The 56,134-nt window shown below is 72.0% G+C and carries 54 protein-coding genes; 20 read left to right on the top strand and 34 right to left on the bottom strand.

Annotated elements, in window-relative coordinates:
- Window positions 1-31: 31 nt before the first annotated feature.
- The gene (locus E6R62_RS28475) at window positions 32-2,557 is read right to left on the bottom strand and encodes an ATP-dependent Clp protease ATP-binding subunit (protein WP_136216357.1); all 2,526 of its coding nucleotides are present in this window, start codon (window positions 2,555-2,557) and stop codon (window positions 32-34) included.
- A 461-nt stretch (window positions 2,558-3,018) separates the two neighbouring features.
- Between E6R62_RS28475 and E6R62_RS28485 the strand changes: the two genes are divergently transcribed.
- Complete coding sequence (locus E6R62_RS28485; RefSeq protein WP_136216358.1) at window positions 3,019-3,624, top strand: SCO3374 family protein; 606 nt, start codon at window positions 3,019-3,021, stop codon at window positions 3,622-3,624.
- On the opposite strand, the gene E6R62_RS28490 is transcribed toward E6R62_RS28485, so the two are convergent.
- The 11 genes from E6R62_RS28490 to E6R62_RS28535 all read right to left on the bottom strand — a co-directional run bounded on the left by E6R62_RS28490 (window position 3,606) and on the right by E6R62_RS28535 (window position 12,367).
- Window positions 3,606-3,941, bottom strand: coding sequence for an Lsr2 family protein (locus E6R62_RS28490; RefSeq protein WP_136216359.1), 336 nt, complete (start codon window positions 3,939-3,941; stop codon window positions 3,606-3,608). The genes E6R62_RS28485 and E6R62_RS28490 overlap by 19 nt on opposite strands.
- 197 nt (window positions 3,942-4,138) lie before the next feature.
- Window positions 4,139-4,669 (bottom strand): amino-acid N-acetyltransferase, encoded by a 531-nt coding sequence (locus E6R62_RS28495; RefSeq protein ID WP_136216360.1) that lies wholly within the window; start codon window positions 4,667-4,669, stop codon window positions 4,139-4,141.
- Between the two features lie 9 nt (window positions 4,670-4,678).
- On the bottom strand, window positions 4,679-5,179 hold the full coding sequence (locus E6R62_RS28500) for a BlaI/MecI/CopY family transcriptional regulator (RefSeq protein ID WP_136216361.1): 501 nt from the start codon (window positions 5,177-5,179) through the stop codon (window positions 4,679-4,681).
- Between the two features lie 109 nt (window positions 5,180-5,288).
- A complete protein-coding gene (locus tag E6R62_RS39830; RefSeq protein ID WP_168714208.1) occupies window positions 5,289-5,456 on the bottom strand; it encodes a hypothetical protein in 168 nt (55 codons plus the stop codon).
- Between the two features lie 14 nt (window positions 5,457-5,470).
- Complete coding sequence (locus E6R62_RS28505; RefSeq protein WP_240801962.1) at window positions 5,471-6,154, bottom strand: hypothetical protein; 684 nt, start codon at window positions 6,152-6,154, stop codon at window positions 5,471-5,473.
- A gap of 72 nt (window positions 6,155-6,226) precedes the next feature.
- Window positions 6,227-6,418 (bottom strand): DUF397 domain-containing protein, encoded by a 192-nt coding sequence (locus E6R62_RS28510; RefSeq protein WP_136216362.1) that lies wholly within the window; start codon window positions 6,416-6,418, stop codon window positions 6,227-6,229.
- A 330-nt stretch (window positions 6,419-6,748) separates the two neighbouring features.
- A complete protein-coding gene (locus tag E6R62_RS28515; RefSeq protein ID WP_136216363.1) occupies window positions 6,749-7,558 on the bottom strand; it encodes a type III pantothenate kinase in 810 nt (269 codons plus the stop codon).
- A gap of 3 nt (window positions 7,559-7,561) precedes the next feature.
- Window positions 7,562-8,551, bottom strand: a complete 990-nt coding sequence (gene nadC, locus E6R62_RS28520) for a carboxylating nicotinate-nucleotide diphosphorylase (RefSeq protein WP_136216364.1) — start codon at window positions 8,549-8,551, stop codon at window positions 7,562-7,564.
- Complete coding sequence (locus E6R62_RS28525; RefSeq protein ID WP_136216365.1) at window positions 8,548-10,305, bottom strand: L-aspartate oxidase; 1,758 nt, start codon at window positions 10,303-10,305, stop codon at window positions 8,548-8,550. The genes nadC and E6R62_RS28525 overlap by 4 nt, the downstream gene beginning before the upstream one ends.
- A complete protein-coding gene (panC, locus tag E6R62_RS28530; RefSeq protein ID WP_136216366.1) occupies window positions 10,302-11,312 on the bottom strand; it encodes a pantoate--beta-alanine ligase in 1,011 nt (336 codons plus the stop codon). Before panC ends, E6R62_RS28525 begins: the two co-directional genes overlap by 4 nt.
- Complete coding sequence (locus E6R62_RS28535; protein WP_136216367.1) at window positions 11,309-12,367, bottom strand: Rossmann-like and DUF2520 domain-containing protein; 1,059 nt, start codon at window positions 12,365-12,367, stop codon at window positions 11,309-11,311. Before E6R62_RS28535 ends, panC begins: the two co-directional genes overlap by 4 nt.
- 109 nt (window positions 12,368-12,476) lie before the next feature.
- Here E6R62_RS28535 and E6R62_RS28540 point away from each other — a divergent pair, with 109 nt between their 5' ends.
- The 3 genes from E6R62_RS28540 (at window position 12,477) to E6R62_RS28550 (ending at window position 17,471) form a co-directional block, all read left to right on the top strand.
- Complete coding sequence (locus E6R62_RS28540; protein WP_136216368.1) at window positions 12,477-13,601, top strand: low specificity L-threonine aldolase; 1,125 nt, start codon at window positions 12,477-12,479, stop codon at window positions 13,599-13,601.
- Window positions 13,602-14,583: 982 nt separating this feature from the next.
- The gene (locus E6R62_RS28545; RefSeq protein ID WP_136216369.1) at window positions 14,584-15,708 is read left to right on the top strand and encodes a DUF5937 family protein; all 1,125 of its coding nucleotides are present in this window, start codon (window positions 14,584-14,586) and stop codon (window positions 15,706-15,708) included.
- 206 nt (window positions 15,709-15,914) lie between these two features.
- Window positions 15,915-17,471, top strand: a complete 1,557-nt coding sequence (locus E6R62_RS28550; protein ID WP_136216370.1) for a M28 family metallopeptidase — start codon at window positions 15,915-15,917, stop codon at window positions 17,469-17,471.
- Between the two features lie 74 nt (window positions 17,472-17,545).
- On the opposite strand, the gene E6R62_RS28555 is transcribed toward E6R62_RS28550, so the two are convergent.
- Window positions 17,546-18,583: an SAM-dependent methyltransferase gene (locus E6R62_RS28555; protein ID WP_136216371.1), complete on the bottom strand. Its 1,038-nt coding sequence runs from the start codon at window positions 18,581-18,583 to the stop codon at window positions 17,546-17,548.
- Window positions 18,584-18,690: 107 nt separating this feature from the next.
- On the opposite strand from E6R62_RS28555, the gene E6R62_RS28560 reads away from it, so the two are divergent.
- Entirely contained in the window at window positions 18,691-19,893 is a 1,203-nt protein-coding gene (locus E6R62_RS28560; RefSeq protein WP_136216372.1) for a sensor histidine kinase, read from the top strand.
- A 9-nt stretch (window positions 19,894-19,902) separates the two neighbouring features.
- Window positions 19,903-20,580: a response regulator transcription factor gene (locus tag E6R62_RS28565; RefSeq protein WP_136216373.1), complete on the top strand. Its 678-nt coding sequence runs from the start codon at window positions 19,903-19,905 to the stop codon at window positions 20,578-20,580.
- A 106-nt stretch (window positions 20,581-20,686) separates the two neighbouring features.
- On the opposite strand, the gene E6R62_RS28570 is transcribed toward E6R62_RS28565, so the two are convergent.
- Together E6R62_RS28570 and E6R62_RS28575 are read right to left on the bottom strand one after the other, a co-directional pair.
- Complete coding sequence (locus E6R62_RS28570) at window positions 20,687-22,021, bottom strand: PH domain-containing protein (protein WP_206308872.1); 1,335 nt, start codon at window positions 22,019-22,021, stop codon at window positions 20,687-20,689.
- 86 nt (window positions 22,022-22,107) lie between these two features.
- Window positions 22,108-22,599 carry a PH domain-containing protein gene (locus E6R62_RS28575; protein WP_136216374.1) on the bottom strand — a complete coding sequence of 164 codons (492 nt, stop codon included), beginning with the start codon at window positions 22,597-22,599 and terminating at the stop codon, window positions 22,108-22,110.
- Window positions 22,600-22,630: 31 nt separating this feature from the next.
- Here E6R62_RS28575 and E6R62_RS28580 point away from each other — a divergent pair, with 31 nt between their 5' ends.
- Genes E6R62_RS28580 through E6R62_RS28595 form a run of 4 tightly spaced genes read left to right on the top strand, consistent with a single transcriptional unit; the run spans window position 22,631 to window position 24,552 of the window.
- The gene (locus tag E6R62_RS28580) at window positions 22,631-23,773 is read left to right on the top strand and encodes an NADH-quinone oxidoreductase subunit D (protein ID WP_136216375.1); all 1,143 of its coding nucleotides are present in this window, start codon (window positions 22,631-22,633) and stop codon (window positions 23,771-23,773) included.
- A gap of 57 nt (window positions 23,774-23,830) precedes the next feature.
- The gene (locus E6R62_RS28585) at window positions 23,831-23,947 is read left to right on the top strand and encodes a hypothetical protein (protein WP_240801965.1); all 117 of its coding nucleotides are present in this window, start codon (window positions 23,831-23,833) and stop codon (window positions 23,945-23,947) included.
- Window positions 23,944-24,285, top strand: coding sequence for an arylamine N-acetyltransferase (locus E6R62_RS28590; RefSeq protein ID WP_136216376.1), 342 nt, complete (start codon window positions 23,944-23,946; stop codon window positions 24,283-24,285). The genes E6R62_RS28585 and E6R62_RS28590 overlap by 4 nt, the downstream gene beginning before the upstream one ends.
- Window positions 24,286-24,336: 51 nt before the next feature.
- On the top strand, window positions 24,337-24,552 hold the full coding sequence (locus E6R62_RS28595) for a hypothetical protein (RefSeq protein WP_136216377.1): 216 nt from the start codon (window positions 24,337-24,339) through the stop codon (window positions 24,550-24,552).
- A gap of 45 nt (window positions 24,553-24,597) precedes the next feature.
- On the opposite strand, the gene E6R62_RS28600 is transcribed toward E6R62_RS28595, so the two are convergent.
- From E6R62_RS28600 to E6R62_RS28615, 4 genes are all read right to left on the bottom strand, one after another.
- Window positions 24,598-25,668 (bottom strand): hypothetical protein, encoded by a 1,071-nt coding sequence (locus E6R62_RS28600; protein ID WP_136216378.1) that lies wholly within the window; start codon window positions 25,666-25,668, stop codon window positions 24,598-24,600.
- A 112-nt stretch (window positions 25,669-25,780) separates the two neighbouring features.
- On the bottom strand, window positions 25,781-26,770 hold the full coding sequence (locus E6R62_RS28605) for an ABC transporter substrate-binding protein (protein WP_136216379.1): 990 nt from the start codon (window positions 26,768-26,770) through the stop codon (window positions 25,781-25,783).
- A 91-nt stretch (window positions 26,771-26,861) separates the two neighbouring features.
- Window positions 26,862-27,533 carry an ABC transporter permease gene (locus tag E6R62_RS28610; RefSeq protein WP_136216380.1) on the bottom strand — a complete coding sequence of 224 codons (672 nt, stop codon included), beginning with the start codon at window positions 27,531-27,533 and terminating at the stop codon, window positions 26,862-26,864.
- Between the two features lie 3 nt (window positions 27,534-27,536).
- Window positions 27,537-28,265: an ABC transporter permease gene (locus E6R62_RS28615; protein WP_240801963.1), complete on the bottom strand. Its 729-nt coding sequence runs from the start codon at window positions 28,263-28,265 to the stop codon at window positions 27,537-27,539.
- Between the two features lie 171 nt (window positions 28,266-28,436).
- Between E6R62_RS28615 and E6R62_RS28620 the strand changes: the two genes are divergently transcribed.
- Complete coding sequence (locus E6R62_RS28620; RefSeq protein ID WP_136216382.1) at window positions 28,437-29,399, top strand: ABC transporter ATP-binding protein; 963 nt, start codon at window positions 28,437-28,439, stop codon at window positions 29,397-29,399.
- Window positions 29,400-29,516: 117 nt separating this feature from the next.
- On the opposite strand, the gene E6R62_RS28625 is transcribed toward E6R62_RS28620, so the two are convergent.
- Window positions 29,517-30,626, bottom strand: a complete 1,110-nt coding sequence (locus tag E6R62_RS28625; protein ID WP_136216383.1) for an esterase family protein — start codon at window positions 30,624-30,626, stop codon at window positions 29,517-29,519.
- 152 nt (window positions 30,627-30,778) lie between these two features.
- Here E6R62_RS28625 and E6R62_RS28630 point away from each other — a divergent pair, with 152 nt between their 5' ends.
- From E6R62_RS28630 to E6R62_RS28655, 6 genes are all read left to right on the top strand, one after another.
- Window positions 30,779-32,632 (top strand): phosphatidylglycerol lysyltransferase domain-containing protein, encoded by a 1,854-nt coding sequence (locus E6R62_RS28630; RefSeq protein WP_136216384.1) that lies wholly within the window; start codon window positions 30,779-30,781, stop codon window positions 32,630-32,632.
- A 127-nt stretch (window positions 32,633-32,759) separates the two neighbouring features.
- Window positions 32,760-33,629 carry a dihydropteroate synthase gene (folP, locus tag E6R62_RS28635; protein ID WP_136216385.1) on the top strand — a complete coding sequence of 290 codons (870 nt, stop codon included), beginning with the start codon at window positions 32,760-32,762 and terminating at the stop codon, window positions 33,627-33,629.
- A gap of 28 nt (window positions 33,630-33,657) precedes the next feature.
- On the top strand, window positions 33,658-34,101 hold the full coding sequence (locus E6R62_RS28640; protein WP_136216386.1) for a nuclear transport factor 2 family protein: 444 nt from the start codon (window positions 33,658-33,660) through the stop codon (window positions 34,099-34,101).
- Window positions 34,102-34,231: 130 nt separating this feature from the next.
- On the top strand, window positions 34,232-34,591 hold the full coding sequence (folB, locus tag E6R62_RS28645; protein WP_136216387.1) for a dihydroneopterin aldolase: 360 nt from the start codon (window positions 34,232-34,234) through the stop codon (window positions 34,589-34,591).
- The gene (gene folK, locus E6R62_RS28650; RefSeq protein WP_136216388.1) at window positions 34,588-35,196 is read left to right on the top strand and encodes a 2-amino-4-hydroxy-6-hydroxymethyldihydropteridine diphosphokinase; all 609 of its coding nucleotides are present in this window, start codon (window positions 34,588-34,590) and stop codon (window positions 35,194-35,196) included. The genes folB and folK overlap by 4 nt, the downstream gene beginning before the upstream one ends.
- A 53-nt stretch (window positions 35,197-35,249) precedes the next feature.
- A complete protein-coding gene (locus E6R62_RS28655) occupies window positions 35,250-35,738 on the top strand; it encodes a DUF3180 domain-containing protein (RefSeq protein WP_136216389.1) in 489 nt (162 codons plus the stop codon).
- A 121-nt stretch (window positions 35,739-35,859) separates the two neighbouring features.
- Here E6R62_RS28655 and folE read toward each other — a convergent pair whose 3' ends face one another.
- The 6 genes from folE to dacB all read right to left on the bottom strand — a co-directional run bounded on the left by folE (window position 35,860) and on the right by dacB (window position 43,565).
- Window positions 35,860-36,468, bottom strand: a complete 609-nt coding sequence (gene folE, locus E6R62_RS28660) for a GTP cyclohydrolase I FolE (protein WP_136216390.1) — start codon at window positions 36,466-36,468, stop codon at window positions 35,860-35,862.
- Window positions 36,469-36,580: 112 nt separating this feature from the next.
- Window positions 36,581-38,611 carry an ATP-dependent zinc metalloprotease FtsH gene (gene ftsH, locus E6R62_RS28665; protein WP_136216391.1) on the bottom strand — a complete coding sequence of 677 codons (2,031 nt, stop codon included), beginning with the start codon at window positions 38,609-38,611 and terminating at the stop codon, window positions 36,581-36,583.
- Between the two features lie 238 nt (window positions 38,612-38,849).
- A complete protein-coding gene (gene hpt, locus E6R62_RS28670; protein WP_136216392.1) occupies window positions 38,850-39,410 on the bottom strand; it encodes a hypoxanthine phosphoribosyltransferase in 561 nt (186 codons plus the stop codon).
- Window positions 39,411-39,479: 69 nt separating this feature from the next.
- Window positions 39,480-40,607 (bottom strand): tRNA lysidine(34) synthetase TilS, encoded by a 1,128-nt coding sequence (tilS, locus tag E6R62_RS28675; protein ID WP_136216393.1) that lies wholly within the window; start codon window positions 40,605-40,607, stop codon window positions 39,480-39,482.
- Between the two features lie 289 nt (window positions 40,608-40,896).
- Complete coding sequence (locus tag E6R62_RS28680; protein WP_136216394.1) at window positions 40,897-42,060, bottom strand: zinc-dependent metalloprotease; 1,164 nt, start codon at window positions 42,058-42,060, stop codon at window positions 40,897-40,899.
- Between the two features lie 50 nt (window positions 42,061-42,110).
- Complete coding sequence (dacB, locus tag E6R62_RS28685) at window positions 42,111-43,565, bottom strand: D-alanyl-D-alanine carboxypeptidase/D-alanyl-D-alanine-endopeptidase (protein WP_136216395.1); 1,455 nt, start codon at window positions 43,563-43,565, stop codon at window positions 42,111-42,113.
- A 147-nt stretch (window positions 43,566-43,712) separates the two neighbouring features.
- On the opposite strand from dacB, the gene E6R62_RS28690 reads away from it, so the two are divergent.
- On the top strand, window positions 43,713-44,207 hold the full coding sequence (locus E6R62_RS28690; RefSeq protein WP_030031597.1) for an inorganic diphosphatase: 495 nt from the start codon (window positions 43,713-43,715) through the stop codon (window positions 44,205-44,207).
- 196 nt (window positions 44,208-44,403) lie between these two features.
- On the top strand, window positions 44,404-46,044 hold the full coding sequence (locus E6R62_RS28695; protein ID WP_206308870.1) for a threonine/serine exporter ThrE family protein: 1,641 nt from the start codon (window positions 44,404-44,406) through the stop codon (window positions 46,042-46,044).
- A gap of 108 nt (window positions 46,045-46,152) precedes the next feature.
- On the opposite strand, the gene E6R62_RS28700 is transcribed toward E6R62_RS28695, so the two are convergent.
- The 5 genes from E6R62_RS28700 to E6R62_RS28720 all read right to left on the bottom strand — a co-directional run bounded on the left by E6R62_RS28700 (window position 46,153) and on the right by E6R62_RS28720 (window position 51,080).
- Window positions 46,153-46,860: a VTT domain-containing protein gene (locus E6R62_RS28700; protein ID WP_136216396.1), complete on the bottom strand. Its 708-nt coding sequence runs from the start codon at window positions 46,858-46,860 to the stop codon at window positions 46,153-46,155.
- A gap of 189 nt (window positions 46,861-47,049) precedes the next feature.
- Window positions 47,050-47,808 (bottom strand): MerR family transcriptional regulator, encoded by a 759-nt coding sequence (locus tag E6R62_RS28705; RefSeq protein ID WP_136216397.1) that lies wholly within the window; start codon window positions 47,806-47,808, stop codon window positions 47,050-47,052.
- 149 nt (window positions 47,809-47,957) lie between these two features.
- Window positions 47,958-48,500: a DinB family protein gene (locus E6R62_RS28710; RefSeq protein WP_136216398.1), complete on the bottom strand. Its 543-nt coding sequence runs from the start codon at window positions 48,498-48,500 to the stop codon at window positions 47,958-47,960.
- Window positions 48,501-48,651: 151 nt separating this feature from the next.
- Window positions 48,652-50,109 carry an aldehyde dehydrogenase family protein gene (locus tag E6R62_RS28715; protein ID WP_136216399.1) on the bottom strand — a complete coding sequence of 486 codons (1,458 nt, stop codon included), beginning with the start codon at window positions 50,107-50,109 and terminating at the stop codon, window positions 48,652-48,654.
- Between the two features lie 92 nt (window positions 50,110-50,201).
- Window positions 50,202-51,080, bottom strand: a complete 879-nt coding sequence (locus E6R62_RS28720) for a helix-turn-helix transcriptional regulator (protein ID WP_136216400.1) — start codon at window positions 51,078-51,080, stop codon at window positions 50,202-50,204.
- Between the two features lie 374 nt (window positions 51,081-51,454).
- On the opposite strand from E6R62_RS28720, the gene E6R62_RS28725 reads away from it, so the two are divergent.
- Complete coding sequence (locus E6R62_RS28725) at window positions 51,455-51,943, top strand: ATP-binding protein (protein ID WP_136216401.1); 489 nt, start codon at window positions 51,455-51,457, stop codon at window positions 51,941-51,943.
- 139 nt (window positions 51,944-52,082) lie between these two features.
- On the opposite strand, the gene E6R62_RS28730 is transcribed toward E6R62_RS28725, so the two are convergent.
- The 3 genes from E6R62_RS28730 to E6R62_RS28740 all read right to left on the bottom strand — a co-directional run bounded on the left by E6R62_RS28730 (window position 52,083) and on the right by E6R62_RS28740 (window position 55,841).
- On the bottom strand, window positions 52,083-52,328 hold the full coding sequence (locus E6R62_RS28730; RefSeq protein ID WP_136216402.1) for a DUF397 domain-containing protein: 246 nt from the start codon (window positions 52,326-52,328) through the stop codon (window positions 52,083-52,085).
- A 140-nt stretch (window positions 52,329-52,468) separates the two neighbouring features.
- The gene (locus E6R62_RS28735) at window positions 52,469-54,523 is read right to left on the bottom strand and encodes an FUSC family protein (RefSeq protein ID WP_136216403.1); all 2,055 of its coding nucleotides are present in this window, start codon (window positions 54,521-54,523) and stop codon (window positions 52,469-52,471) included.
- Between the two features lie 151 nt (window positions 54,524-54,674).
- Entirely contained in the window at window positions 54,675-55,841 is a 1,167-nt protein-coding gene (locus E6R62_RS28740; RefSeq protein ID WP_136216404.1) for a DUF2786 domain-containing protein, read from the bottom strand.
- Window positions 55,842-56,134: the final 293 nt, after the last annotated feature.

Raw genomic sequence — 56,134 nt, forward strand, 5'->3', positions numbered from 1 at the left:
CCGCCCTTCTTGCCGCTATGGGCAGTCGGTGCTACGCGCCCTTGGAGAGGTCCGGGCCGGAGCCCGTCGCCTCGATCGGAGGCATGTCCGGCAGAGCCGTCTTCTCCTCGCCGCGGAAGGTGAACTTGGCTTCCTCGCCCTCACCCTCCACACCCACGACCACGATGTGACCGGGGCGCAGCTCGCCGAAGAGGATCTTCTCCGACAGCAGGTCCTCGATCTCGCGCTGGATGGTCCGGCGCAGCGGGCGCGCACCCATGATCGGGTCGTAACCGCGCTTCGCCAGGAGCTGCTTCGCCTCACCGCTGAGCTCGATGCCCATGTCGCGGTCCTTGAGGCGCTCGTCCACCTTGGCGATCATCAGGTCGACGATCTGGATGATGTCTTCCTGCGTGAGCTGGTGGAAGACGACCGTGTCGTCGACACGGTTCAGGAACTCGGGCCGGAAGTGCTGCTTGAGCTCTTCGTTGACCTTCGCCTTCATCCGGTCGTATCCGGACTTGGTGTCGCCCTGGGCCGCGAAGCCCAGGTTGAAGCCCTTCGAGATGTCCCGCGTACCCAGGTTGGTCGTCATGATGATGACCGTGTTCTTGAAGTCCACGACCCGGCCCTGGGAGTCGGTCAGGCGACCGTCCTCCAGGATCTGGAGAAGGGAATTGAAGATATCCGGGTGCGCCTTCTCGACCTCGTCGAAGAGGACGACGGAGAACGGCTTCCGGCGGACCTTCTCGGTCAGCTGGCCGCCCTCTTCGTAGCCCACGTAGCCGGGGGGCGAACCGAAGAGGCGGGAAACCGTGTGCTTCTCGCTGAACTCCGACATGTCGAGGGAGATCAGCGCGTCCTCGTCGCCGAAGAGGAATTCGGCGAGCGTCTTGGAGAGCTCGGTCTTACCGACACCCGAGGGGCCGGCGAAGATGAACGAGCCACCCGGACGCTTCGGGTCCTTGAGACCCGCACGGGTACGACGGATCGCCTGCGAGAGGGCCTTGATGGCGTCCTTCTGGCCGATGACGCGACGGTGGAGCTCGTCCTCCATGCGCAGGAGTCGCGAGGACTCCTCCTCGGTCAGCTTGAAGACGGGAATGCCGGTCGCGGTCGCGAGGACTTCGGCGATGAGCTCACCGTCGACCTCGGCGACGACGTCCATGTCGCCGGCCTTCCATTCCTTCTCGCGCTTGGCCTTCGCCGCCAGCAGCTGCTTCTCCGAATCACGGAGGGAGGCCGCCTTCTCGAAGTCCTGGGAGTCGATGGCCGACTCCTTGTCCCGACGGACGTTCGCGATCTTCTCGTCGAACTCGCGGAGGTCCGGCGGCGCGGTCATCCGACGGATGCGCATCCGGGAGCCGGCCTCGTCGATCAGGTCGATCGCCTTGTCCGGCAGGAAGCGGTCCGAGATGTAGCGGTCCGCGAGGGTGGCCGCCTGCACGAGGGCCTCGTCCGTGATGGAGACGCGGTGGTGGGCCTCGTAGCGGTCGCGCAGGCCCTTGAGGATCTCGATCGTGTGGGGGAGGGAAGGCTCCGCCACCTGGATCGGCTGGAAACGGCGCTCAAGCGCCGCGTCCTTCTCAAGGTGCTTGCGGTACTCGTCCAGCGTCGTGGCACCGATGGTCTGGAGCTCACCACGGGCCAGCATGGGCTTGAGGATGCTGGCGGCATCGATCGCGCCCTCGGCGGCGCCCGCACCCACGAGGGTGTGGAGCTCGTCGATGAACAGGATGATGTCGCCGCGGGTGCGGATCTCCTTCAGCACCTTCTTGAGGCGCTCCTCGAAGTCACCGCGGTAGCGGGAACCGGCGACCAGGGCGCCCAGGTCGAGGGTGTAGAGGTGCTTGTCCTTGAGGGTCTCGGGCACCTCGCCCTTGACGATGGCCTGGGCCAGGCCCTCGACGACGGCGGTCTTGCCGACGCCGGGCTCGCCGATGAGGACCGGGTTGTTCTTGGTCCGGCGGGACAGCACCTGCATGACCCGCTCGATCTCCTTCTCGCGCCCGATGACCGGGTCGAGCTTGGATTCGCGGGCAGCCTGGGTGAGGTTGCGGCCGAACTGGTCGAGGACGAGCGAGGTCGAGGGGGTCCCCTCGGCCGGGCCGCCTGCCGTGGCCGACTCCTTGCCGCCTCCGGAGTACCCGGAGAGCAGCTGGATGACCTGCTGCCGGACCCTGTTCAGATCGGCGCCCAGCTTCACGAGGACCTGGGCGGCGACGCCCTCGCCCTCGCGGATCAGGCCGAGCAGGATGTGCTCGGTGCCGATGTAGTTGTGGCCGAGCTGGAGGGCCTCTCGGAGCGAGAGCTCCAAGACCTTCTTCGCCCGCGGGGTGAAGGGGATGTGGCCGGACGGGGCCTGCTGCCCCTGACCGATGATCTCCTCAACCTGCTGGCGAACAGCCTCGAGCGAAATCCCGAGGCTCTCCAGGGCCTTAGCGGCGACACCCTCACCCTCGTGGATCAAGCCCAGGAGGATGTGCTCGGTGCCGATGTAGTTGTGGTTGAGCATCCGGGCTTCTTCCTGAGCCAGGACGACAACCCGCCGCGCGCGGTCGGTGAACCTCTCGAACATCGTTTATCGCTCCTCAGAGCGGTCGGGCAGTTCGGGGTCGGTCCCCGCCCTGTCCTTCCGCATGCTAGTCCCGCGGGGCGGGACAGCTCATTCCAACTGCCGACATCCGTCCGCGGCTCACCCCCACGTTCTGTGGGAAACCGGCCGTAAGAGCCGACAACTGCTCCAACCCGATGGTGCGAGACGATGTTCCCGCAGGCCAGGCAGATACCCGTCACACGTGTACGCCGATGGCGAACGGAAGCCCCCTGAAGGCCGTTCACCTCAGCGTGTCGCCCCTATCCACTAGGAATGTCTTACCCCCGCGGGCGAACGTTCCATGCCGATCGGCACGACTCCCTCCGCTACGGGCGAACAGGCTTCCGTCGTCGAATGTGGCACGGAACGCGCCGGATGTTTACGTTCCGCATTCTTCCGTACGCACCGCGTAACCCCGAGTCGTATCCGGAGTTGCTCGGGACATGGCACTCATCGCCGCCGGGAAAGCCCTCGGCCTCACCGCCGTCCCACCGCCCCGGAGCGCGCCCGAGACGGACCCGTACACCGCCTGGTACGCCCGCGTGCCCGGCTGGAGCCTCGTGGGCGCGGCGCCCGCGCGGCTCGCCACCGGGGTCGCCTTCGACGTACTGGAGCTGCCGGCCGACGCGGGGACGCAGGTGCAGCGCCGCCGGGTCGCCACGGGGCCGGTGGCGGTCGAGGGCCACCGGATGCGGTTCCTCGTGGCGCCGGGAAGCGCGGAGGAGCTGGACGGGCTCCTGGACTGGCTGGAATGGGGCGGGGTGGAGCTGGACCTCACCGCGCTCGGCGCGGGTGGCCTGATCACCGCCCCGGCACCTCCCGGGCAGCCCGCCGCGCACGACCCTCGGGGGGCCGCGGTGTGGCTGCGGCCCCCCGAGCAGGGGTGCGAGGCGTCGCTGCCCGCCCTGCCCGGTCCGGGGCGGGGCGGCGGGCCCGATCTCGTACGCCTGGTCGCCGCGGCGGCGACGGAATGCCACCGGGCGCGCCTGCGGCGGCGTAGGACCCCGTCGGGGCGGGCCGGCGCCGTCGGTCAGCCGCGGTTCTCGTAGGCCTCGCGGATCTCGGCGGGGACGCGACCGCGGTCGTTGACCGTGAGCCCCTTCGCCTTCGCCCAGGCACGGATCTCCGCGGTGTCCGGGTTGCCGGACGACGTGGCGGTGCGGCCCTTGGCGCGGCCCGTGGCGGCACGACCGCCGGTGCGGCGGCCGCTCTTGGTGTAAGGGTCGAGCAGGCCGCGGAGCTTTTCAGCGTTGGCGGCGGTGAGGTCGATCTCGTAGGTCTTGCCGTCCAGAGCGAACGTCACGGTCTCGTCCGCCTCGCCACCGTCGAGGTCGTCGACAAGAAGGACCTGAACCTTCTGTGCCACCGGATTTCCTTTCATCGAAAATGCAGTACGCGGAAAGGAAACCGCTTTTGCCGGGAAAACACAAACCCCCGTCGTGAGGTTCAGGACCGTCGCGGAGCGGGAAACGTGCGCGATTCGGACATAGGCCACAGGCGGGCGGAGCCCGTAAAAGCGGCTGCGATCGAGCACCCGCCGATCACGCTCCGATCAGTCACCGATCAGAGGTGCAGAAGCATCCGACTGTTGCCCAAGGTGTTCGGCTTCACTCGTTCGAGACCGAGGAACTCGGCGACGCCCTCGTCATAGGAACGCAGGAGCTCCATGTAGACATCGGTCTCGACCGGAGTCTCCCCGATCTCGACGAAGCCGTGCTTCGCGAAGAAGTCCACTTCGAAGGTGAGGCAGAAAACCCGGCTCACGCCGAGCCGGCGCGCGGTCTCCAACAACTTCGCCAGCACCCGATGCCCGACGCCGGACCCCTTCAGCGCGCGGTCGACCGCGAGAGTGCGCACCTCGGCGAGGTCCTCCCACATCACGTGGAGAGCGCCGCAGCCGACGACCTGGCCGTCGGAGCCGCGTTCCGCGACCCAGAACTCCTGGATGTCCTCGTAAAGGACCACCGGGGCTTTGTCGAGCAGGATGCGCTGCTGCACGTACTGGTCGAGCAGGCGGCGCAGCGCGGGAACATCGCCCGTGCGCGCACGGCGGATCGTGACTGTTTTGGCGTCTTCGGCGGAAAACTCTCCCATGCGGCGACGCTATCGCCCCGGCTCGGGCCGCCGCTCGCCGGTCCGCCCTTCGGCTTCGGGCACTTCCCGGGGGGCCGCCCCGGTGGCTTCGGGCGCTTCGGCGGCGCCGGTTACTTCGGCGGCTCGGACGACTTCCGCGGGTGCCTCGTCGTCGTGGCCGACGATCCGTACGGCGTCCCGGAGGGCTTCCCGCTGTTCCTGGGACATCATGCCGAAGAAGGCCACCAGGGCCGCCGCGGGATTGTCACTGGTCGACCACGCCTCGTTCATCAGTGCGGCCGAGTAGGCGGCGCGGGTGGAGACCGCCGTATAGCGATAGGCGCGGCCTTCGGCTTCCCGCCGCACCCAGCCCTTCTGATGGAGATTGTCCATAACGGTCATGACCGTGGTGTACGCGATGGACCGTTCCTGCTGAAGGTCTTCCAGGACTTCACGAACGGTGACCGGGCGGTTCCACTGCCACACCCGTGTCATCACCGCGTCTTCGAGTTCTCCCAGGGGGCGAGGCACAACAGCACGATAGTGCGGGTTGTGGGGAATTGCCCGACTATTCAGAGGGCAACGCGCGACAAATGTGGGGGCCCCGACGAAGTCGGGGCCCCCACAGGCGTTCTCCGGGTCAGTTCCCGGTCTGCCGGGCCGCCTCGGCGCGGGCGAGAACGGCGTCCACCGCCGCGTCTTCCTTTGCCTTGTTGGCGCCGCCCTGGCTCTTCACGATCGTCCTCACGAGGAAGACGAAGAACACGGCCATCACGAAGGGGGGCACGAGCGCGGAAACGTAGTCCATGCCCACCAGCGTAGCTAGCCGACCGCGCGGCCGTCCGCCGGGGGCGGGGTGGGCTTGCGGCGCGGCGGGAACACCTCACCCGGGGTGGGGACGGGCCGCTCCGGATGCGGCGCCGGCTTCCCGCCCGGCTCCGCGGGACGCTCCGCGGGCTTGGGGGCGGGCTTCTCGGCTGGGCGCCGCGCGGGCCTCTCCGAGGGCTCGGGGGCGGGCCGGGACTCGGGCCGGGACTCGGGGCGCCGCTCCTCCTCGCGGCCCCCGGCCAGGGCCAGCAGGCGGGTCCGGGGCGCGGGCGTGGTGGACAGCCGGCGGCGCACGGAGCGCTCCGCGACCGTCTGGGCCCGCTCCAGCACGGCGGCGGCGACCGGGTTGGCGCGCAGCGCCCGTAGCGCCGCGAGGTCGTCGGGAACGGGTTCGTAACCGGCCGCCAGGGCGTCCTGGAGCAGTTCCAGGTATCCGGGCAGGCTCCCCGGCAGGGCGGCTCGGTAGCGGGCCAGGTCGGCGAGGAGGAACGCTCTGAGCCGTCCCGCCTCCTGCACCGCGTCGTCCACCGACGCCGCGAGGCGCAGGCAGTCCTGGACCTCGCCGGCCGTCAGGGGGGCCGTGGAGAGCTGGAGGGCGTGGGCGAGTGAACGCCTGAGCAGGTGCAGCTCGGCGGCGCTGAACGCCATGCCGCCGCGGGAACCGAAGGGCGTGGGCATGGGCCGAAGATACGCGCTAATCGGACAAAATCCCCCGATGTCGCCTCTTATCGGCGCGCCGTGGGGGCCCGCTCACCCATCGGTTTTGACCGCTTCCAGGAAAGCGGCCCACGCCGCGTGGGTGGTGGCCATCACCAGGTGGGCCGGGTCGGCGCGGTCCGCGACGCGGACCAGGACGCCGGGGGCGGAGGCGACGTACACGCATGCGTCGCCGTCGCCGCAGTAGGACGACTTCTGCCAGGTGAGCCGAGCGGTCGCGGTCATGGTGGTCTCCTCCGCCGGGGAAGGGTTCGGGTGTTTCCCGGTGGGACCGTATCCCCGTCGGACCCCCTTTCCGGCCATTTCCGGGGAAATTCCTGGTCGAGGACGCGATCGGGAGGGCTTTGACGCTTCTCGGGGCGACGGTCGGAGCGGTCTTCGGGGACGGGCGTGCGGCCCGGCCGCGGCCCCGGTGCGGCCCCGGGGGACGGGGCCCGCACCGGGCCGGTTTTCGGGCCGGGGAGGGGGCCGGGGAGGCCGCCGGGCCCGGTCGGCCGGACCTGGTCGGCCGGTCCTGGTCGGGCCGTCGCCGTCCGTCCGGGCCGGCCGGCCGGGTCAGTCGAAGTTCGGCGCGTTGCGCTCGTAGACCAGCCGCAGGCCGATCAGCGTCAGCCACGGCTCGTGCTCGTCTATCGCCGAGGCCTCGCCGAGGACCATCGGGGCCAGGCCGCCCGTCGCGATGACGCGCACGTCGTCCGGGTCGCCGTGCGGGCCGGCCAGCTCCTTGGCCATGCGCGCGACGACGCCGTCCACCTGGCCTGCGAACCCGTACACCACGCCCGACTGCATCGCCTCGACCGTGGACTTGCCGATCACGTTGCGCGGGCGGGCCAGCTCGATCTTGCGCAGCTGGGCGCCGCGGACGCCCAGGGCCTCCATCGAGATCTCGATGCCCGGGGAGATCACGCCGCCCACGTACTCGCCCTTCGCCGACACCGCGTCGAAGGTGGTCGCCGTACCGAAGTCGACCACGATCGCCGGACCGCCGTAGAGCTCGACCGCCGCGACCGCGTTGATGATGCGGTCCGCGCCGACCTCCTTCGGGTTGTCCATCAGGATCGGCACGCCGGTCTTGATGCCGGGCTCCACCAACACCGCCGGGACGTCCCCGTAGTACCGGCGGGTGACCTCGCGGAGCTCGTGCAGCACGGAGGGCACCGTCGAGCAGATGGCGATGCCGTGGATGCCGTCGCCCAGTTCGGTGCCGAGCATCGGGTGCGTGCCCATCAGGCCCTGCATCAGGACGGCCATCTCGTCGGCGGTCCGGCGCGGGTCGGTCGAGATGCGCCAGTGCTCGACGATCTCGTCACCGTCGAACAGGCCCAGGACCGTATGGGTGTTGCCCACGTCGATGGTGAGGAGCATCGGTTACACCGCCTCGCGCAGATCGAGGCCGATGTCGAGGATCGGCGAGGAGTGGGTCAGCGCGCCGACCGCGAGGTAGTCCACGCCGGTGAGGGCGTAGTCGCGGGCGGTGTCCAGGGTGAGCCGGCCCGAGGACTCCAGGGTGGCTCGGCCGGCGACGAGGGCGACCGCCTCGGCCGTCTGGGCCACCGTGAAGTTGTCGAGCAGGATCAGGTCGGCGCCGGCGTCCAGGACCTCGCCGATCTGCTCCAGCGTGTCGACCTCGACCTCGATCGGGACCTCCGGGAAGGCCTCGCGGACGGCCGTGAACGCCTGCGCGACCCCGCCCGCCGCGACGACGTGGTTGTCCTTGACCAGGGCCGCGTCCGAGAGCGACATGCGGTGGTTGACGCCGCCGCCGCAGCGGACCGCGTACTTCTCCAGCGCGCGCAGGCCCGGCGTGGTCTTGCGGGTGTCGCGGACCTTGGCCGTCGTGCCCTCCAGGACGTCGGCCCAGCGACGGGTGGCGGTCGCGATGCCCGACATCCGGCACAGGATGTTCAGCGCGCTGCGCTCGGCGGTCAGCAGGTCGCGGGTGCGGGAGCGCACGGACAGCAGCACCTGCCCGGCCTTGACGGCGTCGCCGTCCTCGGCGTGCCGCTCCACCTCGAACGCCTCGGTGCACACCATCGAGAACACGGCCTCGGCGACGCGCAGACCGGCCACGACGCCGTCCTCGCGGGCGACGAAGTCCGCGACGGCCTCGGCCTCTTCGGGCACGGTGGCGACGGTGGTGACGTCGACCCCGCCGTCGAGGTCCTCGGACAGCGCCATGTGCGCGATGTCCTCGACCTCGATCGGGTCCAGGCCCGCGTCGGTCAACAGCTGGGCCAGCGCCGGGTCGAGGCCGGACTCCTCGCCGTCACCACAGGCACAGTCGTCGCCGCAACCGCCCTCCGACCGGTCCAGGAGGGGGAGTTCTTCGTGCTGGTGGTCGTGCTCGTGCGTGCTCACGCTGACTGCTCCATGCTGTCGTTGACGGTGTCGGTGCCATGGGGGGACCGCTGTACGGACGGGAAGTCCGCGGAGTCGGTGGGGGTGACGACCAGGACCCGCTTCTCGGTCGCCGAGAGCCGTACGACGAGGTGGCGCCGCCAGTTCGCGTCGTCGCGGTCGGGGTGGTCCTCGCGCCAGTGGCAGCCCCGGGTCTCCTCGCGCCGCCGCGCGGCGGCGACCAGGACCCGGGCCACGCACAGCAGGTTGGTGGCCTCCCAGGTGTCGACGCCCGGTTCGGCGGTCTTCCCGTGCGCCTCCAGGTCGCCCAGCGCGGAGGCGTACAGGTCTTCCAGCGCGGCGGCGGCACCGGCGAGGGAGTCGGCGGAGCGCAGGACGCCCGCGCCCTCCGTCATGATGCGCTGGACCTCGTAGCGCGCCCCGGCGGGCTGGAGGGGGCCGGTGGAGGGGACGGGGACGACCGGGCCGCCCACGGCCGACGGGTGGGCGACGATGTCCTCGGCGATGCGCTCGGCGAAGACCAGGCCCTCCAGCAGGGAGTTGGAGGCCAGCCGGTTCGCGCCGTGCACACCGGTGCAGGCGACCTCGCCGCAGGCGTACAGGCCCGGGACGGTGGTGCGGCCGTGCAGGTCGGTGCGCACTCCGCCGGACGCGTAGTGGGCGGCGGGCGCGACCGGGATCGGCTCGGTGACCGGGTCGATGCCATGGGCCCGGCAGGCGGCGAGGATGGTGGGAAAGCGCTGCTCCCACATCTCGGCGCCGAAGTGCCGGGCGTCCAGGTACATGTGGGCGGTGCCCTGCTCCTGCATGCGGCGCGTGATGCCCTTGGCGACGATGTCGCGCGGTGCGAGCTCCGCCAACTCGTGCTGCCCCACCATGAAGCGCACCCCGTCGGCGTCGACGAGGTGGGCGCCCTCACCGCGGACGGCCTCCGACACCAGCGGCTGCTGGCCCTCGGCGTCCGGACCGAGGAACAGCACCGTCGGGTGGAACTGCACGAACTCCAGGTCGGAGACCTCCGCGCCGGCGCGCAGCGCGAGGGCCACACCGTCACCCGTGGAGACGGACGGGTTGGTGGTCGCGGAGAAGACCTGGCCCATGCCGCCGGTCGCGAGGATCACGGCCGGGGCGTGGACTGCGCCGACGCCGTCGTGCTGGCCCTCGCCCATGACGTGCAGGGTGACGCCGGCGGTACGGCCTTCGGCGTCCTGGAGGAGGTCCAGTACGAGCGCGTTCTCGACGGTACGGATGCCGGCCGCGTGGACGGCCTCGACCAGGGCCCGGGAGATCTCCGCGCCCGTCGCGTCGCCGCCCGCGTGCGCGATGCGGCGGCGGTGGTGGCCGCCCTCCCGGGTCAGCTCGATCTCGCCCGTCTCGGCGGAGGTGTCGAAGACGGCGCCGGTCTCGATGAGGCGGCGTACGGCGTCGGGGCCCTCGGTGACCAGCAGCCGTACGGCGGCCTCGTCGCACAGGCCCGCGCCGGCCACCAGGGTGTCGTCCAGGTGCTGCTCGGGGGTGTCGCCCTCGCCGAGGGCGGCCGCGATGCCGCCCTGCGCCCAGCGGGTGGAGCCGTCGTCGAGCCGGGCCTTGGTGACCACGACCGTACGGCGGCCGGCGGCGGCGCAGCGCAGCGCCACCGTCAGGCCCGCCACGCCCGAGCCGACGACCACGACGTCGGCGTCGACGGCCCAGCCGGGGGCGGGGGCGTGCAGCCGTATGCCGGTGCCGGCGGTGCCTGTGCCTGGGGTGCTCACGTGTGTGCTCCGAACTCCAATGGGATGTTGTCGATCAGCCGGGTCGTGCCCACCTTCGCGGCGACGGCCAGGACGGCCTGACCGGTGAAGTCGGGGCCGACCTCGGTGAAGTCCTGCGGGTCCACCAGCGCCAGGTAGTCCAGGACCAGCGGCGGCTCCTGGCGGCCCGCCTCCTCCAGGACGTGCAGGGCGGCCGCCCGGACGGCGTCGGGCAGGCCGGCTCCGGCGGCGGAGACCGCCACCGAGACGGCGTGCGCGTCCGCCGAGGCGCGGATCTCGCCGAGCCGGGCCAGGGCGGTGGCCCGCTGGTCGCTGGCCGGGGAGGCGACGGCGCGGGCGCGCAGCGCCGCCTGCGCGGCGAGCCGGTCCCGGCCGGCGAACAGGGCGCGGGACAGGGCCAGGGCGGTACGGCGCTCGGCGGCGGAGAGGTAGCGGTTGCGGGAGGACAGGGCCAGGCCGTCCTCCTCGCGGACGGTGGGCACGCCCACCACGTCGACCGCGAAGTTGAGGTCGGTGACCATCCGGCGGATCATGGCCAGCTGCTGCGCGTCCTTCTGGCCGAAGAGGGCCAGATCGGGGCGGGTGAGGTGGAGCAGCTTGGCGACGACGGTGAGCATGCCGTCGAAGTGGCCGGGGCGGGTGGCCCCTTCGAGGCGGCCGCCCATGGGGCCGGCGCTGATCCGCACCTGCGGGTCGCCGCCGGGGTAGACCTCGTCGACCGCCGGGGCGAACACGGCGTCCGCGCCCGCCGCCCGGGCGATCTCCAGGTCGGCGTCGAGGGTGCGGGGGTAGCGGTCGAGGTCCTCGTTCGCCCCGAACTGGAGGGGGTTGACGAAGACGGTGACCACGACCTGGCCGGTGGGGCCGGCCAGTTCCCGGGCCGTACGGACCAAGGTGGCGTGGCCGTCGTGCAGGGCCCCCATGGTCATGACGACGGCTCGGCGGCCGGTGCGCGGAAGGCGGTGCAGCGCGTCGGCGGTGTTCAGCAGCAGCGGGTGCTCGGTCATCGGCCGTCGCCCTCGGGGTCGGTTTCGGTGTCGTCGTCGGTTTCGGTTTCCGGGTCGAGGTCGGGATCGGGACCGGTTCGCGGGCCGGGCGCCGGGCCGGCGCCGGGGCGGGCGTCCGTCTCGGTCCCCAGGCGGGCTTCGGTCTCGGTCCCGGCGAGGGCGCCGAGCAGGTCCTCGGCGAGCTCCGCCTTCAGCAGACCGTGCGAGAGGGCGCGGTCGGCGGTGGTGCGGGCCATGGCGAGGTAGCCGGGGACTGCGGCGGGGGCGTGCCTGCGCAGCTCCGCGAGGTGCGCGGCGACCGTACCGGCGTCGCCTCGGGCGACCGGGCCGGTGAGGGCGGAGTCACCGGAGCGCAGGGCGTTGTCGAGCGCCGCGCCCAGGAGCGGGCCGAGCATCCGGTCGGGGTGCTCCACACCGGCCTTCCCCAGCAGCTCCATCGCCTGGGCGACCAGGGTGACCAGGTGGTTCGCGCCGAGGGCGAGGGCGGCGTGGTAGAGCGGACGGTTCTCCTCCGCGATCCACTCCGGTTCCCCGCCCATCTCGATGACCAGGGCCTCGGCGGCGAGCCGCAACTCCTCGGGGGCGGTCACGCCGAAGGAGCAACCCGCCAGGCGCTGTACGTCGACCTCGGTACCGGTGAAGGTCATCGCGGGGTGCAGGGCCAGGGGGAGGGCGCCGGCGCGGCGGGCGGGGTCCAGCACGGCGGTCCCGTAGCGCCCGGAGGTGTGGACGAGGAGCTGACCGGGGCGGATCGCGCCCGTCTCGGCGAGGCCTTCCACGAGGGCGGGCAGGGCGTCGTCCGGGACGGTGAGGAGCACCAGGTCGGCGTGTTCGAGGACCTGCTCGGCGGGGACGAGCGGCACGTCCGGGAGCATCCGTGCGGCCCGGCGGCGGGAGGCGTCGGAGACACCGGAGACGGCGACGGGACGGTGTCCGGCCTGCTGGAGGGCGCGGGCCAGCGCGGGGCCGACGCGGCCGGCGCCGACGACGCCCACGGCGAGCCGGGCAGGGCGGTCGGACGGATCCCGGGGCTCCGTCTGATGGGGTGCGTTCACGCGGGGAAAGCCTTCCGTTCCAGTCCGCGGGGGGTACCGGACGATACGCCGCCATGCTAGCCCCTGGGCGTGTCGGCCGGTCCGACGGCGGCCGGGCGATGATCAGGGCATGACGGATGACGAGGAGCGGACGAAGCGGCTGGTGGCGGCGTGGCGGGGGGCCGACCGGGTCCTGGCCCGGAGCCTGCTGGAGCCGACGCTGGGCGAACTGCTGGCGACCCTGCCGGGACTGGCGGAGAGCGACCCGGACGAGGGCGTCGACGTGTACGGCGACGGGGTCGTGGCCCGGTTGGAGCGGCGTATCGCGGAGCTGCTGGGCATGGAGGACGCGGCGTTCTTCCCGAGCGGGACGATGGCGCAGCAGGTCGCGCTGCGGTGCTGGGCGGGGCGGACCGGGAACCCGGTGGTGGCCCTGCACCCGATGGGCCACCCGGAGCTGTGGGAGGACGGCGCGCTGTCGGTGGTGTCGGGACTGCGGACGGTGTACCCGACGCGGGAGGCGCGGCAGCCGACGGCGCGGGAGGTCACTGAGCTGCCCGAACCCTTCGGCACTCTGATGCTGGAGCTGCCGCTGCGGGAGGCGGGCTTCCTGCTGCCGAGCTGGGAGGAGCTCGTCGCGCTGGTGGAGGCGGGGCGGGAGCGGGACGCGGTGGTGCACTTCGACGGGGCGCGGCTGTGGGAGTCCACCGTGCACTTCGGGCGTCCCCTGTCGGAGATCGCGGGGCTGGCCGACTCGGTGTACGTGTCCCTGTACAAGTCGCTCGGGGGGCTGAGCGGGGCCGCGTTGGCGGGTTCCGCCTCCCTGATCGCCGAGGCCAGGGTGTGGCGGCACCGGTACGGGGGCCAGATCTTCCGGCAGTTCCCGCAGGCCCTGTCGGGGCTGGCCGGACTGGAGCGGGTGCTGCCGGAACTGCCGTCGTACGTGGCCCGGGCGCGGGAGGTGGCGGCGGCGCTCGGGGAGGGCTTCGCGGAGGCGGGGGTGCCGTGGTTCCGGGTGCACCCGGAGGTGCCGCACACACACCAGTTCCAGGTGTGGCTGCCGTACGAGGCGGACCGGCTGACGGACGCGGGTCTGCGGCAGGCGGAGGAGACGGGCCGCGTCCTGTTCCGCCGCTGGTCCCCCGGCGGGCCGCCGGGTGTGTCCATGACAGAACTGGAGATCACCGCCCCGGGCCTGTCCTGGACCCCGGCGGACGTCCGCGAGGCGGTGAGGGAGTTCACCGCCCGCCTGTAGCCCTCCCGACGGCAGGGACCCACCTCCGGGGCCGGGGCCGGCGGGGGCGGGGCGGTTACCCCTTCCCACGCCGCACCGGGGCCCCGCCTCCACCGTGCGGGGCCCCTGACCGGAAACCAGCCGCGCCGGCGTGCCGACCCCGGGCCCCCGCCGCACCCCATGCCGGCGCCGCAGCCGGGGGCCGGCCCCGGGCCCCGCGCCTCAAACGCCGGCGAGGCTGAACCGGCCCGCCCCGGCCACGTAGCCGGCCACGTAGCCGGACCGCACGAGACCCGGGCGGAGCCCAAGCCGGCCCCACCGGCACCTGAGACGCAGGCCCGGCCGGAGCCCACCCCAGCCGCGCCGGCGCTTGAGGCGCGGGCCCGGCCGGAGTCCACCCCAGCCGCGCCGGCGTGCGAGGCGCGGACCAGGGCGGAGACCAGCACTCCAACCCCCGCCACGAAGCCGGCCCACGCCCCATCCGCAGGCGAGATCCGGACGGAGCCCTATCCAGCCCCGCCGGCGCTTGAGGCGCGCGCCCGGGCGGAGCCGGCACTCCAACCCCCGCCGACGCTTGAGGCGCAGGCCCAGCCGAAGGTCACCCCCGCCTCGCCGCGTGCGCCCGGCCGGAGCCCGGAACATCAACCCCGCCGACGCTTGGGGCGCAGCCCTGGCCGGAGGCCGGGACTCCGCCCCCGCCACGAAGCCGACCCACGGCCCAGCCGCAGGCGCGATTCGGGCAGAGCCCAATTCAGCCCCGCCGCCGCTTGAGGCGTAGGCCCGGGCAGAGCCCAATCCAGCCCCGCCGGCGTTTGAGGCGCAGGCCCGGGCGGAGACCGGCACTCCAGCCCCGCCGCCGCTTGAGGCGTAGCCCCGGCCGGAGCCCACCCCAGCCCCGCCGGCGCTTGAGGCGCGGGCCCGGTCGGACGCCGGGGCTTTGGGGGGGTCGCTCGGACGGATCGGTGCGGGGGACGGGGCGGCGGGCGGCCCCGAGAATGGGGCGATGAGCGTCACCATCGACATCGCCGGGCTCCCCGCGGAGCGCATCCGTTTCGCGCCCTCCCCCCTCGCGGAGCTTTGCATGGCCCTGCACGCGCTCTCCCAGCCCGCCCATCACCCCCACCTCGCCTCCTGGGCCTCCACCACCGCCGCCGCCCTCGACCCCTGCCTCGCCGACCGGCTCCTGGAAGCCGACTTCCTCTGGCGCAGCTCCTTCTCCGACATCTTCATGCCCTTCGCCGGAATTCCCGGCGGCTCCGGCCTGCCCGCCGCGACCCTGCCCGAGGAACTCGACGTACTCGACGGCCTCGACGACGAGCGCTTCGTGACGGCGGCCCTCGAACACTGCCGGCTCGCGCTCTACGACGAGGGCGGCGCTCCCTCCCCCCTCAAGGACCCGGCCTCCCGCGCCAGGGTCCTGGAGGCCGCCGCCGCCCGCGGACCGGCGCAGTCGCGGTTCGCGCTGCGGCTGCTGGACGACACCACCGCCGTCCGCGTCCGGCTGCGCCGCCTCCTGGAGGACTGTGACGAGGCGTTCTTCGCGGAGGCCTGGCGGCGGATCGGCCCCCAGCAGGCCGCCGACGCCCGGCACAAGACCGAGGTGCTGCGCCACAAGGGGCTGGCCGCCGCGCTCCGGGAGGTCTCGACGGCGCTCGACGTGGACGCGGCGGGGACCACCATCACCGCCGACAAGATGGTGGACGGCGCCACCACCGCCACCGACCCCCGGGTCGGCGCGGGCCTGGTCTTCGTCCCCACCAACTTCGGCCGGCCCCACCTGATGGTCCTGCACGCCCCCTGCTGGCGTCCGGTGATCCACTACCCCCTCGGTTCGCCGGAACCGGCCTCCGTCCCCGGTTCGGTGGAGCTGCTCCGACTCCGCATGGACGCCCTCGCGCACCCGATGCGGATGCAGTTGTGCCGCAGCCTGGCCAGGGCCCCGCACACCACCGGCGAGTTGGCGACCGTCTGTGGCATATCCGCCCCCGAGGTCTCCCGCCACCTCGCCGCGCTGAAGAGGGCCGGGCTTCTGCACACCCGCCGCCAAGGGCGTTACGTACAGCACCAGTTGGATCTCCCGGCGGTGGCCCGCATCGGCTCGGACCTCATCGAGGGCCTCCTGCGCTGACCCGATCGGACGGTGGCCGGAAAACGACGGCACGCACGCACCGATATCCGGATTTCACAAACCGGAAGCAGTGAAAGGTCTGGCGACGGGGCCGCTTCGCTGCTTAACGTGCGTCCACCGTCCGGCCTCCCCGCGCCCGGCCGCCTCACTCCGACCTGCCTGCCCCACCCCTGCCTGCCTGTACCCGTTGCCGTGAAAGGATCTTCATGCCCTCACGCCGTATAGCCGCAGCCACCGCCGCCCTGACCGCACTCGCCCTTGCCTCCCCCCTGCTGCTCGCCGGCCCCGCCGGTGCCAGCGGCCCGCAGAGCGACGCCGCCCAGGGCGACGCGCTGGCGAGGAAGCTGGTCAAGGAGGCGACGGGCAAGGGCGCCGAGAACCATCTGAAGGTCCTCCAGTCGATCGCCGATTACAACAACGGCACCCGCGTCGCCGGTTCGAAGGGCCACGCGCAGTCCGCCCAGTACGTGGAAGCCGTGATGAAGGCGGCCGGGTACAAGGTCACGAGGAACGCCTTCGACTTCGTGTACGTCGAGACGATCGCCGAGACGCTGAAGGTGAACGGCGCCGCCCCGCGCGACGTCCCGATCAAGCTGATGACGTACACCGCGAGCGGTCCGGCCGACGGTGTCACGGCGCGGCTCGCCGTCGTCCCCGTGGACGCCGACGGCACCAACGGCTGCGAGCCGGCCGACTTCGCCGCCGGCGCCTTCACCGGACGCGTCGCGCTGGTCAAGCGTGGCGGCTGCACCTTCGCCGTCAAGCAGGCCAACGCCGCGGCGGCCGGCGCGGTCGGCGCGATCATCTACAACAACACCGAGGGCGCCCTCAACGGCACCCTGGGCGCCGCCGACGCGGGCAAGGTGCCCACGGGCGGCGTCAGCCAGGCCGAGGGCGAGAAGCTCGCCGCCGAGGCCGCGGCGGGACCGGTCGAGGTCACCCTGGACCTCCGCGAGCTGCGCGAGAACCGCACGACGTACAACGTCATCGCCGAGACGACCGGCGGCGACGAGAACAACACCGTCTTCCTCGGCGCCCACCTCGACTCGGTCGCGGCCGGACCCGGCATCAACGACAACGGCTCCGGCTCGGCCGGCATCCTCCAGGTCGCGCAGCGCCTCGCGAGCAGCCAGAAGAAGATCAAGAACAAGGTCAAGTTCGCCTGGTGGTCTGCGGAGGAGTTCGGCCTGCTCGGCTCCGAGGCGTACGTGGGCGGCCTGACCGACGCGCAGAAGAAGCAGATCCGGCTGTACCTGAACTTCGACATGATCGCCTCGCCGAACGCCGCCTACTTCGTGTACGACGGCGACGACTCGGACAAGGTCGGCTCCGGTCCGGGGCCCGAGGGATCGGCCCAGTTGGAGAAGGGCATCACCGACTTCCTCGACGAGCGGAAGATCCCGCACGAGGGCTCGGACTTCACCGGCCGCTCGGACTACGGCCCGTTCATCGAGGCCGGGATTCCGTCCGGGGGCACGGACACGGGCGCCGAGGGCATCAAGACCGCGGCGCAGGCGGTGAAGTTCGGCGGCCAGGCGGGCGTGGCCTACGACGTGAACTACCACGGCAAGGGCGACACCATCGCCAACATCGACCGCAAGGCCCTCGACATCAACGTCGACGTCATCGCGAACGCGGTCGGCCACTACGCCTACGACCTGGCCCCGCTCGCGCGGCCGGTCGTGCCCGCGCCCGCGGGCGGCGGCGCGGGCGGCAGCGGCGGCGGCCTGCGCGAGGGCCACGACCACGGCGTGACGCGGTAGCCCGGCGCCCCGGCCGGGGTCGGCGCCGGTTGGCGCCGACCCCGGCCGCACGGCACCGCCCCCGCCACCCGGCCTCAGCCCCGCCGCGGCGCCCCGGAGCCGACCAGTCCTTCCAGACCGTCCCACCCTCTCGCACCGCCCGCGCCGACCGCGCCCTCCAGGCCCACCGGCTGGACCAACCACCCGAAATCCCCGAGGCCCCCGCGCGCGGTGAGTTCGGCCGCCTCCCCCGCCGAGGCCAGGGCCCGCACGTACGCCGCCGGGTCCGTCGACGCCAGCGCCAGCGGCGGCCGGGCTCCCGAGACGCCGAGCACGGCCAGCGCCTCTCGTTGCGTGAGCAGCGCCGCGTCCGGTCCCGCGCAGGCGTCCAGGGCGACGTGCGCGGTGATGTCGCAGCCGCCGTCCGGGACCGGCGGGACCTCGCGGCCGCCGCGGAAGCCGGTCAGCGTGCCGTACGGGGGCCTGGCCTCGCGGCTGTGCGCGTAGTCCACCGCCACCGCCAGGCCCCGGTCGAGGGTGGCCACGGCCGCCGCCCAGGCCTCGTCGCGCGGGCGGCCGATCTCCGCCCGGCCCGGGCCCGGCCACCACCGGTCCACCCAGGCGCGGTCCGGGCCCTCCAGCGGGCCGCCCGGGCTCTCCGTACCGTCGGGCGCTACCAGGACGTACCGCCCGTCCTCGGCGACCTCCAGCGGGACGTTGTCCAGCCACTCGTTGGCGAACAGGAGCCCGGTCGTCCCGGAGGGCGGGGCCGCGACCCAGCGGACGCGGGGGTCCAGCCCATCGGGCCGGCCCGCGCGTTCCACGGCGTACGGACGCACCCGCGCCGCCGTCGTCGCCGGCAGGGCGGCGAGCACCCCGGTCAGGAGTTCCCCGCGCCCCGCCCCCACGTCGACCAGGTCCAACCCCTCGGGGCGGCCGAGGGCCTCGTCCACCGCCAGGAGGAGCCGGGCCACGGCGCCCGCGTAGAGCGGGGAGGCGTGCACGGAGGTACGGAAGTGCCCGGCGGGGCCGGGGCCGCGCGGGTCCACGTAGAAGCCGCCCGGCCCGTACAGCGCGGCCTCCATGGCCGTCCGCCACCGGACCGGCCCGATCCCTGCACCCTGAGAGCTCATCCCCCACAGGCTAAGCTCACCCTCCACCTTGGGGAGTACGCCCCCTACGCGCGGATCGCCCCTGTGGTTGACTCCCGCACCTATCTCCTTTGCCTACGCTGGGTTACGTGCAGCGCCTCTACGATTTCCTCCGCAGACACCCGACAGGGGTCGACAGCTTCTGGGCCGTCCTCCTGTGCGGGATCGCGCTGCTGGACCTGGCGTCCGCCGACCACTACAGCACCGTCGAGCGGCTGCTCATCGTCCCCTCGGTGCTCGCGATGGGCCTCGTCATCGCCCTGCGCCGCACCTGGACCCCGCAGATGTTCTGGCTGGCGGTGGGCACGGGCGTCTACCAGCTGGCCGCCGGGGTCGACGTGCACAACGGCGACTTCGCGATGCTGGTCATCCTCTACACGGTGGCCGCCTCGGCCGAGGTCTCGCGCCGGCTGTCGCGCTTCGCGTTCGCCCTCGGGCTGACCGCCGCGCCCCTGTACGCCCTGCGCTTCCACATCGACAAGGGCACCGCCGGGGACAACTTCTTCTTCACCCTCTTTGCCATCGTCCCCTTCGCCCTGGCCTGGGTACTGGGCGACTCCCTGCGCACCCGGCGCGCCTACTACGCGCAGCTCGTCGAGCGGAACCAGCGGTTGGAGAAGGAGCGCGAGGCGCAGGCGAAGGTGGCCGTCGCCGCCGAGCGCGCCCGGATCGCCCGGGAACTGCACGATGTCGTCGCGCACAACGTCTCGGTGATGGTGGTCCAGGCGGACGGCGCCGCCTATGTCATGGACGTGGCACCGGAACAGGCCAAGGAGGCGCTCCAGACCATCTCGGGCACCGGCCGCCAGGCGTTGGCCGAGATGCGGCGGCTGCTGGGCGTGCTGCGCACCGGCGAGCCGCAGGAGTCCGAGGACTACGTGCCGCAACCGGACGTCGAGCAGATCGAGGTCCTGGTCGAGCAGGTGCGCACGGCCGGGCTCGACGTGGACTTCGCCGTGGAGGGCGCGCCGCGCCGGCTGCCGAGCGGGGTGGAGCTGACGGCGTACCGGATCGTGCAGGAGGCGCTGACCAATACGCGCAAGCACGGGGGCCCGGAGGCGAAGGCGAGCGTCCGGCTGGTCTACTTCGACGACGGGCTGGGCCTGTTGGTCGAGGACGACGGGCGGGGCGCGGCCCACGAACTGTACGAGGACGGCGGCGCGGACGGCGCCGGGCACGGACTGATCGGCATGCGGGAGCGCATCGGTATGGTCGGGGGCACGCTGGAGGCCGGCCCACGGCCGGGCGGCGGCTTCCGGATCAGCGCGCTCCTCCCACTCAAGAAGAGGTAGAGGTAACTGATGTCCATCCGCGTGATGCTCGTCGACGACCAGGTGCTGCTGCGCACGGGCTTCCGGATGGTGCTCGCCGCCCAGCCGGATATGGAGGTCGTCGCCGAGGCCGGTGACGGCTTGGAGGCGCTGGAGGTGCTGCGGGCCACCAAGGTGGACGTGGTGCTGATGGACGTCCGGATGCCGAGGCTCGACGGGGTCGAGGCGACGCGGCGCGTCTGCGAGCCCGAGGAACACCCGAAGGTGATCATCCTGACCACCTTCGACCTGGACGAGTACGCCTTCTCGGGCCTCAAGGCGGGCGCGAGCGGCTTCATGCTCAAGGACGTCCCGCCGGCGGAGCTGCTGGCGGCGATCCGCTCGGTGCACAGCGGCGACGCGGTGGTGGCGCCGTCGACGACGCGGCGGCTGCTGGACCGGTTCGCGCCGATGCTGCCGTCCACCTCGCAGGAACCGGGCAACAAGGAGATCGAGCGGCTGACCGAGCGGGAGCGGGAGGTGATGCTGCTGGTGGCGCAGGGCCTGTCGAACGGCGAGATCGCGGCCCGCCTGGTCCTGTCGGAGGCGACGGTGAAGACGCACGTGGGCCGCATCCTCACGAAGCTGGGCCTGCGCGACCGCGTCCAAGTGGTGGTCCTGGCCTACGAATCCGGCCTGGTCCGCGCCGGCGGCACCCCTTCCGCCTGACGCCGACGCCTGCCGTTCGGGCCGGGCCGGCGGAGGCGGTGCGGTGGGTCCGCGCACCCCGCGGGACCCGGTCCGCGCCGCGACGCGCCGCGGACCGGTCATGCCGTCAGGTCATCCAGCGGTCCGGGCGGGCCGACGCGCGAGAGGTGCGGGAACGGTCCGCCTGGGCGTAGAGGAGGGCGGTGGCCTCCGCCGTCGGCCGCAGTCGGGCCGTCACCGTGTGGTTGGCCCCGGTGTCGACGTGGACGTCGGCCACGCCGTGGGCCCGCTTCCAAGGCCCCCGGGTGAGCCGGACGCTCTGCACCTTCGCGTGCGGGACGATCTCCGTACGGCGGCACAGGAGCCCCCGCCGGGCGGCGAACACCGCCTCGGAGACGGCCACCCCGTAGCCCCTCCACCACACCGGGACCACCCACCGCCCGCCGGACCGCGGGGCGGGGGCGAAGCGCAGGGCCGCGAGGTCGACGCCCGGCAGCACCCGCGCGATGACCTCGTACGCGGCGGCCCGCGCGGCCACCGGCACCAGGACGTCGTTCTTCGAGCCCGCCACGGCCAGCTCCACCCGCACCCAGCCGCGCCACCGCCACAGCAGCGGCTCGACGATCCGTACGGTCTGCACCCGCCCGGGCGGCACCGTCTCGTGCACCCGGTCCGCCAGGCCGTGGTCGAGCCGCAACCCGTCGGGGGACTCCGCGACCGTCCAGTCGTACTCGGTGAGGAACCGGCCCGCGCTGCTGCTCCAGGCCCAGCCGAGCAACGGCAGCAAGGCGGCGGCGGCCGCCCAGGGGTTGGCGCTGAACCACCACACCACCACCGGCACCAGCAGCCCGCCGACGACCGCGGCGAGCACCCCCAGGCTCAGCAGCAAGGAGGCCAGCAGCTCGCGCGGCCCCACCCGCAGCAGCGCGCGCTCCGGCGCCTCGCCGAGCGCGACCGCCTCGGCCGGGGCGAAACCCGCCGCCCGCGCCAGGAGTTCGGCGCGCAGCGCGGCGGCGTCCTTCTCCGCCAGGTACGCCAACTCGTCCTTGTCGTCGGTACCGATGACGTCGATCCGCAGCTTCGCGACACCGGCGAGGCGGGCCAGCAGCGGCCGGGTGACGTCCACCGCCTGGACCCGGTCGAGCCGGATGTGGGCGGTGCGGCGGAAGAGCAGCCCGCTGCGGATGCGCAGCTCGGTGTCGGTGACCGCGTAATGGGTGAACCACCAGCTCAGCAGGCCGTACGTACCGAACACGAGGAGCAGGGCGACAAGGACCAGGAAGCGGAACGACACGGGCAGCTCCGTGATCCACTCCTCGGCGCGGTCGCCCTGCTGCGCGACCACGCCGATGATCGCCGCTATCGGTACCCAGGCGCGCAGCAGCGGGGTCAGCGGGTGCAGCCGCCGCTCGTAGGCGGACGCCGCCGCGGCCGCGGCCCCCAAGGCGGCGGGGACCCCCACCACCTCCGGCACGCCGCCCACGGCCTTCGCCGGCCCGGCCGCCCCCGAAGCCCCGGCGCCGCCGGCGCCTTCCCCGCCCGTCGGGCTCACAGGCCCGCCGACCTTGCCTCGCCCAGCTCGGTCAGCCGGTCGCGCAACCGCTCGGCCTCCCCCGGGGCCAGCCCGGGGATCTTCGCGTCGGTCGCCGCGGCCGCCGTGTGCAGCTGTACGGAGGCCAGTCCGAAGCGCCGCTCCAGCGGCCCCGAGGTCACCTCCACCAGCTGCATCCGCCCGTACGGCACCACCGTCTGGGCCTGCCACAGCACCCCCCGGCTGATCAGCAGGTCATCGACCCGCTCCGCGTACCGCCACGACCGCCAGTTCCGCCCGAGCAGCACCCAGCCCCACGCCAGGGCCCCGAGCCACAGCGCCCCGCAGAGCGCCCACGCCGGGCCGGCCGCCAGCGCCAGTACGACACCGGTCACCGCGGCGAGGAGCAGCGCCCAGAACACCAGCAGCAGTCGGCGGAGCCTGAGCAGGCCGCCCGGCAGTCCCACCCAGTCGGGGAAGCTCGTCTCACCCGTTGTCCCGATTTCCATGGGCACAGCGTAGGGCTGAGACAATGCGGCCATGACGGAGACCACGGTCGGCATCGGCGGAGCGGCGGAGAGCACCGACATGGTGCTCAACATCGGACCGCAGCACCCTTCCACGCACGGCGTCCTGCGCCTGCGCCTCGTCCTGGACGGCGAGCGCATCGTCAGCGCCGAGCCGGTGGTCGGCTACATGCACCGGGGTGCCGAGAAGCTCTTCGAGGCCCGGGACTACCGGCAGATCGTGATGCTGGCCAACCGCCACGACTGGCTGTCCGCGTTCTCGAACGAGCTCGGCGTGGTCATGGCCGTCGAGCGGATGCTGGGCATGGAGGTCCCCGAGCGGGCCGTGTGGATGCGGACCCTGCTCGCCGAGCTGAACCGGGTGCTGAACCACCTGATGTTCCTCGGGTCGTACCCGCTCGAACTGGGCGGGATCACCCCGATCTTCCACGCGTTCCGTGAGCGCGAGGAGCTCCAGGCCGTCATGGAGGAGATCTCCGGCGGCCGGATGCACTACATGTTCAACCGGGTCGGCGGCCTCAAGGAGGACCTGCCGGCCGGCTGGCTCGGCCGGGCCCGCGCCGCCATCGCCGACGTCCGGACCCGTATGGACGTCTACGACAAGCTGGTCCACGGCAACGAGATCTTCCGCGGTCGCACGCGCGGGGTGGGCGTGCTGTCGGCGGAGGCCGTGCACGCGTACGGGGTCTCCGGCCCGATCGCCCGCGCCTCCGGCGTCGACTTCGACCTGCGCCGCGACGAGCCGTACCTGGCCTACGGCGAGCTCCAGGACGTCCTCAAGGTGATCACCCGCACCGAGGGCGACTGCCTGGCCCGCTTCGAGGTCCTGCTCGACCAGACGCACAACGCCCTCGACCTCGCCGAGGCCTGCCTGGACCGGATGGCGGAGCTGGCGCCCGGGCCGGTCAACCAGCGGCTGCCGAAGGTCCTGAAGGCGCCCGAGGGGAGCACGTACGCCTGGACCGAGAACCCCCTCGGCATCAACGGCTACTACCTCGTCTCGAAGGGCGAGAAGACCCCGTACCGGCTCAAGCTGCGTTCGGCCTCCTTCAACAACATCCAGGCGCTGGCGGTGCTGCTCCCCGGGCAGTTGGTCGCGGACATGGTGGCGATCCTCGGATCGCTGTTCTTCGTGGTCGGCGACATCGACAAGTAGCGGGGCCGCCGCCGACGGGGCGGCTACGGCTTCCACCGCAACGGCGCGTTCGCGGCGCTGCTCGAAGCCCTGGGTTACGACGTGACCCGCCACTACGGCGGTGTCGGGAAGGACCCCGCCTCGCGGACGGCGAGGACGAGGGGTGGAGCCTGCGCAATCCCACCCGTCCGATGACCCGGATCGGCTTCCGCTCCGCGCCGGCGACGACGGCCGACTTCGCCCCCCTGCACGCCTGGCTGGCGACGGACGAGGACTCCCCCTTCAGGCGGGCGCTCGTCCTGGGCCGGCGCGACGCCGCGGGGATCGACGTGCTCCAGGGACGGGTCCTGAGCCGCGTCGACCCGGTCGGGGGCACGAGCAAGCGGGAGTTGTCGGACGACGCGGAGTTCTTCGACGCCGTCACCACCGTCTTCGGGCGGAACGTGGACGACCTGACCCCGGCGGACCGCACGGCCCTGTGGGCCCGGGTGCTGCGTGCCCACGAAGCCCGGGCGGCGACGCAGCGGGCCTGAGGCGGCCCGGGGCGACGGAGCGGTGTCGGTGGCGGGGTGCAGACTGGGGGCATGTCCCACTCCCCCCGGCGGGCCTGCCCCGCCTGCGGCCGCGACTGCGCCGTGACGGCCGGGCGGATCGCCCGCCACGACCCGCCCGACGGCCGGGGGCGCGGCGGGCTGGTGTCCTGCCCCGGCTCCCGCGCCCGGGTGATCCTGGGTGCCTCGGCGCCCACCCTGGACGGCTTCACCCTGGGCCCGCACCCGGGGCAGCTGCCGTTGTTCTGACCCGGCCGCGTCGAGCCGGGTCCGACCGGGGCGGCGGTCCGCCGCCTACGAGATCGCGGTGCGCAGGCGACCCACGTCGACCGGCTCGGTCTCGTCGTGGGCCGTCAGGTCGATGACCTGACCCACCGCGCGCTGTTCGGCGGTGGGCGCCTTGAACTCCGGTTCGGCGTCGCCCTGTCCGGCCGACTCCGCCTTGTGCACCGCGAGGGCCTCCGCGCCGACGACGTCCGCGAGGTCCTCGTTCTGTACGGACTCGATCACGGCACGGGCCTGTGCGGCGGTCTTGGTGCCGAAGAAATCGAAGCCGCCCTCGACGCGCGAAGCGGAACGGCGCGGCGCCGAGTACGGGGCCACCGTCGCAGCGAGGCGCCGGGCCGGAAGCTGCGCGGCGGGGACCCCCGCCTCGGCCGCCGTCCCGGCCTCGCCCGCCGCGCCCGAAGCCGCCGTACGGTCGTGCTCGCCGGTCTCGGCCGCCGGACCGGCGCCCCCGGGTCCGGTCGGGCCACCGGCCGCGCCCGAGGCCGCGGCCCGCTGCTCCGCCTTGCGCACCAGCGCGGCCATCGCCGCGTTGGCGCGGGCGTACCCGACGGCCGTGGGCGCGCCGCTGCCGGTGCGCTCCTGCGACACCGCCGGGAGCTCCTTCGGCCCGGCCGCTCCCGCGGCCGCCTCGATGGCGAGCAGCCTGCGCCGCTCCAGGGCGCCGGCGCGCTCCGTTTCGGCGGTCGCGTACCGGCGCAGCAGCGCGGCGTGTTCGCCGCGCAGGCCCGCCAGTTCGACCCGCTTGGCGCGCAGCTTCGTGTCGAGCTTGGCGCGGAGCACGCGGGCTTCTTCGAGGTCGGATTCGAGTTCGGCTATCCGCTCTTCCGTCTTCCACTCGTCCTTGACCCGCTCGCGAGCGAGTTCCGCCACCCGGCGGCCGGCCGAGCGGTCCCAGGAGCGCATGACGACGGCGCCGGCGACGCCCGCGGCGGCCGTGAGGGCCACGAGCAGGCGCAGCGCCACCGGTTCCGCGAGCAGCCAGGCCGCGCCGGCACCGGCCACGGAAACACCGGCGACGGCAGTCGGCGTGAGCAGACGGTGCAGAGGTTCTGGATTGCGGTGGCGTCCACGGGGCATGGCCTGAAATTTACAGGGCGTAGGCGCGGTGTGGGGTAGCCGCCCGGCAATCTCTTACCAGGCGGTTACCCGCCATTTCCGCATCAAACGCGTAACTGATCTCCGTACGGCGCTACTTCTTGAGCAGACCCTTGGATTCCAGGTAGGCCTTGGCGACATCGGCCGCCTTCGCGCGCTCCGCGTCCACCTTCCGGTTGAGCTCGACGAGGTCGGCGGTCGTCAGCGTCTTGGTGAGCCCGTCGAGCGCCGCCGCGACCTCCGGGGTACCGGCGTCCTTGGCGTTGACGACCGGCAGGACGTTGTCGGCGTTCTGGAGCTTCTTGTCGTCCTCCAGCAGGACCAGGCCGTAGGTGTCGAGCGTGGCGTCGGTGGTCGTGGTCAGCACGAGTTGGTCCTCGCCGTCCTTGACGGCCTGCTTGGCCTGCGGGGTGCCGACCCCCTTCGGGTCAATACCGGAGACCGCAATTCCGTATGTCTTCTCCAGCCCCGGACGACAGAAGGGACGGACGGCGCATTCGTCGCCGGCCGCGATCTTCACCTTGAGTCCCGACTTGCCAAGATCGGAAAGGGTCTTGAGGTTGTTCTTGGCGGCGAATTCCTTCGTCACCGCGAAAGCGTTCTGGTCGACCGCCGAACCCGCGGGCAGGACCTTGAGGCCCAGCGGCGTCGCGAGCTTCTCCAGCGCCGCCACCGTCGCCGTGGCGTCGCTCGACGCGACCGGCTTGTCCTTCGGCGCGTCCTTGCCGTTCACCTTGGCGTTCAGGAACTCGGCGAGGGTGGCCGCGTACTCCGGGACGACGTCTATCTCGCCCTTCTCCAGCGACGGCTCGTACAGCTCGCGGTTGTTGACCGTGGTGACGGAGGTCGAGTAGCCCGCGTCGCGCAAAACCTGCGCGTACAGCTCCGCCAGCACGTTGGACTCGGTGAAGCCGGCCGCGCCGATCACCAGCTTGCCCTTGGCGCCGCCCTCCGAGGAGGAAGAGGACGAGGCCGAACCGCCGTCCTTCGACTTCTCCAGGCTGTCGCCGCCGCACGCGGTGAGCGATGCGGCCAGGGCGGCCGCACCGAGCGTCGCGCCGAGGACGTGCAGGGACTTGCTCATGTGGTGCTCCTCCAAGGAAGTGGGGCGAACGGAAGACGACGAAATCGAACAGGACGGCCGGTGGGGCGACCGACGGGACGGGCAGGGACCGTCAGCGGGCCGCCGACGGGTGGCGCGGGAGCAGCCGGTCCGCCGCCACCAGCACCCCCTCCACCAGCAGGGCCAGCAGCGCCACGAGTACGGCGCCCGCCACCACCTGCGCGGTGTTGTAGGTGTTGAACCCGGCGGTGATGATCCGGCCCAGACCACCCTGGCCGACCATCGCCGCGATCGTGGCGGTGGCGATGACCTGGACGGCGCCCGAGCGCAGCCCCGTCATCACCAGCCCCCGGGCCAGGGGCAGTTCCACCCGCAGGAAGAGCTGGCCCCCGGACATCCCCATGCCCCGGGCCGCCTCGACCACCGACCGGTCCACCTCGCGCACGCCCACGTACGCGTTGGTCAGCAGCGGCGGGATGGCGAACAGCACCAGCGCGATGACGGTCGGCAGATAGCCGGCGCTGCGCAGCGGCGACACCATGAAGAGGGCCAGCACCGCGAAGACGGGGACGGCCCGCCCCACGTTGGACACGTTCACCGCGAGGGCGCCGCCCTTGCCGAGATGGCCGAGCCACAGTCCGAGCGGCAGCGCCACCGCGCAGGCGACGGCCAGCGCGATCCCGCTGACGAACACGTGCTCGCCGAGCCGGTGCCACACACCGTTCTCCCCGGCCCAGTTGGCCCCGTCCGTCAGCCAGTCCCACGCCCCGCCCAGTACGCCCACGGCTCAGGCCCCCTCGACCGTGACGGGCACGGGAACGTCCGGCGTCGCGGCCCCACGCGGCGCCCGACCCGCCCGGGTCCACGGCGTGAGCAGCCGCTGTACGCCGAGCAACAGCAGGTCCGCAACCAGCGCGAGCAGCACGCACAACACGGAGGCCGTGAGCACCTGCGCCTTGAAGGAACTGTTCACGGCGGGGGCGATGAGGTTGCCCAGCCCGCCCTTGCCCACGATGGAGCCGACGGTCGTCAGTGCCACGGTGGAGACGGTGGCGATCCGCACCCCGGCCAGCAGCGCGGGCAGCGCCAGCGGCAGCTCGACCTGCCACAGCAGCCGACCCGGCCCGTATCCCATCCCGCGCGCCGCTTCCCGTACGTCCTCGGGCACGGCGGCCAGCCCGGCCATCACGTTGCGGACCAGGATGGTCAGCGAGTACAGCACCAGGCCGGTCACCACCAACGCCGCCGACAGCCCGAAGAGGGGCAGCAGCAGCGAGAACATGGCGAGCGACGGGATCGTGTAGAGCAGGGTGGTCAGCCCGAGGACGGGGGCAGCCCAGCGGCGGCCCCGGCGGGCCAGCAGTGCGAGCGGGACCGACAGGGCGATACCGATCAACACCGAGACGACGGTGATCCACACGTGCTGGACGGTGGCGTCGGTGAGCTCCTGGGAGCGCGAGGTGACGTAGTCCCAGCAGAACCAGTCGTTCGCCACGAGACAGTTCCTTTTGTCCACCCCGCTCACCTCCTCTCACCGAACGCATACGTTTTCGACCAAGCGGCCGTTGCCCGAGGGCAAGGCCGGGACCCGACCATAACCCCCGACACCGACAATGGCCGGAATCCTTCGCAGTCAGGCAACACGCCCTTCACACACCTTGCCCGTCGGGTGAGGAAAGATGGCGAGGTGATTCGATTCGAGCATGTGACCAAGCGCTACCCCGACGGGACCACGGCCGTCCAGGACCTGTCCTTCGAGGTGGCGGAGGGTGAGCTGGTCACGCTGGTCGGCCCCTCCGGCTGCGGCAAGACGACCACGATGAAGATGGTCAACCGGCTTATCGAGCCGACCTCCGGCCGCATCCTGCTGGCCGGCGAGGACATCTCCACCGCGGACCCCGTCGAGCTGCGCCGCCGCATCGGCTACGTCATCCAGCAGGTCGGGCTGTTCCCCCACAAGACGGTGCTGGAGAACACCGCCACCGTGCCCCGGCTCGTCGGCACCCCGAAGGCCAAGGCCCGCGCCCGCGCCGCCGAGCTGCTCGAACTCGTCGGCCTGGACCCCTCGGTGTACGGCGACCGGTACCCCGAGCAGCTGTCCGGCGGCCAGCGCCAGCGCGTCGGAGTGGCCCGCGCGCTCGCCGCCGACCCGCCGGTGCTGCTGATGGACGAGCCCTTCGGCGCGGTCGACCCGGTGGTGCGCGAACGCCTCCAGAACGAGTTCCTGGAGCTCCAACGCACCGTCCGCAAGACGATCCTGCTGGTCACCCACGACCTGGAGGAGGCGATCCGGCTCGGCGACCGCATCGCCGTCTACGGCACGGGCACCATCGAGCAGTTCGCCCGCCCGTCCGTGGTGCTGGCCGCGCCCGCCACCGAGTACGTGGCCTCCTTCGTCGGCGCCGACCGGGGCCTCAAACGCCTCGCGGTCACCCCCGTCGACACGACCGACCTCGCCCCGGCGGACGGGTCCGCCCCGGCCGTCGCCGTACCGCTGGGGGCCACGCTGCGCGAGGCGCTCGCGGCGCTGCTCCAGGAGGACTCGGGCCGGGTCGGGGTCGAGGACCCGGACTCCGGCGCGCTGCTCGGCGTACTGACGCCCGAGGCCGTGCACCGGGCCCTGCGCCGGGCGCACCTCCAGGAGGCGTGAGGCGCGAACCGCCTTGACGGAAAAGGAGAGTGACCGCCCCTCAGGGCCCGTCACTCTCCTCGCTTCCACCCGCCGGACCCCGCCCGACGTCCGCCGGCTCCCCGCCGGCGGCCCGGGTCAGGCCTGCATCCGGCCGCTCAGCCACACCAGCATCGGCGCGATCTCGCGGCGCCAGGTGTTGAAGTTGTGGCCGCCGCTGTCGAGCACGATCGAGGAGACCCGGTCCGAGCCCTTGACCAGCGTGATGAACTTCTTGGTGTCGTTCAGGTTGTCCTCGCCCTTCTCGCTGGTCGTGACGAGGAAGGAGGTGCCGGTCGGCTTCTTGTGCTCGACGCTGTGCAGGACGTCGGCGCGCTTCCTCAACTTGTCGTCGCCCTTGAACAGGTCACCGGTCGTCGGGTCGTCGGCGGCCTGGTAGTACGCGGACAGGCCCACCCCGGCGCCGTAGGTCTGCGGGTAGTGCGCGGCGATCTTCAGCGCGCAGTAGCCGCCCGTGGAGTTCCCGACGAAGCCCATGTTCTGCGGCTTCTTGCCCACCCGGAAGGTGGACTGGATCGCCTGCGGCAGGTCCTGTCCGAAGAAGGTCTCGGTCTGCGGGCCGCCCGGGATGTCCACGCACTCCGTGTCACGCGGAGGGGCGATCGTGGGGCGCAGCATCACCAGGATCATCGGCTGCATCTTGCCCGCTTTGGCCTGCTTGAAGGCCGTCATGGGGTAGTTCAGCCCTTTGATCAGGTTCTCGGCCGTGCCCGGGTAGCCCGTCAACACGACGGACGCCGGGAAGTTCTTGCTCTTGTAGTGCGGCTGGAAGTACTCCGGCGGCAGCCACACGTACCCGGGACTCGTTATCTTCGACTTGGGGCCGGTTATGGCAACCTTCAGGATCTGACCGCCGACCTGGGGCTTGGCACCACCCGGCACGTCCAGGCTCTGCTTGTCGACGACCTTGATGTCCCTGCTGCTCATCGAGTGGTCGACGACCTTGCCCATGGACGTCTGTTGGCCGAACAGGTCGGCCCAGGAACCGTAGAAGAGGAAGGACTTGTTCGCCGCCAGGCCGACCGCCGAGAACACGGCGAGCTGGGTCACGAGCAGGAGGCCGATCCGGCCGAGCAACGCACGCCAGGTGCGGCCCGAGAGCCGCGGCCAGAACCACACCGTGGCCGCGAAGAGCAGCACACCGAGGATGATGGCCAGGACCAGAACCGTATTACTGGTGAGACCCATGAGCAGTCAGTCGACTTTCTGGTGGCAGGGCTGTTTTTTCTCGACGGAAGAGTGAACCCGCTCGCCCTCGATGTCGTCCTAGGGGACGCACCACACTCCGGAGGCTGTCACGGCCTTCGGCCATATGATCTCTCGCGGAGCAACGGGAAGCGATGTCTAGCAGGATAGATGGCGATAAGTCGGGACAGGTTCCGAAGGCGGTCCGCCGAATCTTCCGCGGACCCAAGCCGGAGTCGGTGCCCGGCCTGGTAGGTACGGCCGTCATGATCGTCGGCCTTCTGGACATCGCGGCGGGCGTCTTCCCGCGATTCCGGCACAGCCGGTTCCACTCGTTCACCGAGGTGCTGCCCGGCTCCCTGGGTCCGTTCGCCGCCGCGCTCTCCATCAGTGCGGGCGTACTGATCCTGCTGCTGGCCCACGGCCTCAAGCGGCGCAAGCGGCGTGCCTGGCGGGCCGCGGTCGTCCTGCTGCCCGCCGGCGCGGTGGCGCAATTCACATACCGGCACTCCTTCCTCGGAGTGGTCATCGCGGCGGTGCTCCTCGGCCTGCTGCTGCGCCACCAGAGTGAATTCAAGGCGCTGCCGGACCCGCGCAGCCGCTGGAAGGCGCTGGCCAACTTCGTACTGATGAGCGCGGGTTCCATCGGCCTCGGCCTGGTGATCGTCAACGTCCACCCGAACAAGGTCGTCGGCAACCCCGGCCTGTACGAGCAGATCACTCACGTGGTGTACGGGCTCTTCGGCTTCGAGGGCCCGGTCGCCTACGCGGGCCGCGTCTCCTGGACCGTCGGCTACTCCCTCGGCGCGCTCGGCATGCTGACCGCCGTCACCACCGTCTACCTGGCCTTCCGCCCGGAGCACCCGGCGGCCCGGCTCACCGCCGACGACGAGGCCAAGCTGCGTGAGCTGCTGGCCAAGCACGGCGGCCGCGACTCCCTCGGCCACTTCGCGCTGCGCCGGGACAAGGCCGTCGTCTTCTCCCCCAGCGGCAAGGCGGCCGTCACCTACCGCGTCGTCTCCGGCGTGATGCTCGCCTCCGGCGACCCGGTCGGCGACGTCGAGGCCTGGCCGGGCGCCATCGAGCGGTTCATGGAGGAGGCCAAGGCCCACTCGTGGACCCCGGCCGTCGTGGGCTGCAGCGAGACCGGCGGCGAGGTCTGGACCCGCGAAACGGGACTGGACGCCCTGGAACTCGGGGACGAGGCGATCGTCGACGTCAAAGACTTCTCCCTCGCCGGACGCGCCATGCGCAACGTCCGGCAGATGGTGAAGCGCATCGAGCGCAACGGGTACACCACCAAGGTCCGCCGGGTCAGCGAGCTGACCGAGGAGGAGTTGGAGCACGTCCGAGGCGCCGCCGAGGCCTGGCGCGGCACGGACACCGAGCGCGGCTTCTCGATGGCACTGGGCCGGGTCGGCGACCCGGGCGACGGGGACTGCTTCATCGCCACCGCGCACCGCGTGGAAGAGGGCGACACCAGCCCCTTCGGCGACCTCAAGGCCATCCTGCACTTCGTGCCGTGGGGCAAGGACGGCATGTCGCTGGAGCTGATGCGCCGCGACCGCGCCGCCGACCCCGGCATGAACGAGCTGCTGATCGTCGCCGCCCTCGGGGCCTGCCCGGAGCTCGGCGTCGAGAAGGTCTCGCTGAACTTCGCGATGTTCCGCGCGGCCCTCGCCCGGGGCGAGAAGATCGGTGCGGGACCGGTGCTGCGGATGTGGCGCGGCCTGCTGGTCTTCCTGTCGCGCTGGTTCCAGATCGAGTCGCTGTACAAGTTCAACGAGAAGTTCCGCCCCCGCTGGGAGCCGCGCTTCATGGTCTACCGGCACACCCGCGACCTGCCCCGCATCGGTTTCGCCGTGATGCAGGCCGAGGGCTTCGTGACCCTGGCCCTGCCCCGGCTCTTCGAGAGCCGCCGCCGGCCCAAGCCGGTCCGTCCCTGCGCCCACACGCACGGCGAGTCGGTACCGGCCCAGGCGGGCGAGCGCGAGGTCCAGGCGGCGTAAGGGCGCGACCGCCCCGTCCGGGGCGGCCCGCTCCCGGCGAGCGACCGCCCGTGCACGGGGCCGCGGCCCCGTGCACGAGGCCGCGGTCGGCCGGTCCCGGCCCGGACCCGGGCCCTACCCTTGAGCTATGAACACCAACCACGGGGCCACCGCCAGGGGCCGGGTGACAGGCCTGCCGGAGTGGGACCGCTGCGGGGTCATGGGCGTCGTGAACGTCACCCCCGACTCCTTCTCCGACGGCGGCCGCTGGTTCGACACCACCACCGCCGTCAAGCGCGGCCTCGACCTGGTCGCCCAGGGCGCCGACCTCGTCGACGTCGGCGGTGAGTCCACCCGTCCCGGCGCCACCCGAGTCGACGCCGAGGAAGAGCTGCGCCGCGTCGTACCCGTCGTGCGCGGCCTGGCCGCCGAGGGGGTCGTCGTCTCCGTCGACACCATGCGCGCCGAGGTCGCGGCGCAGGCCGTCGCCGCCGGTGCGCGGCTGGTCAACGACGTCAGCGGTGGGCTCGCCGACCCCGGCATGATCCCGGCGGTGGCCGCCGCCGAAGTGCCGTTCGTGGTCATGCACTGGCGCGGGTTCAGCGCCGGCATGAACAGCCTCGCCGTCTACGAGGACGTCGTCGCCGAGGTCACCGCCGAGCTGCGGGACCGCATCGACGCCGTTATCGCCGGGGGCATCGCGCCCGAGCGGCTCGTGGTCGACCCCGGCCTGGGCTTCGCGAAGAACGCCGAGCACGACCTGGCCCTCGTGGCCCACCTGCGCGAGCTGCGGGAGCTGGGCTTCCCGCTGCTGGTCGCCGCCTCGCGGAAGCGTTTCCTCGGACGGGTCCTGGCGGGGGACGGCGCCGCCCCGCCGCCCGCCCGGGAGCGGGACGCCGCCACGGCCGCCGTGTCCGCGATCGCCGCCCACGAGGGCGCCTGGGCGGTACGGGTCCACGAGGTACGCGCGACCGCCGACGCGGTTCGGGTGGCCCGCGCCGTGGAAGGGGCACTGTGATCCGTCAGACCTACCGGGAAGGGGCACGGTGAGCCGTACCGACATCGAGGCCGTCGAAGAGATCAACACCGCCTTCTACGAGGCCATGGAGCAGGGGGACTTCGACGCACTGTCGGCGCTCTGGCTGGAGGACGAGATCTCCTGCGTGCACCCCGGCTGGCCGGTGCTCTCCGGGCGCGGCGAGGTGCTGCGCTCGTACGCCCTGATCATGTCCCACACCGAGTACATCCAGTTCTTCCTCACCGACACCAAGGTGGCCGTCCTCGGCGACACCGCCCTGGTCACCTGTACCGAGAACATCCTCAGCGGGGGGCCGGCGGAGGACAGCGGGGAGCTTGGCCCGCTGGTCGGTCAGCTGGTCGTGGCCACGAATGTGTTCCGACGCACATCCGAGGGCTGGCGGCTGTGGTCCCACCACGGTTCACCGGTCCTTACGGACTCCGAAGATGAGGACGAAGGGGACACCGACTGACCCCATGGGCGGGGCCGGAGGTTTATCGCAGGTAAATTCGAAGGTGGACGACGCCGACCGCACTCGGCGCAGGCCAATGGCCCCGGGGAGTCCCGGGACCGGAAGCACCTACGAAACAGGAGTGATTCGCGTGGATCGTGTCGCGCTGCGCGGCCTCAAGGCTCGCGGGCACCATGGCGTCTTCCCCCGGGAACGCGAGGAAGGCCAGACCTTCATCGTCGACCTGGTGCTGCACATCGACGCCCGTCCCGCGGCGGCCGACGACGACCTGGCCAAGACCGTGCACTACGGAGTGGTGGCCGAGGAAGTCGTCGACGTGGTCCAGGGAGAGCCGGTCGACCTGATCGAGACCCTCGCCGAGCGGATCGCCCAGCAGTGCCTCAAGCACGAAGCGGTGGCGCAGGTCGAGGTCGTCGTCCACAAGCCGGACGCGCCGATCACCGTCCCCTTCGACGACGTGACCATCACGATCACCCGGAGCCGCGCATGAACAACGGACTGAACGCCCAGAGCGACCCCACCGTCCAGCCCGTGCCCGCGTCGGTGGTGGAGACGGTCGACGCGGCGGACACGACCCTGTCCAACCCGAAATGGGCCGTCATCGCGCTGGGCGCGAACCTCGGCAACCGCCTGGAGACCCTCCAGGGCGCCATCGACGCCCTCGGCGACACCCCGGGCCTGCGGGTCAAGGCCGTCTCCCCGGTGTACGAGACCGAGCCCTGGGGCGTCGCGCCCGGCTCGCAGCCCTCGTACCTCAACGCGGTCATCACCGTGAAAACCACCCTGCCCCCCTCCTCGCTGCTGGAGCGCGGGCACGCCATCGAAGAGGCCTTCGACCGGGTCCGCGAGGAGCGCTGGGGGCCGCGCACGATCGACGTCGACATCGTGGCGTACGCCGACGTGGTCTCCGACGACCCCGTCCTCACCCTCCCCCACCCCCGCGCCCACCAGCGGGCGTTCGTGCTCGCGCCCTGGCACGACATCGACCCCGAGGCACGGCTCGCGGGCCGCGGGGAGATCTCCGCGCTGCTGGCCGGAATCGGCCTGAGCGGTGTCGCGCCGCGCCCGGACCTGGAACTCCACCTCCCCGAGTAGTCGTTAGCCTGTTCAATGCTGACGAAACGGCTCAGAAAGCGGGGAACGGGCACGTGAAGCAACTGAGGCCGGCGGTCCTGGCGGGCATCTTCGTGGTCGCCGGGGTGCTGTCCTGGGCGGGCGCCCGGCTGTGGAACGCGTACGGCACCCTGCCGGGCGTCCCCCTGGCCGCGCCCGTCGTCCTCGCGGTGATCGCGGTGATCCTCTTCGCGACGGGGCTGTCGATGCGCACCCGTCTGAAGGCGCAGCGCGAGCGCCGCCCGGGCGCGAAGGGGGTCGAGCCCCTGATGGCGGCCCGCGCGGTCGTCTTCGGGCAGGCCAGCGCCCTGGTCGCGGCCCTGGTGGCCGGCATGTACGGAGGCGTCGGCGTGTTCTTGCTGACCGACTCCCTCGACGTGCCCGCCCGGCGCGACCAGGCCTGGTACGCGGGCGGCTCCGTCCTGGCGGGCGCGGCGGTCATCGCGGCGGCCCTGTTCCTGGAGCACGTCCTCAAGCTCCCCGAGGACGACGACACCACCCCCCACTCCCCGGCCCGCGCCTGACGCCCCCGCCGGGCCCGCTCCGTACGCGGGACCCGGCCACTCCGGGAGGCGCGACCGGACCGGCCCCGCGCTCGGCGGCTCCAGACGGTTGCGGAACCGGCCGACGGTCGGCGAGGCCGGGTCAGCGGGCCATGATGAGGCTCATGGCCTCGTTCCGGGTCGCGGGGTCGCGGAGCTGGCCGCGGACCGCCGAGGTGATGGTCTTGGCGCCGGGCTTGCGCACACCGCGCATGGTCATGCACATGTGCTCGCACTCGATGACCACGATGACGCCGCGCGGCTCCAGGATCTCCATGAGGGAGTCCGCGACCTGCGTCGTCAGCCGCTCCTGCACCTGCGGACGGCGGGCGTACACGTCCACCAGGCGGGCGAGCTTCGACAGTCCGGTGATCTTGCCGTCCATGGACGGGATGTAGCCGACGTGCGCGACACCGTGGAAGGGCACCAGGTGGTGCTCGCAGGAGCTCATCACCTCGATGTCCTTCACCAGGACCATCTCGTCGTGGCCCAGGTCGAACGTCGTCGTCAGGACCTCCTCCGGCTTCTGCCACAGGCCGGCGAATATCTCCTTGTAGGAACGGGCCACACGCGCCGGAGTCTCCAGCAGACCCTCGCGGTCCGGGTCCTCGCCCACCGCGATCAGGAGCTCGCGCACGGCCGCCTCGGCACGCTTCTCGTCGAACGCGCCGATCGTGCCCTCGCCACCGGTCAGGGTCACTGGGTCGGTCATGTCTTCCTCGTTCCTGTGTGCACAGCGCTCGCGGGCAGGTGAAAGTGCCGCGCCCCCCAGGCTAGAACCTGGGGGGCGCGGCATGCATTCCGGGGCCGGTCGGGCCCTGCGATTACTCCGCGCGGTCCTCCGGAGAGGCCTCGGGGGCCTTCTCCACCGACACCGCCGGCGAGCTCGACGCCGAGGCGCCGTTCGCCGAGTTCGTCAGCTGGAGCTCCTTGGGAGAGAGCACCGGCGGACGGGTGGAGGGGGTACGACGGGCGGAACCGGTCCACGCCGGACGGGCCGGACGCTTCACGATCGTGGAGAAGATCTCCGCGATCTCCTCCTTGCCCAGCGTCTCCTTCTCCAGCAGTGCGAGCACGAGGTTGTCCAGGACGTCCCGGTTCTCGACCAGGATCTCCCAGGCCTCGTTGTGCGCGGTCTCGATGAGCTTCTTGACCTCTTCGTCGACCAGCGCCGCGACCTCTTCCGAGTAGTCCCGCGGGTGCGACATCTCGCGTCCCAGGAACGGCTCGGTGTTGTCGCCGCCGAACTTGATCGCGCCCAGTCGCTCGGTCATGCCGTACTGGGTGACCATGGCCCGCGCGGTGGCGGTGGCCTTCTCGATGTCGTTCGCCGCGCCCGTGGTCGGGTCGTGGAAGACCAGCTCCTCGGCCGCGCGCCCGCCCAGCATGTACGCGAGCTGGTCGAGCATCTCGTTGCGCGTGGTCGAGTACTTGTCCTCGTCGGGCAGGACCATGGTGTAACCCAGGGCCCGGCCGCGGGACAGGATCGTGATCTTGTGCACCGGGTCGGAGTTCGGGGAAGCCGCCGCGACCAGGGCGTGGCCGCCCTCGTGGTACGCGGTGATCTTCTTCTCCCGGTCCGACATGATCCGGGTCCGCTTCTGCGGTCCCGCCACGACGCGGTCGATCGCCTCGTCCAGCATGTGGTTGTCGATCAACTTCTTGTTCGAACGGGCCGTGAGCAGCGCGGCCTCGTTCAGAACGTTGGAGAGATCGGCACCGGTGAAGCCGGGGGTGCGGCGGGCGACGGCCGAGAGGTCGACGTCCGGAGCGACCGGCTTGCCCTTCTGGTGGACCTTGAGGATCTCCAGACGGCCCTGCATGTCCGGGCGGTCGACCGCGATCTGCCGGTCGAAGCGGCCCGGGCGCAGCAGCGCCGGGTCGAGGATGTCGGGACGGTTCGTGGCGGCGATCAGGATGACGCCGCCCTTCACGTCGAAGCCGTCCATCTCGACCAGCAGCTGGTTGAGGGTCTGCTCGCGCTCGTCGTGACCGCCGCCGAGGCCCGCACCGCGGTGCCGGCCGACGGCGTCGATCTCGTCGACGAAGACGATCGCCGGCGCGTTGGCCTTGGCCTGCTCGAACAGGTCACGGACGCGCGAGGCGCCGACACCGACGAACATCTCGACGAAGTCGGAGCCGGAGATCGAGTAGAAGGGAACACCGGCCTCGCCCGCGACGGCACGCGCGAGCAGGGTCTTGCCGGTGCCGGGCGGGCCGTAGAGCAGCACGCCCTTGGGGATCTTGGCGCCGACGGCCTGGAACTTCGCCGGCTCCTGGAGGAACTCCTTGATCTCGTGGAGCTCCTCGACGGCCTCGTCCGAGCCCGCGACATCGGCGAAGGTCGTCTTCGGCGTGTCCTTGGTGATCAGCTTGGCCTTGGACTTCCCGAAGTTCATCACCCGGGAGCCGCCGCCCTGCATCTGATTCATCAGGAACAGGAAGACGACGACGATGAGGACGAACGGGAGCAGCGAGAACAGCACGCTCAGGAACGGGCTGGTCTTGTCCGGCGAGACGGTGTACCCGTCGGTGATCTGACCGGCTTCGTACTTGGTCTGGAGGTTCTGGGCGAGCTGGACGCCCTGGTCCCCGATGTAGTTGGCCTGGAACTTGGTGCCGTCGTTGTTGCCGAGCTTCTGGTCCTTCTTGAGCTCGATCTTGATCATCTGGCTGTCACCGGTGGTGAGCTTGGCGCTCTGCACCTGGCCACTGTTGATCGCCTTGATGACCTCGCTGGTCTCCACCGACTTGTAGCCGCCGCCGGAGCCGACGACGTTCATCAACACGACCACGGCGAGGACGGCCAGCACGATCCACATGACCGGCCCACGGAAGTATCGCTTCACGTCCATCCATACGGGGCGCTAGGCACCCCGTCCCTCCTGCCCGTAGGTAAATGCTGCTGTGAGTAAAGACTGTTCTTCGGAATGTACCCCTGAATTGTCACCCGCGGCCTCGTGGGACGGCTGACAGACCCGTCTTCCCCTGGTCCAACGGCGGGAAGCGCCGCCAGGTTCCCCGGGGGGCCACGGGTTTCCCCGAGGTTGCCCGGGGTGGGCGCGGGGCTCACCGCACGGTCCGTACGGCCGGTCAGCCGCCGTAGACGTGCGGGGCGAGCGTGCCGACGAACGGCAGGTTGCGGTACTTCTCCGCGTAGTCGAGGCCGTAGCCGACCACGAACTCGTTGGGGATGTCGAAGCCGACCCACCGGACGTCGATGGCGACCTTCGCGGCGTCGGGCTTGCGCAGCAGCGTGACGACCTCCAGCGAGGCCGGCTCGCGGGAGCCCAGGTTCGACAGCAGCCACGACAGCGTCAGGCCCGAGTCGATGATGTCCTCGACGATCAGGACGTGCTTGCCCTTGATGTCGGTGTCCAGGTCCTTGAGGATGCGCACCACACCCGAGGACTGGGTCCCGGCGCCGTAGGAGGACACCGCCATCCAGTCCATGGTGAGCGGGGTGGACAAGGCGCGCGCCAGGTCCGCCATCACCATCACGGCGCCCTTGAGCACACCGACGATGAGCAGGTCCTTGCCCGCGTACTCCGCGTCGATCTTCGCGGCCAGCTCCGCCAGCTTCGCGTCGATCTCTTCCTTGGTGATGAGCACCGACTGGAGGTCGTCGCCCATGTCCTTCTCGTCCACCCGCATCACTTTCGTCGTCGGCCGGGACTCCGGAGGTGGGTGCCCCCGGAGGACTCAGCCGCGTTTCAGCACCAATCAGCCCTGCCGGATGACAAGTCTGCCACCCTGCCGCTGGGCCTCGACCCGGCCGGGCAGGTTGATGGCGCCTTGACCACGCCATCCGGTGATGAGACGGTCCACTTCCTCGATGTGACGGGCGAAGAGCGAGCCCGCGGGAGACCCGGCCGCGACCACGGCCCGGCGCAGGACCCGACGGCGGACGGCCGGGGGCAGGGCGTAGAGCTTGGCGCACTCCAGGCGGCCGTCCTCGTCGCGCACGCGGGTCTCCGCGTCGGCGGCCCAGGCATCCAGGGCGTCGGCGTCGTCGCGGGAGAGCTGGGCGGTACGGGCGAGCGCCTCCACGACCCCCTTGCCGAGCGCCTTCTCCAGGGCGGGCAGTCCCTCGTGGCGCAGCCGGGAGCGGGTGTAGGCGGGGTCGATGTTGTGCGGGTCGTCCCAGACGGGGAGGGACTGGACCATGCAGGCCTTGCGGGCGGTCTGGCGGTCGATCTGGAGAAAGGGGCGCCGGTAGCGGTGGCCGCGGCCAGGGCCGCCGGACACTTCCGCCATTCCGGAGAGCGACCGGATTCCGGAGCCGCGGGCCAGACCCAGCAGGACGGTTTCGGCTTGATCGTCACGCGTGTGGCCGAGCAGCACGGCGACGGCCCCGAGCCGGTCCGCGACCTCGTCCAGGGCGGCGTAGCGGGCATCGCGCGCGGCGGCCTCGGGTCCGCCGTCCCGGCCGACGCGCACGGCGACGGACTCCACCGGGTCCAGGCGGAGCGCGGTCATGCGGGAGACGACCTCGGCGGCGCGCAGGTCGGAGCCGACCTGGAGGCCGTGGTCGACGGTGACCCCGCCGGCCCGGACGCCGAGCTTGGGGGCCTCGAAGGCGAGGGCGGAGGCGAGCGCCATGGAGTCGGCGCCGCCCGAGCACGCGACGAGGACGAGCGGCGGGACGCCGTCCGCGGGGGCCGGGATCGCACCGGACGGGTTCCGGCGGGCCGCGGCGCGGCGGCCGGTGGGGCCGTGGGCGGGATCGCCGCTCACGCTCCGGTCGCCGAGGTGGGTCGGATCGGTCGGATCGGTCAGATCGGTCAGGACGTCGTGGAGTACGCGGCGGACCGCCAGGCGTATCGCCGCGACCGCAGGATGGGGACCCATGTCCGGTGCCCTTCGTGGAGTTCGGATGCCTCGGAGGCGTGGGTGGTGCGCAGGGGTGGCGTCGGTCTGTCCGGTATCGATGGGGGCTCCGGCGAGGGCGCCCCCGGGATTCCGGTTGTCACTCCGGTTGTCACTCAGAGTGCGTCGATGGTGACAGAACCGAGCCGTTCCCTGAGCATCGCACGCCCTTCCACGGCCCACGGTCCCTCGGAAGGGTGATGCTGCTTCCCCCAACGAGACAAGTTCACACCTGCCCGGTGCGGGAACACGCCCCGCACCGCGCCCCGGTTCACGCCCCTTCGCTCCCGTCGCGCCCCTCGCTCCCCTTGCGGTGGACGCGGGCCACCCAGTCCGCGGGCTTGGCGATCTCCGCCTTGGTGGGCAGCGTGTTCGGGGAGGTCCAGACGCGGTTGAAGCCCTCCATCCCGACCTGACCGACGACGGCGCGGACGAACCGCTCGCCGTCGCGGTACTGGCGCATCTTCGCGTCGAGGCCCAGCAGCTTGCGCAGCGCGGCGTCGAGGCCGCCGGCGCCGCTGGCCCGGCGCTGCTGGAACTTCTCCCGGATCTCGGCCACCGAGGGCACCACCTCGGGGCCCACCCCGTCCATCACGAAGTCGGCGTGGCCCTCCAGCAGGGACATCACGGCGGTCAGCCGGGCGAGCACCTCGCGCTGCTCGGGGGTCTGTACGAGGTCCACCAGGGAGCGGCCCTCGTCGCCCTGCTCGGAGTCGGGGCGGGCGCCGGCGAAGGACTGGGCGGCCTCGCGGAGCCGTTCCAGCACGGTCATCGGGTCCATCTCGGTGGCACCGAGGAACGTCTGGATTTCGCCCTCAAGGTGGGCACGCAGCCACGGGACGGCGGTGAACTGCGTACGGTGTGTCTCCTCGTGCAGGCACACCCACAGCCGGAAGTCGTGCGGGTTCACCGCCAGTTCCCGCTCCAGGTGCACGATGTTCGGGGCGACGAGCAGCAGCCGGCCGCCGCCCTGGGCCGAGCCCGGGAGGTCGAGCGTCGGGGGCGCGAAGGTCTCGTACTGGCCGAGCACCCGGGAGGCCAGGAAGCTCAGCAGCATGCCCAGTTCGACGCCGGTGACCTTGCCGCCGAACGCGCCGAGTACGGCGCCGCCCGAGGTGTTGTCGCGGCGCTCGCGCATCTTGGCGAGCAGCGGGGCCAGCAGTTCCCGGAAGCCGGCCACGTTGGCCCGGACCCAGCCGGCCCGGTCGACGACCAGGACGGGCGTGTCGTGGACGGTGGTCCCCTCGGGCAGGGCGCCCATCATCCGGGTGAAGTCGCGCACGTGCCGTTCCGAGGTCCTGGCGTGCCCGCGCAGCTCCGCCACCACGGCCCGGGCCTCGTCCCTGCTGACCTCCGGGCCGGGCCGGACCAGCCGGGTCGCGGTCGCGACCGCGAGGTTCCAGTCGACCATCTCCGCACCACCGATGCTCGTCATGCGTCAACCGTACGTGGACCGGCCCGTCCGCGGGATCCCCCCGACCTCGGCTACGGTGTCGCGGCCACCGTGGCCGCCAGCTTGTCCAGGCTCCGTTCGGCGGTCGGGCCGTCGGGGCCGTTCTCGCTCAGGAAGGCGAAGGCGACCAGCCGTCCGGAGGGCGCGACGACGGTCCCGGCGAGCGAGTTGACCCCGGTCAGGGTGCCCGTCTTCGCCCGCACCAGGCCCGCGGCCTGGGAGGCGCCGGCGTTGCGGGTGCGCAGCGTGCCGGTGAACCCGGCGACCGGGAGGCCGGTGAGGACCGGCCGCAGTTCGGGGCGCCGCGGGTCGGCGGCCCGGACGAGGAGACCGGTGAGCAGGCCGCTGGTGACCTTGTCGGCGCGGTTGAGTCCGCTGCCGTCGGCGAAGCGCGTCCCGGCGGTGTCGACGCCGAGGGAGGCGAGCTTGTCGGTGACGGCCTTCTCGGCGCCCTCGAAGCTCGCGGGCTGCCCGGAGGCGAGGGCCGTCTGGCGGGCGAGGGCCTCCGCGATGTCGTTGTCGCTGTTCGTCAGCATCCGCTCGACGAGGCCGCCGAGCGGGGTGGACAGGGTGGTGGCCAGTGGCTGGGCGCCTCCGGGCGCCTTGGCTCTCGCGGGGTCGGCGGTGACCTTGATGCCGCGTTCCTTCAGCAGGGCGGCGAAGGCGCGGGCGGTGTCCCCGGCCGGGTCCGTGCTCCGCTCGACGGGGCCCGAACCGGAATCGTCGGGTCTGCCCTCGTCGGCCATCAGGGCGGCGAGGGGGGCCAGGTTGTCGTTCTTGCCGATCGGGTGGCGGGCCGGGCCGGTGTAGAGGGAGTCGTCGTAGCCGAGCGCCACGGAGTCGGTACCGGCGGCCTTGAGCGCCTGGGCGGTGTCCGCCGCGAGGGCGACGAGGCTGCCCCCGGACCCGGCGGGGCTCTTCTTCTTCGCGGTGAGCGAGGGGTCGCCGCCGCCCACCAGGACGACCTGCCCGGGGTCGGCCCCGCGGACGACCGTGGTGCGGATGCGGTACTCGGGCCCGAGGGCGGCCAGCGCGGCCGAGGCGGTGGCGATCTTGACGGTGGAGGCGGGGGTCATGGCGTCGCGCGAACCGGATTCGTACAGGACCTCGCCCGTCGCCGCGTCCACGACGGACGCGGTACGGGACGTCCCCAGGGCCGGATCGGCCAACAGGGGCTCCAGCGCGGCCGCCAATCCACCGGAACTCGACGCTCCGGCTTTGCGGGGGGTGTCCGAACCGATGGCGGAGAGCACCCAGGGCGCGCTCGGGGCGGGCTGCGGCAGCCCTCCCGCCGCGTGATCTGTGCCACCCGTGAGGCTCCAGGAGGCGGCCCTGTCCCGCTCGGCCTTACGCTGGCCGGAGTCCCACGGACCCGCGGCGGCCACCGTCGCGGCCGACAGGGCGAGGCCGGCCACGGCCGACCCCGCGATGAGCTGCCACGTCTTGACCAGAGGCACCTCGGACCAGCCCCTTTCGCGATCACACATATGCGTGAGGGACACTTAACCATTGCGTCTTGCCGCGAGCATGGCAGCCCACCCGACCGGGGCACCTCCCGGCGGCGGGCCGGACGCGCACGCAGGTGAATCAACGCAGTCTTCGAAGCAATGAAGCTGATCATGGAGGAGCAGGACGTGGAGTTCGACGTCACCATCGAGATCCCCAAGGGTTCGCGGAACAAGTACGAGGTGGACCACGAGACCGGCCGGATCCGTCTGGACCGTCGCCTGTTCACCTCCACCAGCTACCCGGCGGACTACGGATTCGTCGAGAACACCCTGGGCGAGGACGGCGACCCGCTGGACGCCCTGGTCATCCTGGACGAGCCGACCTTCCCGGGCTGCCTGATCAAGTGCCGCGCGATCGGCATGTTCCGCATGACGGACGAGGCGGGCGGCGACGACAAGCTGCTGTGCGTGCCGGCCTCCGACCCGCGCGTGGAGCACCTGCGCGACATCCACCACGTCTCCGAGTTCGACCGCCTGGAGATCCAGCACTTCTTCGAGGTCTACAAGGACCTGGAGCCGGGCAAGTCGGTCGAGGGCGCCAACTGGGTGGGCCGCGCCGAGGCCGAGGCCGAGATCGAGGCCTCGTACAAGCGCCTGGAGGCCCAGGGCGGCCACCACTGAGCACTGCGCTCGGTCGTGGGTGAGCGGGACGTCCCGCCACCCCTGTGACACCGCGGGCGGTGCCCCCCGAGGGGGGCGCCGCCCGTTGTCGTATCCGCGCGCGGGCCTGTCGCGTCGTCCCCGGGGGTTCCGCTTTCGCCGGGGAGGAAACGATTCCGCATACTGATACCGCTGGTGATCACCGACTGGAGGACGCGTGGCGGAAGCCGACCGGGCAGAGGACAAGAAGCCCACCTCGGACGAGGCGCACAGCGCGTTCGCCCGGCCGCCCGGGACGGGGACCGACGCACCGGACGACGATCAGCCCACCTCGGAGTTCGCGGTCCCCGACGGCATGGCCGCGCAGACCGCCGAGCCCGAGGGTTCCGCTTTCGCCCCTCCGGCCACCTACAGCGCTCAGCACTCCCCGCCCGCGTACACCCCCGCACACGGCTTCCCGGTGTCCCGCATGCCCGAGTCCCCGTGGCAGGACCGCATGCGCACCATGCTGCGCATGCCGGTGGACGTGCGGCCCGTCCCCGAGCCGGTGCAGAAGCAGAGCGAGGCGGGGCCCGCCGTCGGCCGTGTGCTCGACCTCACCCTGCGCATCGGCGAGCTGCTCCTCGCGGGTGGCGAGGGGGCCGAGGACGTGGAGGCCGCCATGTTCGCCGTGGCCCGCAGCTACGGGTTGGACCGGTGCGAGCCCACGGTCACCTTCACCCTGCTGTCCATCACCCACCAGCCCTCACTGGTGGACGACCCGGTCTCGGCGAGCCGGACCGTACGCCGCCGCGGCACCGACTACACCCGCCTCGCGGCCGTCTACCGGCTGGTGGACGACATCAGCGCCCACGAGGTCGACGTGTCGCTGGAGGAGGCCTACCGGCGCCTCGCGGAGATCCGCCGCAACCGGCACCCGTACCCGGGCTGGGTACTGACGGCCGCCGCCGGGCTGCTCGCCGGAGCCGCCTCGACCCTGGTCGGCGGTGGCGTCCTCGTCTTCGTCGCAGCCGCCATCGGCGCGGTCCTGGGAGACCGGCTGGCGTGGCTCTGCGCCGGGCGGGGACTGCCGGAGTTCTACCAGTTCGTGGTGGCCGCGATGCCGCCCGCCGCGATCGGCGTGGCGCTGAAGCTGGCCGAGATCGACGTACGCGCCTCCGCGGTGATCACCGGTGGCCTCTTCGCGCTGCTCCCGGGGCGGGCGCTGGTCGCGGCCGTGCAGGACGGCCTGACCGGCTTCTACATCACCGCCTCCGCCCGCCTGCTGGAGGTCATGTACCTCTTCATCGGGATCATCATGGGCGTCCTGGTGATGCTCTACATCGGGCTCCAGCTGAACGCCAAGCCGAACCCGGACGAGGTCCTGTTGATCACGCAGCGGCCGCTGATCCAGATCGCGGCCTCGATGGTGCTGGTGTTCACCTTCGCGATCCTGCTCCAGCAGGAGCGCTCCACCGTGTGGATCGTGACCCTGAACGGCGCGGTCGCCTGGGTGACCTTCGGGGCCCTGCACTACGCGGGCGAGATCCCGCCGGTCCCGTCCACCGCAATCGCGGCCGGGCTCGTGGGCCTGTTCGGGCAGCTCTTCTCCCGTTACCGCTTCGCCTCCGCGCTGCCGTACACGACAGCGGCCATCGGCCCGCTGCTGCCGGGCTCGGCGACGTACTACGGGCTGCTGTTGATCGCGGAGAACCGGCTGAACGAAGGCCTCGCCTCCCTCGTGAACGCCGCCGCCATCGCCCTGGCCATCGCGATCGGCGTCAACCTGGGGTCCGAGACCTCACGGCTGTTCATGCGCATCCCGGGCGCCGCGAGCGCCGCCACCCGCCGGGCGGCGAAGCGGACGCGCGGTTTCTGACGCCGTCGCCGTGTTCGTCGCCGTGTTCGTCGCCGTGTTCGTCGGCACACGCGACGGCGCCCCGGAGGGTCGTGCTCTCCGGGGCGCCGTGTAAAGGAAGCGAGCGGGTCAGCGCTTGGCGTGACGGCCCCGCTGGGCCGAGCCCTGGGGCTCGGCCGAGCGCTGACGGCCCACCGCGGCGGGGGCCTCGGCGGCCGCGGCCTTCTTGTGCTTGCGCGCCTTGAGCACCTCGAAGATCACCGGGATCACCGAGATGAGGACGATGCCGATGAAGATCGTCTCGATGTTGTTCTTGATGACGTCGAACTGGCCCAGGTTGTAGCCGAGCACGGTCACGCCCGCGCCCCAGCCGATGCCGCCGATGACGTTGAACAGCAGGAAGGTGCGGTACTTCATCGCGCCCGCGCCCGCGACCATCGGGGCGAACGTACGGATGATCGGGACGAAACGGGCGAGCACGATGGCCTTGGGGCCGTGCTTGTCCATGAAGTCGTGCGCCGCGTCGAGGTTCTCCCGCTTGAACAACCTGGAGTCGGGCCGGCTGAACAGCTTGGGGCCGAAGAACTTGCCGATCAGGTAACCCACCTGGTCACCGAGGATCGCCGCCGCCACGATGAGCGTGCAGACCAGCCACAGCGGCTGGCTGATGTCACCGCTCGCGGTGAACAGGCCCGCCGTGAACAGCAGGGAGTCGCCGGGCAGGAACGCGAAGAGACCCGATTCCGCGAAGACGACGGCCAGGGTGCCGATCAGGCCGAACTGCCCGATCAGATACTCCGGGGACAGCCACTCAGGGCCGAGCGCAAGCGTGTACACGAGTTCCGGGCTCTCCTGGATCGGGGGATGTCCGCTGCGCGGCGCGCGACACGGGTGGTTTCAATCACGGGTGGTTTCAATTATGAACGCACACCGCCCCCACCGGGTTCCAGGGACCGGGAGGGGGCGGTGCGGGCGGGCGGTACGAGGCGGCGGGACGACGGGGGACGGAACGACGGACGCCGTGGGTCAGACGGCCCGGACGGCGTTCGCCAGGATCGCGTCCCGCAGGAACACCGCCAGGCCCGGCCGGACGGCGTCGTAGTACGCCGTGAACCGCGCGTCGGCCACGTACATCTCACCGAGGCAGGTGTGCGCCTCGTACGAGCAGTCGTAGTGGTTGGCGGTGATCGAACCGCGGTGTTCCTCGGCCAGGTCCATGGCGGCCTCGGACTCCGGGGCGGCCCCGGACTCCAGCAGCCGCGCCAGGCGCCGGTTGATGTCGTCCGCCTGGGCCTGGATGCGCTGCCAGTCCTCCTTCGTATAGGAAGCCGCCCGCCGGGTGGACTGCTCGTACGCGTCGGTGCCGCCCCAGCGCTGCCGGACTTCCGTCACGTGCTCGTCGGGGTCGAAGTCCCCGAAGACCTCGAACTTCTCCTCGGGCGTGAGGTTGATTCCCATCTGGTGTGCCTCCATGGCGTGCTCAACGGCCTTGGCCATCCGCTGGAGCCGGTCGATCCGGTCGGACAGGAGGGCGTGCTGCCGGCGCAGGTGCTCCCTCGGGTCCGAGTCCGGGTCGTCCAGCAGGACCGCGACCTCTTCGAGCGGGAAGCCGAGCTCCCGGTAGAACAGGACGCGCTGCAACCGGTCGAGGTCGGCGTCGTCGTACCGCCGGTGCCCCGCCCCGCTGCGCCCGCTCGGACAGAGCAGGCCGATCTCGTCGTAGTGGTGCAGCGTGCGCACCGTGACTCCGGCGAAACCGGCGACCTGGCCCACGGAGTAGCCCATCGCTCCCGCTCCTCTGGTTGGGTACGCCCTTCACTGTGGGCCCTCACGCGGCGTGAGGTGCAAGTCCGTCCGCTGGGCCGTCGCGCCGCCGTCCGCGTACCGCTGCCGGGCGGGCCGTCCGCGTAGCTGCCCGGCCGGCCCCGGTACCGCTAGCCGGCCGCCCCGGCCTGGGCCACCAGTTCGAAGGCCGTCTTGCCGTCCAGGGACTCGCGCACGATGTCGGCGTGACCGGCGTGCCGGGCGAACTCCTCGACCAGGTGCAGCAGCATCCAGCGCATCGAGACCTTGCCGTCCTTGGGGAACCACGGCGCGTCGGGCAGCGGGAACGTCTGGTCCAGGCTCTCCAGGCCCGCGACGAAACCGGCCGTCTGCGCCGCCACGTCGTCCCAGAAGGCGAGGATCTCCCCGATCGTCTCGTCCCCGACGAGACGGAAGGAGTCGCCCCAGGTCTCCTGCGTGCGCTGCCGTTCGTTCGGCCGCTGCTGTGCCATCCGCAGCCAATTGAGCTCACACTCCGCGGAGTGCTTCAGCAACCCCGACAAGGACAACTCGCTCGCGCTGGGACGGCTCGCCGCCTGCTCCTCGGTCAGGCCGAGCACCGAGCGGCGGAGGCCGCCGCGCTGGGCCTCCACGAAGGACAGGAGCGCCCCGCGCTCATCGCCGTGGGACTCCGCGGGAACGTGCGTGACCATGCTGACCGCCTCCGTAGGTGTGCGTCGTGCTGTCTCTGTCGGCTTTCCCGCCGACAAGAGACACGTTACGGAGACTTGCGGTCAACCTCTGTCCGCAACCCGGCGGTGGGGGCCACAGCGGTGGATCAGCGCGGTGGAACGGAGTGGTGGCTCAGAAGGGGAAGCTCGTCCGGCCGTGCTGCACGGAGATCCACTTCTGGGTGGTGAAGGCCTCCACCGTCGCCTCGCCGTTCAGCCGGCCGAGCCCCGACGCCTTCTCGCCGCCGAACGCCGCCAGCGGCTCGTCGCCGATGGTCGAGTCGTTGACGTGGATCATCCCGGTCTCGATCCGCTGGGCGAACCGCACACCGCGCTCCACGTCCCGGGTGTGCACGGCGCCGCTGAGCCCGTACGGCGTGGCGTTCGTGAGCCGGACCGCCTCGTCCTCGCCGTCGAACACCACCAGCAGCGCCACCGGGCCGAAGATCTCCTGGCCCAGCAGCGGGGAGTCCTCGGGGAGGCCGGCCAGCACGGTGGGTTCGACCAGGTTGCCGCGCGTAGAACCGCGTACGAGCGCCTGCGCGCCCTCCTCGACGGCCCGGTCCACGAGGGCGGTCAGGGCGTCGGCCTGGAAGGAGTTGATCAACGGGCCGATGTGGGTGTCGGCGTCGTGCGGGTCGCCGGTCTTCAGGCCCCGCACCCGGGCCGTGAACTTCTCGGTGAACTCCTCGGCCACGGAGGCGTCCACGAGGATGCGGTTGGCGGCCATACAGACCTGACCCTGGTAGACGAAGCGGCTGAAGACGGCCGCGTCCACCGCGTAGTCGAGGTCGGCGTCGTCGAGCACGACCAGGGCGCTGTTGCCGCTCAGTTCCAGGACGGTCCGCTTGAAGTGGCGGGCGGCGACGGCGCCGACGTGCCGGCCGACCCGGTCGGAACCGGCGAAGGAGATGACCTTGGGGACCGGGTGGGTGAGGATCGCGTCGCCTATCTCGGCGATGTCGGTCACCAGGACGTTCAGCAGTCCGGCCGGGAGCCCCGCGTCCTCGAAGATCTTGGCGATGGCCCCGCCGCCGACCACCGGGGCGTTCTGGTTCGGCTTGATCACGACGGCGTTGCCGAGCGCGAGCGCCGGGGCGACCGACTTCATCGTCACCAGGAAGGGGAAGTTGAAGGGGCTGATGACGGCGATGACGCCGACGGGGAGGCGCTGGACGCGGTTCTCCTTGCCTTCGACCGGCGAGGGCAGGATGCGACCTTCGGGACGGACGGCCAGTTGGATCGCCTCGCGGATGAACTCCATCGCGAGGTGGACCTCGTACTCGGCCTTGGGACGGGTCCCGCCGAGTTCGTCGATCATCGCCTCGACGAGCTCCTTGCGGCGCTCCTCGGTGATCCGCAGGGCCCGCTCCAGGACGGCACGTCTCGCGTACGGGCTGGTGGCGGCCCACTCCCGCTGCGCGCGCTCGGCCGCGCGGTAGGCCTGGTCCACCTGGTCGACGGTGGCCGCGGTGATCGCCGCGAGCTTCTCACCGTTGTAGGGATTGACGTCGATGATGTCCCACGAACCGGCGCCGGGCAGCCATTCGCCATCGATGTACTGGTGAGCCAGGTCGTCGAATATGGACATGCCATCCCTTACTGCGAGCGCGCACCCGTGCGCTGCACCGGAGACCGATCGGTCGTCGTCATGCACTGATCAGACGTCATACTACGTGCGAATCAAGACAGTTGAAGGAGACCGCGCAGGACATCGCGGGTCTGGTCGGGGTCGGGGCAGTCCGCCTGGAGCCGCTCCATCGCCCGGGCGTACTGCGCCACTTCCTCGTCTTTGTCCAGGTAGAGCGCACTGGTGAGCTGTTCCAGATAGACGATGTCCTGGAGGTCGGACTCCGGGAAGCGCAGCAGCGTGAACGCGCCGCTCTCGCCGGCGTGGCCGCCGAAGGAGAAGGGCATCACCTGGAGCTGGACGTTGGGGCGCTGGGACACCTCGATCAGGTGCTCCAACTGACCGCGCATCACGGCGCGGTCGCCGTACGGGCGACGCAGCGCGGCCTCGTCCAGGACGGCGTGGAAGACGGGGGCGTTCTCGGCGACGAGGACCTTCTGCCGCTCCAGGCGCAGCGCGACGCGACGGTCGATCTCGGCGGGGGTGGCGTCGGGCATGCCGCGTTTGACGACCGCCTGGGCGTAGGCCTCGGTCTGCAGCAGCCCGTGGATGAACTGGACCTCGTAGATGCGAATGAGGGAGGCGGCGCCTTCGAGTCCGATGTACGTCTGGAACCAGCCGGGCAGTACGTCGCCGTAACTGTGCCACCAGCCCGCCGCGTTGGCCTCGCGGACCAGACCGAGGAGGGATTCGCGCTCCGCGCCATCCGTGACTCCGTAGAGCGTCAGGAGGTCTTCGACGTCCCGGGCCTTGAAGCTCACCCTTCCCAACTCCAAGCGGCTGATTTTCGATTCGGATGCGCGGATCGAGTAGCCGGCCGCCTCACGGGTGATGCCGCGGGATTCTCGGAGTCGCCTGAGCTGTGAGCCCAGGAGGATGCGGCGCACCACGGAACCGCTGGCTTCTGCGGTCACTAGTCCTGCCCTCCCCATCGCAATGGTGTGCGCGTGGTCAGCGCTGTCGTCTGCGTGCTGCGTCGCCGGGGCCCCCGAACCCCAGGGCCCGCAGTCTGCCACCAAAACGCACCTGCCCGTACTCGTTCTGTAACGGAATCCGGCGTCCCGGAAAAGAAGTCCGTAAGTATGCGTAGGAAGAAATGAGCAAGAACCGTGACGGACGGGACAGGTCCGGCGCGTGCACGTGCATCTGCCCTTGCATCCGGCTTCGGCATTCGGAACGATGGTCCCCGCGCACCTGCGTGCTCTTCGCGCCGGCGCCGGACCCACCCCGCAGTTCTTTCTGGCCGGAGACGCCGCTCCGTCCGCGAATCCCGGGAGTGCCTCGCATGGGGACGAATGGATCGACCATGCTCGAGCCGTTACGGCAGGGGCTGCCCCCGGTCGACCCCACGGCCGTCTCGGGGTCCGCGTCCTGCGCCTTGCCCGCCCGGTTCGAAGCGGTGCGCGGAGCGCGTTCCTTCACCCGCTCGACGTTGTCCCAGTGGGGCCTCGACCAGCGCTTCGACGACGTGTCGCTCGTCGTCTCCGAACTCGTCACCAACGCGCTGCGCCATGCCCTGCCCGACGACGCGCGGGGGGTGGTCGCGGACCCGGACGCCCCGGTACGGCTGCACCTGATGCGGTGGAGCACCCGGCTGGTGTGCGCGGTGCGGGACCCCAGCGAGGACCGGCCCGGCGGTGCGTTCTCGCCCGAGCGGACCGACGAGAACTGCGACCTGGAGTCCGGGCGCGGGCTGTTCCTGGTGGACTCCTACAGCGACAGTTGGGGCTGGCACCCGCTCGCGGGGCGGCTGACCGGCAAGGTCGTCTGGGCGCTGTTCCTGCTCCACGAGTGAGGCGGGTGCGGAGCGACGGCACGCACCCGGACACACACGCGTACACACGCCGGCCGGGATTGATCTCTGCGATCAGTCCCGGCCGGTGCACGTGCATGGCTGGATGTGGCGCTGTACCTCGTGCGGGACGATCAGCGGTTCAGATGACCAGATGATCGAACTCGCCGTCCTTGACGCCCAGCAGCAGCGCCACTATCTCGGCCGGCGTGTAGATGAGCGCCGGGCCGTCCGGGAAGCGCGAGTTGCGCATCGCGACGTCGCCGCCCGGCAGTTTGGCGAACTCGACACAGGAACCTTGCGAATTGCTGTGTCTGCTCTTCTGCCAGGACAGCCCGAACAAGGAAGTGAGTTCTGCAGCTGCCATCCCGTTGTACGCGTGGTCCACAGGAAGCCCCCGATAGTGCAGATGTCAACTGCACCGGATCATAGCTCTGTTCAAGGACTGCTGCACGGGCAGATGCACGTGCACGGAGGGTGCCGTGGTGATCACCGAGACGCCGACTCACACCCCCGCGCCCCCGCTGATCAGGTACGCAGGGCTTCGGAGAGTTCATCCAGCGCCTCCAGCACCTGCCGTGCCGCCGCCCGCAGCACCCCTGACTCCCCGGCCTCCCATCCGGGATCGGCCAGAACGGCCCGAACCGCGCCCGCCTCCGGGACGCGCCCTTCCCGCACCGCGTTCGCCGCCGCCTCGGTGTCGGCCCGTACCGCCTCGGCCGGCGCGGCCGCGCCGGGGGCCGGGGCGTGGGCGCGGTCCGGGATGTGCGCCTCCAGCAGCATGACGGCCCGGCCCAGCGCCGCCACGGCGTCGGCGGCGCCCTCGGCCGCCGCGTGGGACAACCCGCGGTGGCGCACCGGTTCGCCCGCCGCCCGCCCGAGCGCCTCCTGCCAGGCGATCCGGGCGTCCCGGGTGGCCAGCAGCGCCTGACGGACGTCGTCATCGGGCCCGGCGCCGCCCGGATCGGCGTACCGGACGAGCACCGCCTGTGCGTACCGCCCGCACGCCGCCAGCCAGTCGGCGAGGAGGGCGCGCAGCCGAGGCGTCTCCCAGGCCGGGTAGAGGGCGTACCCGGCCATCGCCAGGACACCGCCGACCAGGGTGAGGGTGATCCGGTCGGGAACGGTCTGGTCCCAGCGCAGGCCTCCCATCCCGAGCAGGAACACCACGTAGGCGGAGACACAGGCCTGCGCGACGACGTAACCGGTGCGCATCAGCGCGTACATCAGACCCGCGCTGAGCACGGCCAACAGTCCGGAGAGGTACATCCCCGGCTGCGCGATCCGCACGGCGGCGGTGGCGACCGAGACGCCGACCAGCGTGCCGCCGAAACGGGCGACCGCCCGTGACCAGGTCTGGGTGAAATCGGGCCGCATCACCATCACGGAGGCCATCGGCGCCCAGTAGCCGTGCCCGAACGGCAGCGCCTGGCCGATGGCGTAGCCCGCGCAGACGACGGCGGTGACCCGCACGGCGTGCCGCAGCACCCTTGAGCCGGGCCTCAGTTCGGCCCGTACCGCCCTCGCCACCAGCGGTACCAGGGCGGGCAGTGTGGGCCGCAGCATCGCGGCGCCGGGATCGGCGGTCCGGCCGGACCCCGGCTCCGCGGTCTCCAGTACGTCGTCCAGCAGCGCGCTCAGCCGGCGCGCGGCCCGCAGCGGGGCGCCCCGGAGCAGGTCGTCCCGGTCCGGGGCTTTCAGCACGGCCAGGGAGGACGCCGGGAGCCGGACGGGTTCCCCGTCCCGGATCGCCCGCGCCGCGGCGTCCAGGACCGCTCCGGCGGCGGCGAGGAGCTCGGACACCCGGTCCCGCGCCGGGCCCTCGGCGGGCGCCCCGACCGCCGGGTCGGCCAGTGAGGCCAGCACCGGCCGGATGCGCTCCGCGAGCCCCCGCGCCCCGTGCAGTTCGGCGGGCCGACGACGGGCCTGTCGGGCGGTGACGGCGGCGGCGTCCCGCGCCTTCATCAGGGGCTGCGGGTCGAAGGGCGCCAAGGGGTCGTGGCGCAGCCGGCGGGCGTAGTCGGCCTCGGCGGCGAGCGCGTCGGCGAGGGCGTCGCGCTGGGCGCCCCAGCGGCGGATCGGGAACAGGACGATGAGCAGTGCCTGCACGACACCGCCGGCGGCGATCATCGCGGCGTGACCGGCCGCCTGCGGGACGGACGTCGGCAGGGTGACGGTGACCAGCATGATCGCGACGTTGCCCGAGGCGATGATCCCGGTGGTGGGGCCGGCCGCCCACAACAGGCCCGCGAGGAAGGTCCAGAGGGCGAGCAGGGCCAGGAACGCCAGGGTGTGGCGGGAGCCGACCAGGTAGCCGACGAAGGTGGACACCGCCAGCGTCAGGCCGGAGGCCAGCGCCAGCACGGGGCGCGGGCGCCAGCTCTGCTGGAAGGTGGCGATGGCGGCCGTGAACGCGCCGAAAGCAGAGCTGGCCGCGGCGCCCGGGCCGAGGAGGGTCAGCCCGACGCCGATCACGATCGCCAGCCCGGCCGCGGCGCGCACGGCGACGAGCGGCTCCAGCCGGGCCCGCTCGATCTTCATGCCGGCCCGGGCGGTGTCCTTCAGGGCCCGGAGCCAGCTCATGGGAGCGAGCGTAACGGGACGGGCGCGGCCGGGAGCGGAGCCCGCGGCCGACGGCGCGCGGTGGGGGCGCCGGCCTGGGGGCTCGGCCGGCCGGGGATGCCGGCCGGGGATGCCGGCCGGGGATGCCGGCCGGGGGAGCGGCCGGGAAGGCTCAGCCGGGGAGGGGGTGCCGGCGGCCGGCCATGTGGGCGCGGTCGGCGGCGGCCGTGCCGTCCTCCCAGCCCGCGTGGTCGGTGGCACCGCGTAGGCGGGTGGTCGTGGTGCGGGGGAACATCTCCTCCGCCCGGGAGGTGACGGCGACGTCGCGGGCCACCAGCGCGGGCAGGTGGGCCGGGCTCTCGGACGCGGTGTGCTCCGCGGTCTCGGCCAGGCGGTGGCCGAGCCGGCTGGCGTAGGCGAGGAGGAAGGACTGCCGGAAGGTCTTGGTGCGCTTCCGGCCGCCTGAGCGCTGCGCGGCCTCGGCGCGGGTCATCGCCGCCGTACCCTGCACGAGCAGCGAGGTGTACAGCAGCTCCACCGCCTCCAGGTCGCTCTCGAAGCCGACCACCGTGGAGAAGAAGAAGCCGCTGTTCCACACCGCCCGGCAGCGGTTCGCGGTGGCCACCGCGTCGAGGAGTACGGCCTTCGCCTCCTCGTACGGCGGCTCGACACCGATGCGACAGGCACCGGGCGTCCGCGCCGGCCCCCCGCCCCCGGCCGCGAGCAGGGCCTCGTCGACGGTGTGTCGGGCCATCAGCTCCTGGGCCTTGGCGCTCAGCGCCTCCGCCTCCTCCGGGTAGGTGGTGGCCTCGGCCTTCGCGAGCAGCGCGCGGATGCGGCCGAGCATCCGGGGCTCGATGTGGGCGTGCTCGGCGAGGTCGGTCGGGTCGCCCGGGAGCGGGCCGACCGGTTCGATCGACGGCAGCCGGATCAGCAGCCGGAACGTCTCCAGCACCGCCGTCGCCAGCGTGAACCGGTCCGTCTTCTCGCGCTGCGCGAGCCGGTCGCCGTAGCGGGCGTCCCGCGACCACCACACCTCGGCGTCGGTCCACCGCTCCGGCAGCCGGGCGTAGCGGCGCGCCTCGGCGGCGATGAGGTCGCAGGCGATCCGTACGTGCCGCTCCTCCAACTCCCGCCGGACCAACCGCAGCACGTCCGCCGGCCGCCAGCCCCGCTCCCAGGCCTGCCGCACGTACGTCTCCCCCCGCGCCAACAACTCCGCCGCGACCCCGCCCCACCGGGCGTCATCGGCGGCGAGCAGCGAGGCACCGGTATCCAGCGCGGCGTCGTCCTGGGCATAGAGAGCTGCTCCGCAGGCACGGTCGACGATGTCTTTCACCCCTCCAGCCTGACACGCCCCCCACCCCCCTCACCCTGCCCCCCTGCCAGGCCGGGGGTGACCCAGCCCCGCCGGCGATCGAGGCCCGGGGCCGGCCACATCCAGCCCCGCCGGCGATCGAGGCGCAGGGCCCGGGGCGGAGCCCCGAAACCCGGCACAGCCGGGTCCGCCCCGCGCCACACCCCCGCACCCAACCCGACCGGGCCGGGCCGGGCCGCCACATCCAGCCCCGCCGGCGATTGAGGCGCGGGGCCCGGGGCGGGCCCCGGACGGCCCCGCGCAGGCGGAGCCGC

Source organism: Streptomyces sp. A1136, assembly GCF_004795055.1.
Classification (GTDB): domain Bacteria; phylum Actinomycetota; class Actinomycetes; order Streptomycetales; family Streptomycetaceae; genus Streptomyces.

Excerpts from the sequence above, each read along its gene's own strand:
- folE (WP_136216390.1), bottom strand. The coding sequence starts at position 36,468 with ATGACCGACCCAGTGACCCTGACCGGTGGCGAGGGCACGATCGGCGCG.
- E6R62_RS28725 (WP_136216401.1), top strand. The coding sequence starts at position 51,455 with ATGCTCGAGCCGTTACGGCAGGGGCTGCCCCCGGTCGACCCCACGGCC.
- E6R62_RS28540 (WP_136216368.1), top strand. The coding sequence starts at position 12,477 with ATGACGGATGACGAGGAGCGGACGAAGCGGCTGGTGGCGGCGTGGCGG.
- E6R62_RS28575 (WP_136216374.1), bottom strand. The coding sequence starts at position 22,599 with ATGGAAATCGGGACAACGGGTGAGACGAGCTTCCCCGACTGGGTGGGA.
- E6R62_RS28475 (WP_136216357.1), bottom strand. The coding sequence starts at position 2,557 with ATGTTCGAGAGGTTCACCGACCGCGCGCGGCGGGTTGTCGTCCTGGCT.
- E6R62_RS28550 (WP_136216370.1), top strand. The coding sequence starts at position 15,915 with ATGCCCTCACGCCGTATAGCCGCAGCCACCGCCGCCCTGACCGCACTC.
- E6R62_RS28565 (WP_136216373.1), top strand. The coding sequence starts at position 19,903 with ATGTCCATCCGCGTGATGCTCGTCGACGACCAGGTGCTGCTGCGCACG.
- E6R62_RS28510 (WP_136216362.1), bottom strand. The coding sequence starts at position 6,418 with ATGACCGCGACCGCTCGGCTCACCTGGCAGAAGTCGTCCTACTGCGGC.
- E6R62_RS39830 (WP_168714208.1), bottom strand. The coding sequence starts at position 5,456 with ATGGACTACGTTTCCGCGCTCGTGCCCCCCTTCGTGATGGCCGTGTTC.
- E6R62_RS28715 (WP_136216399.1), bottom strand. The coding sequence starts at position 50,109 with ATGTCCATATTCGACGACCTGGCTCACCAGTACATCGATGGCGAATGG.
- E6R62_RS28630 (WP_136216384.1), top strand. The coding sequence starts at position 30,779 with ATGTCTAGCAGGATAGATGGCGATAAGTCGGGACAGGTTCCGAAGGCG.
- E6R62_RS28545 (WP_136216369.1), top strand. The coding sequence starts at position 14,584 with ATGAGCGTCACCATCGACATCGCCGGGCTCCCCGCGGAGCGCATCCGT.
- E6R62_RS28710 (WP_136216398.1), bottom strand. The coding sequence starts at position 48,500 with ATGGTCACGCACGTTCCCGCGGAGTCCCACGGCGATGAGCGCGGGGCG.
- ftsH (WP_136216391.1), bottom strand. The coding sequence starts at position 38,611 with ATGGACGTGAAGCGATACTTCCGTGGGCCGGTCATGTGGATCGTGCTG.
- E6R62_RS28485 (WP_136216358.1), top strand. The coding sequence starts at position 3,019 with ATGGCACTCATCGCCGCCGGGAAAGCCCTCGGCCTCACCGCCGTCCCA.
- E6R62_RS28555 (WP_136216371.1), bottom strand. The coding sequence starts at position 18,583 with ATGAGCTCTCAGGGTGCAGGGATCGGGCCGGTCCGGTGGCGGACGGCC.
- hpt (WP_136216392.1), bottom strand. The coding sequence starts at position 39,410 with ATGCGGGTGGACGAGAAGGACATGGGCGACGACCTCCAGTCGGTGCTC.
- panC (WP_136216366.1), bottom strand. The coding sequence starts at position 11,312 with ATGACCGAGCACCCGCTGCTGCTGAACACCGCCGACGCGCTGCACCGC.
- dacB (WP_136216395.1), bottom strand. The coding sequence starts at position 43,565 with ATGTGTGATCGCGAAAGGGGCTGGTCCGAGGTGCCTCTGGTCAAGACG.
- folK (WP_136216388.1), top strand. The coding sequence starts at position 34,588 with ATGAACAACGGACTGAACGCCCAGAGCGACCCCACCGTCCAGCCCGTG.
- E6R62_RS28515 (WP_136216363.1), bottom strand. The coding sequence starts at position 7,558 with ATGCTCCTCACCATCGACGTGGGCAACACCCATACGGTCCTGGGCCTG.
- E6R62_RS28595 (WP_136216377.1), top strand. The coding sequence starts at position 24,337 with ATGTCCCACTCCCCCCGGCGGGCCTGCCCCGCCTGCGGCCGCGACTGC.
- E6R62_RS28705 (WP_136216397.1), bottom strand. The coding sequence starts at position 47,808 with ATGGGCTACTCCGTGGGCCAGGTCGCCGGTTTCGCCGGAGTCACGGTG.
- E6R62_RS28625 (WP_136216383.1), bottom strand. The coding sequence starts at position 30,626 with ATGGGTCTCACCAGTAATACGGTTCTGGTCCTGGCCATCATCCTCGGT.
- E6R62_RS28580 (WP_136216375.1), top strand. The coding sequence starts at position 22,631 with ATGACGGAGACCACGGTCGGCATCGGCGGAGCGGCGGAGAGCACCGAC.
- E6R62_RS28720 (WP_136216400.1), bottom strand. The coding sequence starts at position 51,080 with ATGGGGAGGGCAGGACTAGTGACCGCAGAAGCCAGCGGTTCCGTGGTG.
- E6R62_RS28600 (WP_136216378.1), bottom strand. The coding sequence starts at position 25,668 with ATGCCCCGTGGACGCCACCGCAATCCAGAACCTCTGCACCGTCTGCTC.
- folP (WP_136216385.1), top strand. The coding sequence starts at position 32,760 with ATGAACACCAACCACGGGGCCACCGCCAGGGGCCGGGTGACAGGCCTG.
- E6R62_RS28590 (WP_136216376.1), top strand. The coding sequence starts at position 23,944 with ATGACCCGGATCGGCTTCCGCTCCGCGCCGGCGACGACGGCCGACTTC.
- E6R62_RS28495 (WP_136216360.1), bottom strand. The coding sequence starts at position 4,669 with ATGGGAGAGTTTTCCGCCGAAGACGCCAAAACAGTCACGATCCGCCGT.
- E6R62_RS28680 (WP_136216394.1), bottom strand. The coding sequence starts at position 42,060 with ATGACGAGCATCGGTGGTGCGGAGATGGTCGACTGGAACCTCGCGGTC.
- E6R62_RS28605 (WP_136216379.1), bottom strand. The coding sequence starts at position 26,770 with ATGAGCAAGTCCCTGCACGTCCTCGGCGCGACGCTCGGTGCGGCCGCC.
- E6R62_RS28505 (WP_240801962.1), bottom strand. The coding sequence starts at position 6,154 with ATGCCCACGCCCTTCGGTTCCCGCGGCGGCATGGCGTTCAGCGCCGCC.
- E6R62_RS28735 (WP_136216403.1), bottom strand. The coding sequence starts at position 54,523 with ATGAGCTGGCTCCGGGCCCTGAAGGACACCGCCCGGGCCGGCATGAAG.
- tilS (WP_136216393.1), bottom strand. The coding sequence starts at position 40,607 with ATGGGTCCCCATCCTGCGGTCGCGGCGATACGCCTGGCGGTCCGCCGC.